Source organism: Saccharothrix sp. BKS2 (genome assembly GCF_047689505.1).
In the GTDB taxonomy this organism is placed as follows: domain Bacteria; phylum Actinomycetota; class Actinomycetes; order Mycobacteriales; family Pseudonocardiaceae; genus Actinosynnema; species Actinosynnema lopnurensis.
In genome coordinates this window covers 115,344-171,603 of record NZ_JAUQOL010000010.1, presented here as the reverse complement: position 1 = coordinate 171,603, position 56,260 = coordinate 115,344, and the positions used below count along the sequence as shown (strand labels likewise).

Genomic DNA, 56,260 nt, shown 5'->3' with positions numbered 1-56,260 from the left:
GGTCGAGAAATTCGCACGCCCGTTGGTGGGCGCGTTGTTCACCACGTTCGCCCTGCTGGCGACGGTCCTGGTCGGTCCGGCGTCGGCAGCGGCCGCGCCGCCGTCGGCGATGGCCAGGACCGTCTACTACAGCGCCTCCGGCTACTCGGCGGAAGCCGACCAGGCCGCGCAGATCTGGAACTCCCGGGTGCCCAACCTGCGGCTCGTCCGCGGGAGCGGCGCCACGATCCGGATCTCCGCGACCACCGGGGGCGGTTCCCGGGCCTACCCCTGCGGGCTCGGGTGCGCCACGATCTACATCGACACGCGTGACGTGGCGGCGGGTCACTCGTCGCTGCGGATCGTGGCGCACGAGATCGGGCACGGCCTCGGCCTGCCCGATACGTACAACGGCATCTGCTCGTACCTGATGTCGGGCGGCAGCGCGGGCACGTCCTGCCGCAGCACCTACCCGAACGCCCAGGAGGCGAACCGGGTGAACCAGCTGTTCGCGGGCCTCTCGACGGTGACGTCGGTCGGCACGGACGTGTACGCGAGGAGCTGACGGCCGCCGGTGCGGGCGGCCGGTGCGACCGGCCGCCCGCACCGGTGTGTCCGCGTCCCGCGAACTCGGCGCGGGAGAAGTCGACCCGCAGCCTGGCGCCCTCGCCGACCTCCGCGGCCGTCAGGTCGTGGTACTCGCCCTCCGCCTCCGAGTTGAGCAGGAGGAAGAAGGTGCCCGACACGCGCATCTCGCAGGCGTCGACCCGCCTGCCGGTCCGCTGGAACAGGACGACCGTCCCGCCGCGCTCCGTCCCGAACCCCCGGAACGCGGTGCCCTCACCCAGCTCGCAGCCCTCCAGCCGCAGCAGCCCGTCGAACACCCGCGCGCCCGTGAAGTCCGCGCCCCCCTCGAAGGTGACGCCGTCCAGGAGGCAGGTGCCGGTGAACGCCGCGCCGGCGAAGCGGGTCCGCCGGGAGAACACGGCGCCGGTGAGGTCGACGTCCACCAGGTGGGCCCCGGCGAGGTCGACGCGGAGGTCCGACCAGCTCGGCTCACCGCTGTCGCGGCGCAGGTGGGCGGCGAGGACCGAGGTGACCGCCCGGCGGACCTGGTCGTCGTCCCGCTCGTCCTCGCGCCGCGTCCTGAGGTAGCCGCACAGCACGTCGAGGCACGCCTGCCGTTGCGCCGGCCAGTCGTCGGCCAGCCTGGCCGGCGCGTGCACACCGGCCTGGCGCACCGCCGGGCTCGAGTGCCCCAGCAGCTCCGCGGCGTCCTGGTAGCGCCGGGACAGCGCGTCGGACTCGGCCCGCTCGGCGACGGCGAGGGCGGTCCGCTCGGTGACCGCCACCGCCGCCTCGGCGGCTTTCGCGGACCGCTCGGACGCCTCGGCCGACCTGCGCGCGGCCTCTGCGGACTCGCGCCCGGACTTGCGCTGCAACCACGCGGCGACGCCCGCGACCACGGCGGCCACGACCGCCGCCGCCAGCGTGGCGACGGGCACCCACGGGCTCGTCGCGCCGCCGGTCGCCACGGGTGCCGGAGCGGGTGACGGCGTGGTGGTCCACCACGCGCCGAGGCTCGTCCACAGCTGCATCCCGGCATTGTCGGTGAGGGCCGGCCGGTGGGGTCGCGAAATTCCGGCGAGCAGGGCGGCCCGAGGGTTGGGGGCGAGGGCTCTGGGGCCGGGGAGCCGGGGGTCGGCGTGCCTGGGCTCGGCCCCCGGCGCGGCGGGTTTCACCCGAATCGACCAACGCCCGGGTTGAACGCCGGGCCCCCGGTGTCCGTACCCGGAAGTGCACCCCCCGCCGCACCACCGGGAGCACTGGAATGCCGTTCGCCCGAATCGCCGGGGTCGCCCTTGGCGTCCCGGTCTCGACCCCCGCGACCGCGACACCCGCGACCGCCCACACCCCGTCGATCAAGGGCGGGTGCGTCGAGGGCCGGGCCGGGCCGACCGTCGAGCTGAGCCGGTACGACGGGCGGCGCGGCAACTCGGTCGCGGTGTCCGGCGGCGGTCGGTCCCTTGAGGACGGCCGGTTCCCCCGGTCTTTCCGGCGGACCCGCGGCGAACCCGGGAGCGGGTCGAAGGGCCGGCCGTTCACCCGGAAAGTGATCGTCCACACGTGCCGGGTGCCCGTGGCGACCACGGCGCCGGTAACGATTGCGCCAAAAAACGAAGTAGCGACCGTCACGACTTCGACCACTGTGGAAACGACCACGGGCACCACACCGCCGTTGACCTTCCGCCTGCCGTCCACCTCGGTGAAAGCCGTGGTCAGAGCGGCTGATCAGGCCGAATCCGAACGTTCGGGGGCTCGGGCGGGTCTGCCGCCGGCCCTGGGATCGCCGCTGTTCACGTGCGGCGGGATCGCGCTGGTCATCCTCTGGGGACGGTTGCGGCGGTAGATGCGGAAAGTAATTACAGGTCCCCCAATCGAGTGGTTGCCGTTCCCCGTATATGGTGACCGCCGTCTCTCCTCAGCCCTCCCCTCAGGAGCACTCTCATGAAGCTCGCCAGAGCTGGCGCGTTCCTCGGCACCCTCGCCGTCGCGACGTCCGCGTCCGTCTTCTTCGCCGCTCCCGCCTTCGCGCACACGCCGAAGCTCACCCCCGGGTGCGAGGGTGAGAAGAGCATCCTGACCGTGGAGCTCAAGGACTACGTCAAGCACAACACGAAGAAGAACTCGGTCACCGTCTCGATCGACGGCGAGGTGGTCGACACCGCCGAGTTCGACAAGAAGTTCGACAAGAAGACCTACTCCAAGTCGAGCGCCGAGCCGGTGATCTTCACCGTCGACATCAAGGCGTGGGACGACGTGGACGGCAGCAAGGGCTACACGAAGGTCGAGACCCGCGAGGTCCCGTCCTGCGTCGAGGAGGAGGAGCCCCCGGTCGAGCAGCCGCCTGCCGAGGAGCCCCCCGCGGAGGAGCCGCCGGCCGAGCAGCCGCCCGCCGAGCAGCCGCCGGCGCAGGAGTCCTCCGTGGCCGTGTCGCCGACCACGACGGTCGCCCCGACCTCGGTCGTGCCGATCGCCGCCGAGGAGACCCCGCTGGCCAACACCGGCGCCAGCATCGCGATCCCGCTGGTGATCGGCGTGGTCCTGCTGGGTGGCGGCGCCGCGCTGCTGATCATGCAGCGCAGGCGTGCGGCCCGCGACTGACGCACTGAGGCGCTGACGCGCCGACCCGAACGCCGAAAGGCCCGGTCCTCCCGCTGCCGCCGGGGAGACCGGGCCTTTTCGCGTGCCGGCGGGGGAACCCGGGTCCTGCCGCGGGCACGCGAAAGCGGCACCGGCGGGATCACCGGCGTCGCGACGAACGGCAGCCCGGCCGCGGCGGGGTCCGGGGGTTCGCGGGCTAGACCCGGAAGACCTTCGGGCCGAGCAGGGAGTAGCGGTGCGCCTCGGCCGCGGGCAGCGCCGAGTCGGTGACGATCGCCTCCAGGTCCGCGACCCGCGCGAAGCGGTGGAAGCTCGACACCCCGAACCTGGAGTGCACGCCGACGAAGATCCGCCGGCGGGCCGACGCCAGCGCCTGCGCCTTGACCGCGCCCACCGCCGGGTCGGGGGTGGTGAGGCCCTGCTCGCGCGAGATGCCGTTCGCCCCGAGGTAGGCGAGGTCGATCACCATGTCCGCGAGCATCCGGATGGCCCAGTGGTCCACGGCGGCCAGGGTGAGGCCCCGCACCCGGCCGCCCAGCAGCAGGACCGTGGTCGAGGGCACCTCGGACAGGGCCGCCGCGGTGGGCAGCGACGCGGTGACCACGGTCAGCGGCCGACCGGTGGGCAGGCTCTCGGCGACGAGCTGCGGTGTGTGGCCCTCGTCGATGAAGACCGTCTCCGCGTCGCCCAACCGCTCCGCGGCGGCGCGGGCGATCCGCCGCTTCTCCGGCACCATCGAGTGGGTCCGGAACTTCAGGCCGGTCTCGTAGCCGGCGCTCTCCACCGGGAACGCGCCGCCGTGCGTGCGGCGGACCAGGCCGTGCTCGTCGAGCGCCCGCAGGTCGCGGCGCACGGTCTCCTGGGCCACCCGCAGCTCGACCGCGATCTCCGCCACGTCCACCCGGCCGTCGGCGCGTGCTCGGGCCAGGATGCGGCGCTTGCGCTCGTCCGCCCGCACGTCCCACCTCCTGTTGCCTGTTCGGGCCGCCGCTGTCCGGTCGGGCCGTGCATTCGGGCCAACACCACCATGAGAGCGTGACCAGCGGCACATCGTGACGCGTGTTGACCGGGTTGCGCCCGGTTTTCGTGACCGAACCCACACCGGTGGGTGAATTTCCGGTCGATCCCGGTCCGATTCGTGCGCGTTCCGGGTTCCGGGTTCCGAGAACATGAGGCCCCGTCCACCTCGCGGGCGAACGGGGCTCGTGCTCCGGGACTCCCGGGTTGTGGCTCCGGGGTCGTCCGGGGTTCTTCGGGGTCGTGCCGCTCAGTGGGCGGCGGCCAGCACCGGGTAGTCGGTGTAGCCCTTCTCGGTGCCGCCGAAGAAGGTGGACTGGTCCGGGGCGTTGAACGGGCCGCCGCTCGCCAGGCGGGCGGGCAGGTCCGGGTTCGCCAGGAACAGGGCGCCGAACGCCAGGGCGTCCGCGGTGCCGTCCTCCACCAGGTGGAGCTCGTCCACGCCGGTCACGCCGTCCGGGGTGTGCGGGTTGAGGATCAGCGCGCCGGAGAAGCGCTCGCGCAGCTCCAGGGTGAGCGGGCGCTCGTCCTGCTCGGCGATGTGCAGGTAGGCCAGGCCCAGCGGGTTGATCGCGTCGACCAGCGCCGGGTACACCTGCCCGTGGTCGTCCTCGGCGATGTCGTTGTACCGGTTGGCCGGGGAGATCCGCAGGCCGACGCGGTGCGCGCCGATCGCCTCGGCGGTCGCGCGGGCCACCTCGACCGCGAAGCGGATCCGGTTCTCCACCGGGCCGCCCCACTCGTCGGTGCGCCGGTTGGAGTTGCCGGACAGGAACTGGTGCAGCAGGTAGCCGTTGGCGCCGTGCAGCTCGATGCCGTCGAACCCGGCCGCCACGGCGTTGCGGGCGGCGGCGGCGAAGTCCGCCACCGTGGCCTCGACCTCGACGCCGGTCAGCTCGACCGGGGTGGGGAAGTCCACCATGCCGCCGCCGGTGAACAGCTTGCCCGCCGGCCGCACCGCGGAGGGGCCCACCGGGTGCAGGCCGTCGGGCAGCACGCTCGGGTGCCCGATGCGGCCGGCGTGCATGAGCTGGGCGAAGATCCGGCCGCCCGCCCCGTGCACCGCGTCGGTGACCACGCGCCAGGCCGCCACCTGCTCGTCGCTGTGCAGGCCCGGCGTGTTCGGGTAGCCCTGGCCCACCGCGGACGGCTGGATGCCCTCGGTGACGATCAGGCCGGCGCTCGCGCGCTGCGCGTAGTACTCGGCCGTCGCGCGGGTCGGCAGGGTTCCGGGCGCCCGGCTGCGGGTCATCGGCGCCATGACGATGCGGTTGGCGAGCTCGGTGCCCGCCAGGTCGAACGGCTCGAACGCGGTGCTCATCGCGGTCCCCTCCGGATAGCCCATTTACCTGTCCGAACAGCTAACCGGAAGCGAAGTATTCCCCACTACGTCATGTGTCAGCGATCACAACGGGGCCGGAGTACCCTGTCGACATGTCTGACAACGACCAAATCCGCACGTCAATCCCCGTGCCGGGGGCCGCGGTGGACGGTCGGATCAGCCACTCCATCTTCCGCGTGGCCCGCCTGCACCGGATGCTCGCGGGTCAGCTGCTCAGGCAGGCGGGGCTGCACCCCGGCCAGGAGCTGGTGATGATGCACCTGTGGGACCACGGGCCGCGGCGGCAGTCCGAGCTGTGCTGCGTGCTGGACACCGACTCGGCCACCATGACGCGGACCGTGCAGCGGCTGGAGCGCGCCGGGTTCGTGCGCCGCGTGCCCGACCCGGACGACGGCCGCGCCACGCTGGTGGAGCCGTCGACGGCGAGCCAGGCGCTGCGCCGCGAGGTGGAGCGCGTGTGGCGGGAGCTGGAGGAGGCGACCGTCGACGGCATGGACGAGCGGGAGCGGGCCGAGGCGGCGCGGGTGCTCGGCCGGCTGGAGTGCAACCTGGTGAAGCGGACCGGGAAGGCCGGTCCGGGGGCGGGCGCCCCCGGACCGGCCACCTGCTGAGGGCACCCGGCGGGGAATCCCCGGGGTGCTACCGGGAACCGCTCAGCGCGTGCGGCGCAGCCAGGCGGCGGTGTCCGGCGGCAGCGCCCCGTCGGCCAGGGGGCCGCTGGTCAGCAGCACCCCGTCGTGCTCCGGCAGGGCCACCGGCTCGGCGGACAGGTTGAGCACGCAGGCGAAGTCGTCGCCCCGGGCGAACGCGACCACCCCCGGACCGAGGTCCAGCCACGCCATCGGCCCGTCGCCCAGCGCCCGCTCGGCGTGCCGCAGCCCGAGCACGTTCCGGTAGTGCGCCAGCATCGAGTCCGGGTCCCCGGTCTGCGCGGCCACCGACAGCGACCCCCAGTGCGCCGGCCGCGGCAGCCACGTCGCGCCGTCGTCGCCCCACGGGATCGGCACGCGGCAACCGTCCCGACCGCGGTCGGTGTGGTCCGAGCGCTCCCACACCGGGTCCTCCCGCAGCTCGTCCGGCAGGTCGTCGACCTCCTCCAGGCCCAGTTCCTCGCCCTGGTAGACGTAGACGCAGCCGGGCAGCGCGGTGGTCAGCATGATCGCCGCCCGCGCCCGCTTCGCGCCCAGCTCCAGGTCGGTCGGGGTGAGGTGCTGGCGGCGGCCGAAGTCGAACGAGGTGTCCGCGCGGCCCATCCGCGACACGTGCCGGGTCACGTCGTGGTTGGACAGCACCCAGGTGGGCGGCGCGCCCACCGGCGCGTGCGCGGCCAGCGTCGCGTCGATCACCCGGCGCAGCTCGGTCGGGTCCCACGGGCAGCACAGGAAGTCGAAGTTGAACGCCGAGTGCAGCTCGTCCTGCCGCAGGTAGAGGGCGAACCGCGCCGGGTCGGGCAGCCACATCTCCCCCACGAACACCCGGTCGTCCGGGTACTCGTCCAGCACCCGCCGCCAGGAGCGGTAGATCTCGTGCACGCCGTCCTGGTCGGAGTACGGGGTCTCGGCGTCCGGCCGGGAGAAGTCCTTGACCAGGCCGTCGGCCACGTCGATGCGGAAGCCGTCGATGCCGCGGTCCAGCCAGAACCGCAGGATCGACTCGAACTCGGCCCGGACCTCGGGGTTGGTCCAGTTCAGGTCCGGCTGCTCGGGGCTGTAGAGGTGGAGGTACCAGCTCTTGCCGTCGGGGGTGCGGCTCCACGCCGGCCCGCCGAAGCGGGACCGCCAGTCGTTCGGCGGCTCGTCGCCCTCGTGGAACCAGAACCGGTCGCGGCCCCGGCCCGCCAGGGCCTCCTGGAACCACGGGTGCCGGTCGGAGCAGTGGTTGGGGACGATGTCGATGATCACCCGCAGGCCCACGGCGTGGGCCTCGCCGATCAGCTTCTCCGCCTCGACGAGCGTGCCGAACACCGGTTCGATGTCGCGGTAGTCGGCGACGTCGTAGCCGCCGTCGGCCATCGGGGAGGGGTACCACGGGCTGAGCCAGATCGCGTCCACACCCAGCTCGGCGAGGTAGGGGAGCTTCTGGCGGAGTCCCGCCAGGTCCCCGACCCCGTCGCCGTTGCCGTCGGCGAAGCTGCGCGGGTACACCTGGTAGATGGCCGCACCTCGCCACCAGTTCATGTGGATCCCTCCCTCGGTGATGGGCCCCGGGTGACGGGGTCCCTTCGGTACTGGCAGGCCCCACGTGGGTGTCGGCCGGCCCGCACGGGTGCGGGACCGGCCTCACGCGGGCGTCGGGTCGGCCTGGCCCGGGTGTCCGGGTCACCCCTTCACGCTGCCCGCGGTGAGACCCGCGAGCACGTGCCGCTGGAACACCAGGAACAGACCGATCATCGGCAGGCTGGAGAGCACGAGCCCCGCCAGCAGCAGGTTGACCGGGGTGTCGGGGGCGAAGCGCTGGAGCGCCACGCTGAGCGTCTGCTGCGTCGGGTCCGAGAACACCAGCAGCGGCCAGATGAAGTCCTTCCACGCGGCCACCACGGCGAAGATGGACACGACCGCCAGGATCGGCCTGGACAGCGGCAGCACGACCCGCCACAGCATGGTGAGCTGGTTCGCGCCGTCGATCCGGGCCGCCTCCAGCACCTCCACCGGCAACTGGTCGAAGAACCGCTTGAGCAGGAACACCGTGAAGGCGTTCGCCGCGCCCAGCAGCCACAGCGCGGCCGGGTTGTTGAGCAGGCCCAGGTCGGCGATGGTCATGTAGGTGGGGACCAGCAGCACCGCGGCGGGCATCATCAGGGTCACCAGCATCGCGCCGAGGATCCCCCGGCCCAGCACCGGCTTGAGCCGGGACAGCGCGTAGGCGGCGGGCACGTCGACGGCGAGCTGCACCGCCCACACGCCCACCGCGACCACGATCGTGTTCCAGAAGTAGGCGCCCAGGTCCATCAGGTCCCACGCCTCCGCGTAGGTGCCCGGGGTCCAGGTGTCCGGCAGCACGGTCGGTGGCACGCGGGCCAGCTCGACGGCCGGTTTCATGGCGGAGACGACGACCCAGAGCAGGGGCACGACGAAGACCGCGGTGAGCACGACCGCGGTGACGACGAGCGCGATGGTGTAGCCGGTGCGCGACCGCCCCGGCGCGATGAGCGTCCTCACGCGTCCGCCTTCCGCGTCACCCGCAGGTACAGCGCGGTGAACGCGCCGAGCACCAGCAGCAGCAACAGGCTCAGGGCACTCGCGGTGCCGAAGTCGTTGTAGTAGAAGGCGTAGCGGTAGAGCAGGAGCAGGACGGTGACGGTGGAGTCGTCGGGGCCGCCGCTGGTCATCACGTAGGGCTCGGTGAACACCTGCATGGTCGCGACGACCTGGAGCAGGAGCAGCACCAGCAGCACGAAGCGGGTCTGCGGGACGGTGACGTGCCACAGCCTGCGCAGCACGCCCGCGCCGTCCAGCTCGGCCGCCTCGTACAGGTCGCCCGGGATGCTCTGGAGGGCGGCCAGGTAGACGAGCGTGGCGGTGCCCAGGTTCGCCCAGGTCGCCACGATCACCAGGGACAGCATCGAGGTGTCGGAGCTGTCCAGCCACGACAGGCCCTCCAGCCCGAGCCCGCGCAACGCGGTGTTGAGCAGGCCCGGACCGGGGTCGTACATCCACTTCCAGATCAGCGCGGCGACCACGGGCGGCAGCATCACCGGCAGGTACACGACCAGCCGGAAGTACGCCTTGAAGTGCCGGAGCTCGTTGAGCACCACCGCGAGCAGGAACGGCACGACGAAGCCGAAGACCAGCGCCAGCGCGGTGAACAGCAGGGTGTTGCGCCACGCCGTGGCGAACAGGGGGTCGGCGAAGAGGCGTTCGAAGTTCTCCCAGCCGACCCAGACGGGGTCGTTGACGAAGTCGACCTGCTGGAAGCCCAGCACGGCCCCGCGCGCGATCGGGTACCAGGAGAACACCGCGAAGCAGACCAGGGCGGCGGCCAGGAACCCGTACGCGGTCAGGTTCTCCGCGACGCGGCGGCGCATCACTTGACCTGCGAGAGGACGTTGTTCACCTTGGCCTCGGCGTCCGCCAGCAGCTGGTCGACGTCCGCGTCGGACTTGGTGAGCACGGCCTGCATGACGTTGTCGAGCACCGCGTAGACCTGCTGGGCGTTCGGCGGCTCGATGAGGCCCTCGGGCTTGACGTCCACGTAGGACTGGAAGTTCTCGACCGGGACGGTGGCCATGCTCTTCTTGAGCTGGTCCTGCTTGGCGGCGATGTCGCCGGTCCAGATGTCGGCGGCCGGCGGGACCGGCAGGCCGATGGGCTGGCCCTGGTCCTTGTAGCGCTGGAGGTTCTTCTCGATGCGGTCCGGGTTGAGGTACTTCCAGGCCACCCACTCGAGGCCGGCGCGGATCTTCTCCGGCGACGCCTTGGGGTTGACCATGTAGCCCTCGCCGCCGATGAGCGTGCCCTCGCCCTCGGGGATGGAGGTCAGGCCGTAGTCGGCGTAGTCGCCGTCGAACTGGTTGACCAGGGTGGGGACGTTGTCCGGCGCGGCGATGTACATGCCGAGCTGGCCGGCGCCCATCATCTGCTGGACGTCCTCGATGACCAGCAGCTGCTTCTCACCCATGCTGTTGTCGGTCCAGCGCATGTCCCTGAGGTGGTTCAGGACTTCCTTCCCCTGGGCGTTGTTGAAGTCCGCGACCCACTTGTCGCCGTCCTGGCGGGCGATGCGGCCGCCCACGGAGTACATCCAGGCGGTGAAGTGCCAGCCGCCCTGGTTGTCGCGGCTGTACTCGGCGAAGCCGACCTCGTTGCCGGGCATGTCCGCGATCTTCTTGGCGGCCTGCCGGACGTCGTCCCAGGTCTTCGGCGGCTGGTCGGGGTCCAGGCCGGCCTGGGTGAACAGCTTGCGGCTGTAGACCAGGCCCATGGAGTAGTTGGCGGTGGGGACGCCGTAGACCTTGCCGTCCGCGCTGAACACGTCGCGGAGCTCCTGGCGGATCGCGCCGTAGTTCGGCACGTCCTCGACGTACTCGGTGATGTCGGCCGCCTGGCGGCGGGCGATGAGGTTCGCCGGGTCGGTGAAGTAGGCGTAGTAGACGTCTTCGAGCTGGCCACCCGCCAGCTTCGCGGAGAACGTCTGGGGGTCCATGAACCCCTCGCGCGGCTCGATGTCGATGTCGGGGTTGGCCGCTTCGAACTCCGCGACGTCCTCGTCGAAGACCTTGCGGTCGAACGCCTGGGTCTGCGGCGGCTGGCCGTTGACGACGAGCGTGACCTTGCCGTTGGAGGCTCCCTGGTCGTCGCCCTGGGAACAGGCCGTGGCTGCGGTGAGGCTCAGGCTGCCTGCCAGCAGCAACCCCGCCGCTCTGCGGAGGTTGGGTGAGTTCATGTCGGCGGACCCTCCTCGGGTGTGGTGTGGCGCACACGGTAGGTCTACCTGACACATATCCGCAAGATGTCTACTTCATTCCGCAACTTCACGACACAGGTTCGTAAGCCTGCTGGCTCGGGTTGACAGCCCCGCTCAAGCGAGAGCGCTCCCATGGAGGTGCGCGCATCGTCCCGGTACCTCCCGGTTCCGCGAGTCGTACGTTTGGGCCGGTCGTGTCGTACGTTCAGGACCGGTGAGTCGTACGTTCGCGTTGGGCGAGTCGTACGTTCAGGACCGGTGAGTCGTACGTTCAGGACGGCCGAGTTTCACGGTTGGGGCCGGTGGGGTTCACGTTTGACGTGGGGTGGTTCGGCGTTCGGGGTGCGCGTTGGGGTGCGCGAGTCGAACGTTCGGGACTGTCGTGTCGAACGTTCGGGGCGGGTGAGTCGAACGTTCGGGGCGGGTGAGTCGAACGTTCAGGACCGTCGTGTCGAACGTTCGGGAGGGGTGAGTTCTGCGCTCGGGTGCGGGAGGGCTGGGATTGGGGAGCCCTGGGTGCCTGGTTGCGAAGGGTCTCGATTTGACATGGGGCCCTTACGAGTACCGGAGGCAGGCCGCAGCCGGCAGGCACGGCGGGGGAAAGCGTCCCGCCGAGCCTGCAGGCTCCGACCAGCCCATGGCACTCGAACCCATGTCAAATCGGGACCCGTTGCTGGTGGCGGGTCCGATGAGGTGCTGTGGGAGGTGCTGGGGGTGCTGGGGGTGGGTGGGTGCTGCGGGGGCGGCGGGAGCTGGGCGCTGAGTGCCTGGGGTGGTGCTGTCAGCGGGGGGCCGGGGCGGTGGAGGAGCGGACCACCAGTTCTGGTTCGAAGAGGAGTTCTTCGTCGGGGACCGCTGTGCCGGCGATCTGGTTCGCCAGGAGTTCCACGGCTGCGCGGCCCATGGCTTCGATGGGTTGGCGGACGGTGGTCAGCGGGGGTTCGGTGCAGGTCATGAAGGCTGAGTCGTCGTAGCCGACGATCGAGATGTCGTTCGGGACTTTCAGGCCCTGGCGGCGGACTGCTCGGACCGCGCCCAGGGCCAGGGGGTCGGAGGCGCAGACGATGGCGGTGACGCCCTTGTTCAGGAGGCGGGTCGCGGCTGCCTGGCCTCCTTCCAGGGAGAACATGGCGTGTTCTTCGAAGAGTTCCGCGTTGGCGTTCTCGGCGCAGGTGGTGAGGGCGGTCAGCTTGCGGCGGGACGGGACGTGGTCGGTGGGGCCCAGGACGGCGCCGATGCGGGTGTGGCCCAGGGCCAGGAGGTGGCCGAACGCCTGTTCCACGGCTACCGCGTCGTCGCAGGAGACCCTGGGGAAACCGAGGTCGTCTATGGCGGCGTTCATGAGCACGGCCGGGAGCTTGCGGCGGGTCATCTGGCGGTAGTGGTCGTGGGAGGCGTCCGCCTGGGCGTACTGGCCGCCGGCGAAGACGACGCCGGAGACGTGCTGTTCCAGGAGCAGTTCGAGGTAGTCCGCCTCGGAGACGCCGCCGGCGGTCCTGGTGCACAGGACCGGGGTGAAGCCGCGCTGGGCCAGGGCGTTGCCGACCACGTCGGCGAAGGCGGGGAAGATCGGGTTCTGGAGCTCCGGCAGGACCAGGCCGACCAGGCGGGCCCGTTCGCCGCGCAGCTGCGTGGGCCGCTCGTACCCCAGCACGTCCAGCGCGGTGAGCACGGCCGACCTGGTGGCGTCGGAGACGCCGGGCTTGCCGTTGAGCACGCGGCTGACCGTCGCCTCGCTCACTCCTACTTTCGCGGCCACTTCTGCCAACCGACGTTGCGTCATGTAGCAACTATAGGGCAGGATTTACGCTTGGCTTGCGGTGGTTTGCGCGCGTTTGCGAGACCGGCGGTTTTGCCGCCCCACCGGGGCCCGCTGGGGTACAACTCCACTGTGAAGCGGTGGGTGGTGGCCTTGGCGGTGCTCGGGGTGGCGGGCTGCGGCACGCCGGTGGCGGGCCGGGCGGTGCCGGGCGAGCTCCCCGCCGCGCCGGACACGGGGGTCGTGCGCTGGGTGAACAACTTCTGCGCGGTGGCCGACTACATGATCGCTTCGGGCGGTGTCCAGTTCGACCCGCCCACCGGGGACCCGACGCAGGCCAAGAAGGCCGTCAGCGAGTCGCTGGGGCGGGTGGTGGACGTGTTGAACGTCGTCCTGCACGACCTCGACGAGCTGACGCCCGCGCCCGAGCCCGCCGCCGACACGGCGGTCGAGGTCATCCGCGAGCCGCTGGGGCGGGCGCGTGACGAGTTCGCCAAGGCCAAGTCGACCGTGGACGGGGCGCCCGAGCTGACCGTCGAGGTGTACTCCTCCGCCATCCAGGACATGACCGAGGCCGTCGCGGTGATGAACGACGCGGTCGAGAAGATGGGTGTCGTCTCGCTCCCCGACGACTACCGGGACGCCGCCGGGCACGCGGAGAACTGCGCCTAACCGCACATGTGCGGTCTGATCGCGGGGTGACCGCAAATCTGGGGGCGGTGCCCCCATGTGCGGCCGGTTCGGCGCGTGCCACCTTGAGCAGCGTGTTCTCGTCCGCCGTAGACCGGCCCCCCACCGCCTGGTGGCAGAGCGGCGTCCGCGAGAACCCCCACGAACCGGTCGCCCCTCGTGGGCGGCCCTCATGGGCCGCGTTCGTGGAACGCGCCTCCGCGACCGCGGCCCGTGCAGACTTCCCCGGCGGGAGCTGGGACGAGGCGTTCGCGTTCGCCCTGCGCCCGCTGGTGCGCGCCGCGGTGGCCCGCGACCGGCGGCTGGGCGCCGACTTCGCCCGGTCGCTGGGCGGGCGGCTCGCCCGGATCGCCGCCCGGACCCTGGTGCTGGAGCTGAACCTGGAGCGGGTCGCCGGCCGGCTCTCCGGCGACACGCCGCAGGCCCGGTTCGCCGCCTTCGTCGGCCAGGTGGACCTGACCGCCCTGTTCGCCAAGTACCCGGTGCTCGCGCGGCTGCTCGGGCAAGCCTGCCTGCACGCGGTCGAGGCGCACACCGAGCTGCTGGACCGCTTCACCGAGGACCGCCACGAGATCGTCCGCGCGCTGCTGGACGGCCGCGACCCGGGTGCGGTCGCGCACGTGGAGATCGGGCGGGGCGACCCGCACGCGCGGGGCCGGTCGGTGGCCGTGCTGACCTTCGCCGACGGGCGCCGCGTCGTCTACAAGCCCCGGTCGGTGGCGCTGCACCGGGAGTTCGTCGACCTGCTGGCGTGGTTCGACGGGCACGCCCGGGTGGGGCTGCGGCTGCCGCGCGTGGTGACGCGGTCCGGGCACGGGTGGCTGGAGTTCGTCGAGCACGCGCCGTGCGCGGACGTCGCCGAGGTGGGCCGGTTCTACCACCGGCTGGGCGCGCTGACCGCCCTGCTCTACGTCGTCGACAGCACCGACATGCACTACGAGAACCTGATCGCGGCCGGTGACCAGCCGGTGCTGGTGGACGTGGAGACGCTGTTCCACCCCGAGACCGGCGTGCCGGCGGACCCGGCGGTGCGGTCGCTGGCCCGGTCCGTGCACCGCACCGCCGTGCTGCCGCTGGTGCTGCTGGGCGAGCACGGCGCGCTGGACGTGGGCGGCGTCGGCGGCGACCGCGGCTTCCCCGTCGACGGCGTGGCCTGGCTGCACGCCGGCACCGACCGGATGCGGCTGGTGCGCAGGCCCACCCCCCTGGCGCCCGCGCACAACCGGCCCGTGCTCGACGGCGTGGAGGCCGAGCCCGCCGACTACCTGGGCGCGCTGCTGGCCGGGTTCCGGATCGGCTACGACGCGCTCTGCGACCACCGCGACGAGCTGCTGGGCACGCTGGGCCGCTTCGCGGACCTGCCGGTGCGGTTCGTGCCCAGGATGACCAACCTGTACGCGACGCTGCTGGACGAGTCGACCCACCCGGACGCGCTGCGCGGCGCGGACGACCGGGAGGACGTGCTGCGGCTGCTGTGGGACGACTCCGCCGACTCGGACGTGCTGCGGGCGCTCGTGCCGCACGAGGTGACCGACCTGTGGGCGGGCGACGTGCCGCTGTTCACCACCCGGCCGGACAGCCGGGACGCGTGGAGCGCGCGGGGCGAGCGGCTGCCCGACCTGCTGCCGGTGTCCGGCCTGGACGCGGTGGTGGCCAAGGTCTCGGCGCTGGACGAGGTCGACAAGCACCACCAGCAGTGGCTGATCACCGCCGCGCTGGCGGGCCGGCCGCGCCCCGTGGAGCACCGCACCGGGCAGGTGCTGCCGGCCCCGCTGGAGGCGGGCGTGCCGGACCCGCAGCGGCTGCTCGTGGCCGCGTGCGGGGTCGCCGACGAGGTGCTGGCGCACGCCGCCACGGCACCCGGCCGGGTGAACTGGGTCGGCCTGGAGCTGGTCGACGACCGGCACTGGGCGGTGTCGGCCATGGGCGCGGGCCTGTCCAACGGCTACACCGGCGTCGCGCTGTTCCTGGCGCAGCTGGGCCGGCTCACCGGCGCCGACCGCTACCTGGAGTTCGCCCGCGAGGCGCTCACCCCGGTCCCGGCCCTGCTCGACGCGTTCGCCCGGGACGACGAGCTGGCGGTCACCGTGGGCAGCGGCGCGTTCCACGGCCTGGGCGGCATCTGCTACGCCCTGGCCCGGCTGGCGAACCTGCTGGACGACGCGGAGATCACCGGCTGGCTGCGCACCGCGCTGGAGGTGACGGCGGGGGTCGAGGCCGGCGGCGAGGACCCCGCCAACCTGGTCGAGGGCTGGGCCGGCGGCCTGGGCGCGATGATGGCGGTGCGGGCCGAGAGCGGCCTGGCCGCGGCCGACGCGCTGGCCCGCGCCTACGCCGACCGGCTGCTCACCGCCACGCCGGGCGGCGACGGCTTCGCCCGCGGCCGGGCGGGCGTCGGCTGGGCGCTGCTGCGCTACGCGCGGGTCAGCCGCGAGCAGCGGTACGGTGTGGCCGGGCGGGCGAACCTGCGTGCCGACCAGGCGCTCAAGCAGCGGCTGCTCGACGTGGCGGAGGCCGACCACAGCTGGTGCTCCGGCCTGGCCGGTGCCGTGCTGGCGCACGCCGCGCACCCCGACCAGCCGGTCGACACCCACACCCTGCACCTCGACCGGTGCCTGAACGCCCTGGCGGTGCACGACCCCTTGCGAGACCTGAGCCTGTGCCACGGCGAACTGGGCGTGGTCGAGGCGCTGACCGTGCTCGCCGAACGCGGGCACGCCCTGGCCTCGGCCATGCAGACCCGGCGCGCCGGCCTGGTCCTCGGCGCCCTGGACCAGTACGGGGCCCGCTGCGGCACCCCGGGCGGCGTGTCGTCGGCCGGGCTGCTCACCGGCCTCTCGGGCATCGGGTACGGCCTGCTCCGCCTCGGATTCCCCGGGCAGGTGCCTTCCGTGCTCCTGCTCGACACCCCGCACCACCCCGACCCACACGAGGAGAACACCCGATGAGCAACGCCGGCCACGACGCGGTCACCACCTGGGACGAGGCCCAGGACGGCGACCACCCCGCCGGGGACATGGCGCTGTCCCGCAAGAGCCGGGTCGGTGGCCGCGCCCGGGCCCTGGCCGGCATGGCCCTCGCCGTCGGCGCCTACGCGGTGGTCACCGCGAGCGCCGCCAGCGGGACCGTGAGCGCACCCGTCATCAACGGGTAGCCCGTCCCGCCGGACCGCCGAACTGCCCGCCCACACTGGGGGTGCGGGCAGTTTGGCGTGCGGTAGTTCGGCTTGGCTAAGGTTCGCCCCATGCACACCCGCGCGCCGGTCGTGGTCGGCCGCGACGAAGAACTCCGGGTACTCGAACGGGTACTGTCCGACGCCGTCGACCGCCGTGGCCGCACCGTGTTCCTCGTCGGGGAGCCGGGCATCGGCAAGACCCGGCTGGCGCGCTTCGCCGCCGGCGCCGCGTTCGACCGCGGGATGCGGGTGCTGCGGGGCCGCGGCAGCACGATCGGCCCGATCGTGCCGTTCCGGCCGCTGGCCGAGGCGCTGATGTCGCTGCTGCGCGCCGGTGACGGCCCCGACCTGCGCGAACTCGGCCCGTACCAGGCGGTGCTGGGCCGGCTGGTGCCGGAGTGGGGCGTCGAGGAGCAGCCGCGGCAGGGGCACTCCGTGGTGGTGCTCGCCGAGGCGGTGCTGCGGCTGCTGGCCCTGGTCGGCCGGGACCGGCCGTGCCTGGTGGTGCTGGAGGACCTGCACGACGCGGACGCGGAGACGCTGGCGGTCGTCGACTACCTGGCCGACAACCTCGACGAGGTGCCCGCCGCGCTGCTGGTGACCGCCCGCGCGGACCCCGGACCGACGCTGGACGTGGTGCGCCTGGCCGCGCAGCGGGAGGCGGGCGCGCTGCTGGAGCTGCGCCGGTTGGACGAGCCGCGGGTGCGCCGACTGGCCGCGCTGTGCCTGGAGGTCGCCGACGACGAGGTGCCCGGCGAGGTCGTGGACCGGCTGTGGGCGGACAGCGCGGGCAACCCGTTCATCGTCGAGGAGATCCTCCACGGCCTGGTCAACAGCGGTCAGCTGGTGCGCGGCCCGGCCGGGTGGCAGGTGCTGGGCGAGCTGCGCATCGACGTGCCGACCGCGCTGGTGCGGGCGATCGCGCACCGCACCGACCGGCTCGGCCCGCAGGGGCGCGAGCTGCTGTCGACGGCCGCGGTGCTGGGCCACCGGTTCCCGCTGTCGGTGCTGCGCCGGGTGACCGGCATGGACGACCGGGGGATGCTGGCCCACCTGCACGCGGGCGTCGCCGCGCAGCTGGTGACGCCGGACGAGCCGGTGCCCGACTGGTACGCGTTCCGGCACCCGCTGACCGCCGAGGCGCTGCTGGCCCAGCTGCCGCCGCCGCACCGGGCCGAGCTGAGCCGCCGCACCGCCGACGCCGTGCAGGAGCTGCACCCCGGCCTGCCCGGCGAGTGGTGCGCGCTGGTGGCGTCGCTGCGGTTGGACGCGGGGCAGCACGCGGAGGCGGGCGTGCTGCTGGCCGAGGCGGGCCGGCGGGCGCTGGACGACGGCGCGGCCGGGTCGGCGGTGCGGTTGCTCGACCACGCGCACCGGCTGCTGGCCAGCCAGGTGGACGTGGAGATCCGGGCCGACGTGCTGGACTCGCTGCTGCCCGCGCTGGGCGAGGCGGGCCGGTTCGAGCGGGCGTTCGCGCTGGTGGACACGCTGGCCGAGCTGAGCGCGGCGGGCCTGCCGCGGGTGCGCCGGGCCGAGCTGCACACCAAGCTCGCCCAGGTGGCCAACACCGCGGGCCGGTGGACCGAGAGCGCGGTGCACGTGGACACGGCGCGCGCGCTGCTCGGCCCGGAGCCCGACGACGAGCACCTGGCGCGGCTCGACGCGGTGGCGGCCCTGATGACGCTGCACCTGAAGGTGCCGGACCGGATCGCGACGGCCGAGTTCCTGGCCCGGCGCGCGGCCGACGCGGCCAAGCGCGTGCCGCTGCCCGAGGTGGGCTGCGAGACGTGGCAGCTGCTGGGCGTGCTGGCGCGCGACCGCGACCTGGGCCTGGCCACCGAGTGCTTCAGCCGGGCGCGCGAGCTGGCCGAGGAGCACGGGCTGATCATCCAGCGGGTGTGGGCGCTGCTGCGGCAGGCGGGCCTGGAGTGGCTGGCCGACGGGTCGGCGACGGGGCTGGTCGAGGTGCACGAGGAGGCGCTGCGGGTCGGCGCGATCAGCCTGGCCTACAACGCGGACTGCATCCTCGGGTTGGACGCCGTGCTGCGCGGGGAGTACGACGGCGCGGCGGAGGAGCTGGCGCGGACCGTCGCGGACACCCGGCGGTTGCAGCTCAAGCACCTGACCCTGTACGGGCTGATGGCGCAGGCCACCGCGGCGGCGCACCAGGGCAGGCGGGCCGAGATGGACGCCGCGATCGAGGCGTTCGACGAGGTCGGCGGGGTCGGCTCGCAGGAGCGGCCGCTGTGCTACGGCCTGGCGCGGGCGTTCTGCGCGCTGCTGGAGGAGGACCGGGCGGCGGCCGAGCGGGACCTGGCGCGGGCGCTGGCCCACGAGGAGGAGACGCCGACCGTCTACCACCTGTCCGGGCGGCACGGGCTCCAGCTGCTGCTCGACGCGCTGTCCGGGCGGCTCGACCAGGACGCCTACCGCGCGGCGACGCGGCCCGCGGCGGCCGGGATGCGCTGGAACCGGGTGTTCGGGCAGCTCGCGCTGGCGGTGCTGGCGGGTCGCGCGGGGCGGGAGGCCGAGGCCGCGCAGGCGGTGCGGGCGGCCCGGGACGCGGCGTCGATCTACCCGCTGGCCCGGCACCTGGGCCTGCGGCTGGTGGCGGAGGCGGCGGTGGCGGACGGCTGGGGCGAGCCGGTGGCGTGGCTGCGGCCGACCGAGGAGTTCTTCCACCAGGCCGGGCACGCGGCGGTGGCCGGCGCGTGCCGCGCGCTGCTGCGGCAGGCCGGGGCCACCGTGCCGCAGCGGCGGACCGGGTCGGACCAGGTGCCGGGGGAGCTGCGGGAGCGGGGCGTGACGGTGCGCGAGTTCGAGGTGTTCCGGCTGCTGGCGGGGCGGCTGGGGAACAAGGCGATCGCGACCAGGCTGCACATCTCGCCGCGCACGGTGGAGAAGCACGTGGCGAGCCTGATCACCAAGACCGGCCGGTCCGACCGGGAGGAGCTCAGCGCGTTCGCGGCGGCGCTGGGACCCGCCGTCCGGCCCTGGTGAGGTCCCGACGGGGTCCGCTAGACCTGGTGTGGTGAGAATCCTGCTGGTGGTGGCGTTGACCGCGGTCCTCGGTGGCGGGACGGCGCAGGCGTCGCCCCCGACGCCGCCGGACACGACGCACGGGCCGTGCGGCTACACGAGGACGCCGGACGAGCCCGCCGCCCGGCCGGTCCCCCTGCCGCCCGACCCGCGGCGCACGCCGGACCGCGGCCACCCCGGGGTGCTGCTGAAGACGAACCGGGGTCCGGTGCCGGTGGTGCTGGACCGGGCGCAGGCGCCCTGCACGGTGCAGAGCTTCCTGCACCTGGTGCGCAGGGGCTTCTACGACGCGACCACGTGCCACCGGTTGACGGCGTACCCGACGCTGAAGGTGCTCCAGTGCGGCGACCCGTCGGGCACGGGCGAGGGCGGTCCCGGCTACCGGTACCGGGACGAGCTGCCCACCACGCTGCCGCCGGCGCCGAACGACCCGACCGGCCTGCGGCGGACCTACCCGCGCGGCACGCTGGCCATGGCGAACGCGGGGCCGGACACGAACGGGAGCCAGTTCTTCCTGGTCACGTCGGACTCGGTGCTGCGGCCCGACTACGCGGTGTTCGGCCGGGTGACCGAGGCCGGGCTGGCGACGCTGGACCGGATCGCGGCGGGCGGGGTCGTCGGCGGCGGGGTGGACGGCGCGCCGGCGCTGACCGCGGACGTCGAGCGGGCCAAGCGGTTCCGCTGAGGCAACTCCGCCGGGGCAACTCCGCCGGGGCAACTCCGATCGGGCAACTCCGCCGGGGCGCTACCGGGCGGGCGCGGTCACCCGGAGGTCGGCGTTCCAGTCGGTGAACCGGTGCAGGGTGCGCTGGAAGACGTTCTCGTCCAGCGTCTTCATCACCTGCTCCACCCTCACCGGCAGGTCGCCGGGCCCCACCCACACCGTCGCCGTCGCGGTGAAGCCCGACTCGTAGGCCGCCATGAGCTGCGCGCGGCGGGTGGTGCCGGTCGTCCGGTCCGCCTGCCGCCGCAGGTCGACGAGCATGGTGTAGCGGTGCGTCGGCACGCCGTCCAGGTCCACGTCGTCCCGCGACACGACCAGGCTGCCCGCCAGCGACCGCACCACCGCGGCCGGGTCGACCTCGTCCGGCAGGCCGGCCACCGTGGTGTCCGCCCGCACCGGCGCCCGGTCGGCCAGCTCATGCCGGGTCCAGGCGCCGCCGGGGCCGCGCGACCACCCCGCGTCGGCCAGCACGACCACGTCGGTCGCGGAGTCGGTCAGCGACACCAGCCTGCCCTCGCGGGCGCGCACCAGGTCGCCGTTCAGCCCCACGTCGAGCCCGGACATGGTGGTCTCCGCGTCGAACCGGACCGAGCGCTGCTCGTCGGCGCGTGCCCCGACCAGGGCGACCAGCGCGGCGCTGTCGTCCAGGACCGGGCCCAGCGTCGGTTCCGGCAGGCCGGTCCGCTCCGCGCAGCCCGACAGCACCGCGGCCAGCACGAACGCGACTGCTGCCCTGCGCATGGTCCTCCCCGGGAGCGGTGTGGTCCCGCCATCCTCCCCCACGCGCCCCGGGTCGTGGGCGCGAACCCGCGAAGTGCCTGCACTACCGTCGGCGCCATGCCTCACGTGCTCTCCGTCAACCTCGGTTCCCGCGTCGCGTTCGAGGACTCGGACACCGGTCACACCGGCATCGGCAAGCGCCCCGTCCCCACCCCCGTCGAGGTCCGCGCGCCCGGTCCCCGGGGCGTGGGCGGCAGCGGCCTGGTCGGGGACCACATCTCGGACCTGCGCCACCACGGCGGCGACGACCAGGCGGTGTACGCCTACGCGCGGGAGGACCTGGACGCCTGGGCGGAGGAGCTGGGCCACGAGGTGCCGCCGGGGCTGTTCGGGGAGAACCTGACCACGGTGGGCCTGGACGTGTCCGGCGCGCGGCTGGGCGAGCGCTGGCGGGTGGGCGGGACGCTGCTCCAGGTGACCTACCCGCGCGTGCCGTGCCGGACGTTCGCCCGGGTGATGGAGCGGCGCGGCTGGGTGAAGACCTTCACCCAGCGCGCGCTGCCCGGGGCGTACCTGCGGGTGCTGGAGCCCGGCACGGTCACGGCGGGGGACGAGGTCGTGGTCGAGCACCGGCCCGACCACGACGTCACGATCGCCCACGCGTTCCGCGCGGTGCTGTCCGAGCCCGAGCTGCTGCCCGGCCTGCTGGCGGCGGGCGACGACCTGCCGGACAAGCTGCGGCGCAAGGTCGCGCGGCGGCTGCCCCGCCCCGCCTAGCGGTTCAGGCCAGGGCGGACAGCTTCTCGAACGCCTCCGGCGCCAGCTCGACGCCCGCCGCCGCGGTGTTCTCCTCCAGGTGCGCGAGGGACGAGGTGCCGGGGATCGGCAGCACGACCGGCGACCGTCGCAGCAGCCACGCCAGCGCGAGCTGGGCGGGCGTGGCCCCGTACTCCGCGGCCGCCGCGTCCAGCACGCCGCCGGGGCGGGCGAGGTCGCCGGTCGCCACCGGGAACCACGGGATGAACGCGATGCCGTTCGCCTCGCAGTGCTCCAGCACGTCCTCGTGGCCGCGGTTGGCCAGGTTGTAGAGGTTCTGCACGCTGACGACCGGCACGACGGCCCGCGCGGCGCGGACCTGGTCGACGCCGACCTCGGACAGGCCGATGTGCCGGATCTTGCCCTCGTCCCGCAGCTCGCCCAGCACGCCGACCTGGTCCTCCAGCGGCACCTCGGGGTCGACGCGGTGCAGCTGGTAGAGGTCGATGCGCTCGACGCCCAGGCGCACCAGGCTGGTCTCCACCGCCTGCCGCAGGTAGGCGGGCCTGCCCAGCGGGACCCACTGGTCCGGGCCGGTCCGCAGCAGGCCGCCCTTGGTGGCGATGACCAGGTCGTCCGCGTACGGGTGCAGCGCCCGTTTGATCAACTCCTCGTTGACGTGCGGGCCGTAGGAGTCCGCGGTGTCGATGAAGGTGGTGCCGAGCTCGACCGCGCGGCGCAGCACGGCGACCGCGTTGTCGCGGTCCGCCGGGTGGCCCCAGATGCCCTGCCCGGTCAACCGCATGGCGCCGAAGCCCAGGCGGTTGACCGTCAGGTCGCCGCCGATCGTGGTGGTGCCGGCCAACTGTGGTGCTCCTCGTTCGTCGGAAACGATCTTCACCTGGCGCAACACCGCGGGGCCGCCCCGTTGTTCCCGGCCCGTTGTCCCCACCCGCGCGGAACGGGCCCCGGCCACCCGGCCGGGGCCCGCTCCCTACTCCTTGGTGACCAGCGTGAGCACGTCGTACTTCGCCACCGACTCGCCCTTCTGGTTGACCACGTCGGCGTCCCACCGGACCTCGCCGTAGTCCTGGTCCTCGCGCGGCGTGATCTGCTTGGCGGTCAGCGTCACGGTCAGCTCGTCGCCCGGGAACGTCGGCGTGACGAACCGCAGGTTCTCCAGGCCGTAGTTGGCCAGCACCGGCCCCGGCTCGGGCGAGACGAACAGCCCCGCCGCGAACGACACGACCAGGTAGCCGTGCGCGACCCGGCCGCCGAAGAACGGGTTCGCCGCCGCGGCCTCCTGGTCCAGGTGGGCGTAGAAGGTGTCGCCGGTGAACTCGGCGAAGTGCTCGACGTCCGCCATCGTCACCACGCGCGGCCCGGCGACCACGGAGTCACCGATCCGCAGCTCCCGCAGCGACTTGCGGAACGGGTGCACGTCCGACTCCCTGCGCGGGGCGCCGGTGACCCACTGGTTGGTGACCGCGCCGAGCACCCGGGGGCTGGCCTGCACGGCGGTGCGCTGCATGTGGTGCAGCACGCCGCGCATCCCGCCCATCTCCTCGCCGCCGCCCGCGCGCCCCGGACCGCCGTGGACGAGCGCCGGCAGCGGCGAGCCGTGCCCCGTGGACTCCTTCGCGTCGTCGCGGTCGAGCACCAGCAGGCGGCCGTGCCACGGGGCCACCCCGAGGACCACCTCGCGCGCGAAGTCCAGGTCGTGGGTGACGACCGAGCCGACCAGGCTGCCCGCGCCCCGCGCGGCCAGCTCGACGGCGTGCGCCGCGTCCCGGTAGGGCAGCAGCGTCGACACCGGCCCGAACGCCTCGACCTCGTGCGGTTCGGCGTGGTCGGGGTCCGCCTTGAGCAGCACCGGGGACAGGAACGCGCCGCGCTCGGCGTCGGCGTCCACCACGTCCACGCGGTCGAGCGAGCCGTGCACGATTTCGCCGGCCGCCAGCAGCGCCTTCAGCGACCGCCGCACCTCCTCGCGCTGCTCCAGCCCGGCCAGCGCGCCCATCCGCACGGTCTCGTTCGCGGGGTTGCCGATCACCACCTTCGCCAGCCGCGCGCTGGCCGCCTCCGCCACCGCGTCCAGCAGCCCGGCGGGGACCAGGGCGCGCCGGATCGCGGTGCACTTCTGGCCGGCCTTGGCCGTCATCTCGGCGACCAGCTGCTTGACGAACAGGTCGAACTCGGGCGTGCCCGCGACCGCGTCGGGGCCGAGGATCGAGCAGTTCAGCGAGTCGGCCTCGGCGTTGAACCGCACGCTGTTGCGGATCACGGTCGGGTGGGTGCGCAGCAGCCGGGCCGTCGACGCGGACCCGGTGAAGCCGACCAGGTCCTGCTCGGTGAGGTGGTCGAGCAGGTCGCCCGCGCCGCCCGAGACGAGCTGGAGCGAGCCCTCGGGCAGCAGGCCGGAGCCGAGCATGAGCCCGACGACCCTCTCCGTGATGTACGCGGTCTGCGAGGCGGGCTTGACCAGCGAGGGGACCCCGGCGATGAAGGCCGGCGCGAACTTCTCCAGCGGGCCCCACATCGGGAAGTTGAAGGCGTTGATCTGCACGGCCACGCCCCGCAGCGGGGTGGCGATGTGCCTGCCGACGAAGGTGCCGCCCCGGCTCAGCGGCTCGACCGGGCCGTCCACGTGGACCCGGTCGTTGGGCAGCTCGCGCTTGGCCTTGCTGGCGTAGCCGAACAGCACGCCGATGCCGCCGTCCACGTCGATCAGCGAGTCCGTCCTGGTCGCGCCCGAGCGGGCGGACAGCGCGTACAGCTCGTCGCGGTGCTCGCGCAGGTGCGAGGCCAGGGCCTTGAGCAGGGCGGCGCGCTGGTGGAACGTCAGCTCGCGCAGGGCCGGGCCGCCGACGCGCCTGCCGTGGTCCAGGGCCGCCGCCATGTCGATCCCCCGCGACGAGATCCGGGCGATCTCCTCGCCGGTCACCGCGTCGTGCAGGGGCGCGCCCTCGCCGTCTGGGGTGTGCCAGCGTCCGGACACGTAGCTGCGCAGCATGGCCATCGGGTGTTGACCTCCTCGTCGTGCCGGTGGGTGTCCCGGCCTGGGTCGAAGAGTAGAGCCCCCTACTTTCATCGTGACTTGATTAAAGGCCATGCAGTAAGTTCTGCCCTGGCCGCCGCCAGAGTTGAAGGGAGTGTCGATGAGGACACGAGTGGTGGTGAGTGCGGTCGCGCTCGCCCTGAGCGCCCTCGCGGTGCCCGTCGCGCAGCAGGGCGTGGTCGCCGCACCCGCCGCCGACCCCGGTGTGGGCACCATGGCCGTCACCTGGGCCGACGAGTTCAACGGCGCCGCGGGCACGCGGGTCGACGGCTCCAGGTGGAACACGGAGACGGGCAACAACAACGGCAACAACCGCGAGCACCAGTGGTACACGAACTCCGCGAGCAACGCCTCGATGGACGGCCAGGGCAACCTGGTCATCACCGCTCGCAAGGAGAACCCCGGCAACTGGAACTGCTGGTACGGCCGCTGCCAGTACACCTCCGCCCGGATCAACACCGCCGGCAAGTTCACCACCACCTACGGCAAGGTGGAGGCGCGGATGAAGATGCCGCGCGGCAAGGGCATCTGGCCCGCGTTCTGGATGCTCGGCCAGGACATCAACTCCGGCAACCCGTGGCCGGGCAGCGGTGAGATCGACATCATGGAGTTCCTGGGCCACGACCTGGACACGGTCTACGGCACCATCCACGGCCCCGGCTACTCCGGCGCGGGCGGCATCGGCGCGGCGTACAACGGCCCCAACTTCGCCGACGGCTTCCACACCTTCGCCATCGAGTGGTCGCCCAGCGGCATCGCGTGGTCCGTGGACGGGAACGTCTTCCAGCGCCGCACGCCCGCCGACCTCGGCGGCCGGCAGTGGGTGTTCAACAAGCCGTTCTTCATCATCCTCAACCTCGCGGTCGGCGGTGAGTGGCCGGGCTACCCGGACGCGAGCACCACGTTCCCGCAGCAGTTCGTGATCGACTACGTGCGCGTCTCCACCGTCGACGGCAACCCGCCCGCGGGCGGCAACCGGATCACCGGCATCGGCGGCAAGTGCGTGGACGTGGCCGGCGCGAACCCCGCCAACGGCACCGCGGTGCAGCTCTACGACTGCAACGGCAGCGCGGCGCAGCAGTGGACCCGCCAGGGTGAGACCCTCCGCGCCCTGGGCAAGTGCCTGGACGCGGCCTCCGGCGGCACCGCCGACGGCACCCTGGTGCAGCTGTGGGACTGCAACGGCAGCGGGGCCCAGCGGTGGGCCGTCAGCGGGGCCAACGACATCGTGAATATCCAGGCGAACAAGTGCCTGGACGCGCAGAACAACAGCTCCGCCAACGGCACCCGGCTCCACATCTGGACGTGCACCGGGGCCGCCAACCAGAAGTGGAACGTCGCGGCCTGATCGGCGGGCAGCCGGTCCCGGGAGCACGTGCCGGGGCCGGCGACCGATCCGAGCCGGAGCGGCCTGGACCCCCGCGACCGACGACTCTCCCCGTCGGTCGTGGAAGGGCCGCGACCGCCGCCGCGGGCCTCGCCGGCCCGCGGCGGCCGTGGTCGAGGTGGGCACGGGCAGCGGCCCGTGCCCACCTCCTTCGGTCGACACCCGGGGAATTCCCGCACGTCAGCCCGCGTTGGACCAACCGTGAAGCTCTCGGTGCTGGACCGCTCGCGCACGCGCTCCGGGCAGACCCACGCCGAGGCCCTCCGCGAGACCGTCGGGTTCGCCCGGCAGGTCGAGGCCCTCGGCTACCACCGGTTCTGGGTCTCCGAGCACCACGGCGTCCCCGGCGTGGCGGGCTCCGCCCCCACCGTCCTGGCGGCGGCCGTCGCGGCGGCCACCACGACCATCCGCACGGGCACCGGCGGCGTGATGCTGCCCAACCACCAGCCCCTCGTGGTCGCCGAGCAGTTCGGCGTGCTGGAGTCCCTGTTCCCGGGCCGGATCGACATGGGCCTGGGCCGGTCGGTCGGTTTCACCGGGGCCGTCCGCGCGGCGCTGGGCCACGACCGGGACGACGCCGACGCCTTCGGTCCGAGGCTCGCCGAGCTGCTCGGCCACTTCACCGACGACCGGCCGGTGCGCGCCTACCCGGCGCCCGGCCTGCGCGTGCGGCCCTTCGTGCTGGCCACCGGCGCCGGCGCCGGGGTGGCCGCCGAGCACGGCCTGCCGCTGGTGATCGGCTCTTTCCGGGGCGAACGGGCGATGACCGGGGCGATCGACGCCTACCGCGCCGGGTTCCGCCCCTCGGTCTGGGCGTCGGAGCCCTACGTGGTGATCTCCGCGAACGTGGCCGTGGCGGCGACCACCGACGAGGCGTGGCGGCTGCTGGTCCCGGAGGCGTGGGCGATGACCTGGTCGCGGACCAGGGGCGAGTTCCCGCCGCTCAGCGCGCCGGAGGAGGTCCTCGCGACCCCGATGACCGACCGCGAGCGCGCCCTGTTCGAGCAGTCGCTGGAGGGCCACGTCCACGGCACCCCCACCGAGGTCGGCAAGGCCCTGGGGGCGCTGGTGGAGCGCACCGGCGCGGACGAGGTGCTGGTCACCACCAGCACCCACGACCGGGCGGCGCTGCTGACCTCGTACCGCCTGCTGGCCGAGCTCGACCTCTGACGCCCTCGACGGGCACGCCCCGCGAGGGCGCCCCGGCGGGGACTGCCCAGCGGGGACTGCCCCGGCCGGCGGTGTTCCCGCCGGCCCTCGTCCCGCTAGTGGTCGCGCTGCTGGTCGGCCAGGAACCGCTCGAACTGGTCCCCGAGCTCGTCCGCGCTCGGCAGCGGCTCGCCCGCCGCCGCCAGCAGGTTCTCCGACGCCTCCGCGAAGGCGTCGTACTGCCGCTCCAGGGCCTCGACCACCTGCGCGACCTCGTCCGAGTCCGCGACCTGGCGGGCGATCTCGGCGTCGGTGCGCCGGGTGGCCTCGTGGAGCGCGCCGATCGGCAGGGCCAGCCCGGTCGACTTGGTGATCGAGTCCAGCAGCCCCAGCGCGGCGGTCGGGTAGGTGCTCTGGGACAGGTAGTGCGGCACGTAGGCCGCGAAGCCCATCGCGTCGTGCCCGGCCTGGCCCAGGCGCAGCTCCAGCAGCGCCGACAGGTTGCCCGGCACCTGCACCCGGTTGAACGGCGACTTCTCCACCACCAGCTGCGGCCTGGTCGCGTGCGAGATCACCGAGAGCTTGCGGGTGTGCGGCACCCCCATGGGGATGCCGTGGAAGCTGATGGCCAGCCGCACGCCCCAGCGCTCGACCAGCGACCGCACCGCGGCGACCACGGCCTCCCACCGGCGGTCCGGCTCCGGGCCGTGCATCACCAGGAACGGCGTGCCGACCGCGTCGTGCAGCAGGCGGACCACCAGCTCGGGCGCGGCGTAGTCCTCCCACCGGTCGGTCACGAAGGTCATCGGCGGCCTGCGGGCCCGGTAGTCGATCAGGTCGTCGACGTCGAACCGGGCGATCACCCGGTGCTCGTGCGTCTCCAACAGGTGCTCGACCAGCACCGAACCGGCCGCACCGGCGTCCATGAAGCCGTCGAAGTGGTGCAGCAGCACCGCTCCGGTCAGGTCCGGGACGTCGGAGTCGACTTCGAACAGCTCCTCCGGGTCCAGCGCCACGTCGTGCCTCCCCATGTACTCAGACCAGTCTCCTGAACGTCAACGCCGCCGGACCGCCGGTCATTCCCGACTTCGGCGAACCCGCCGCGCGACCACCCCCATTCCTTGACCTCCAGTCGGCTCCAGGTCCTAGCGTTCGGCCCATGGACATGGAAACCACCGCGTGGATGTCGCTGTACCACGTGACGAACGCGCAGGACGACCGCCGGCCGTTCTCCGCCGCCACGCTGCGCCGCATCCGGGCCTTCGCGCGGCCGCACCGGACGCGGCTGACCCAGTACCTGGTGTTGAGCGTGGTCATGGCGGTGCTGGCGGTGGTGACGCCCGTCCTCGCGGGCCGGGTGGTGGACGCGATCGTCAGCGGTTCGGCCACCGGGGTGGTCGTCGGGCTGGCCGGCGTGATCGCGGGCATCGCGGTGGTGGAGGCGGCGCTCGGCCTGCTGACGAGGTGGCTGTCCGCGCGCATCGGCGAGGACCTGATCCTGGACCTGCGGACCACGGTCTTCGACCACGTGCAGCGGATGCCCGTCGCGTTCTTCACCCGCACCCGCACCGGGGCGCTGGTGAGCCGGCTCAACAACGACGTGATCGGGGCGCAGCGGGCGTTCAGCGACACGCTCGCCGGCGTGGCGGGCAACCTGGTGATGCTGGTGCTGACGCTGGTGGTCATGATCGGCCTGTCGTGGCAGATCACGCTGCTCGCGCTGGTGCTGCTGCCGGTGTTCGTGGTGCCCGCGCGGCGGATGGGCTCCCGCCTGGCGCGGCTGGAGCGCGAGGCGGCCAACCACAACGCCACCATGAGCACCCAGATGACCGAGCGGTTCTCCGCGCCGGGCGCGACGCTGGTGAAGCTGTTCGGGCGGCCGGCCCACGAGTCGGCCGAGTTCGAGGTGCGGGCGCGGCGGGTGCGCGACATCGGGGTGCGCGCGGCGATGGTGCAGACGGTGTTCCTCACCGCGCTGACCCTGGTCTCCGCGCTGGCGCTGGCCCTGGTCTACGGCCTGGGCGGGTTCTACGCGCTGCGCGGTGAGCTGGACCCGGGCTCGGTGGTGGCGCTGGCGCTGCTGCTGACCAGGTTGTACGCCCCGCTGACGGCCCTGGCCAGCGCCCGGGTCGAGGTGATGAGCGCGCTGGTGAGCTTCGAGCGGGTGTTCGAGGTGCTCGACCTGAAGCCGCTGATCACCGAGAAGCCCGACGCGCGCACCGTGCCGGACGGGCCCGTGTCGGTGGAGTTCGAGGGCGTCCGGTTCGCCTACCCGTCGGCGGACAAGGTCTCCCTGGCGTCGCTGGAGGAGGTCGCGGTGCTCGACACCCGCGGCGGCGTGGAGGTGCTGCACGACATCAGCTTCCGGGCCGAGCCCGGCCAGGTGGTGGCGCTGGTCGGCTCGTCGGGGGCGGGGAAGTCCACGATCGCCTCGCTGCTGCCCCGGCTCTACGACGTGGACGCGGGCGCGGTGCGGCTGGCCGGGGTCGACGTCCGCGACCTGACCACCGACTCGGTGCGCGAGGTGCTGGGCATGGTGACGCAGGACGGCCACCTGTTCCACGAGTCGATCCGGTCGAACCTGCTGCTGGCGCAACCGTCGGCGACCGACGAGGAGCTGGTGGAGGTGCTGCGGCGGGCGCGGCTGGCCGACCTGGTGGCGTCGTTGCCGGACGGGCTGGACACGGTGGTCGGCGAGCGCGGCTACCGGCTGTCCGGCGGTGAGCGGCAGCGGTTGACCATCGCCCGCCTGCTGCTGGCCAAGCCGCGCGTGGTGATCCTGGACGAGGCCACGGCGCACCTGGACTCCACCTCGGAGGCCGCGGTGCAGGCCGCGCTGGGCGAGGCGCTGGCCGGGCGGACCGCGGTGGTCATCGCGCACCGGCTGTCGACCATCCGGGCGGCCGACCTGATCCTGGTGGTGGAGGGCGGCCGGGTGGTGGAGCGCGGCACGCACGTCGAACTGCTCGCGGCGGGTGGCCGGTACGAGGAGCTGTACCGGACCCAGTTCGCCGAGGAGGCCGAGGAGGGGGTCTCGGCCTAGGGGCCGCCGGTCCGCTGGTGGGCGGTGTTCGTGGTGGTCCCGTAGTAGTAGGGCCGCACGCGGTAGGTGGCGGTCTTCTCCTCGGGCAGCGTGATCAACCCGAACGACCGCACGTCCGGGTCGAGCTGCGCGGCCACGGTGAAGTCCGCCGCCCCGGCGGGCCTCACCTCCACCAGGTAGCCCTCCTCCCCCGCCGCTCGATCGGTCCAGGTGAACAGGATCCCGTTGGCGTGCCTGACCTCCGCGCGGAAGTCGGCGGGCGCGGCGTCGGCGGAGCGCACCGGCCGGGTCCCGCTCGGTCCCCGGACGGGCTCGGCCCACCCGTGCCCGTCCGACTCCGGCACCTCGTCGCCCGGCGGCAGGGTCACGCCCGCGGGTTCCGACGCCGGGCCGTGGAACGACCGCACCCGGTAGTGGAAGGAGGTCCGCGGGATCAGGTCCAGGTGCTCGTAGGAGTTCCGGTGGGGCGGGGCGAACTCCAGGGCGGTGTAGGCGCCCCCGGGCTCGTTCGCGTACTCGACGACCTGGCCCGCGGCGCCCGGTTCCGGCCGCCAGCGCAGCGCGACGTCCACGGCGGAGGTCAGCTCGGCCACGAGTTCGGGGGTCGGCCGCGCGGGCTGCTCCTCGGGCCGCTCCCGGCCGCAGGCGGCCAGGAGCAGCACCGGGACCACGAGGAGGCGCCTCACCTGCGCCAGAACCGGACACCGCTCCACACCACGGTGGCCGGTCCCTGGCCGCTGTTGGTGCGGTACGCGCCGAACTTGTCGTAGAAGCTGCCGCCGGGGCTGGCGTAGGTGTGCCGCAGCGACCCGTTGACGTACGTGCGGTGCTCGCCGCCGACCACGTGCACGGTGTTCACCCGCACCGTCGCCCCGACGGTCGCGCCGGTGGCGACCGTCGCGCCGCCGTGCACCGCGTACAGCCGCCCGCCGCGCTCGACCGCGAGCATGAAGAACGGCCCGGCCGCGGACTCGTGGAACGTCTGCTTGAGGCTGACGCGCGTGCCGCCCAGGCTGGTGACGCGGAACGACCCCTCGAACTGGCGGGTGCCGCCGGTGTAGGTGGCGTACCGGCGCTCGGCGCGCTGGTCGCCGCTCGCCGTGGCGCAGGTGAGCCGGAAGGTCAGGTCCGCGACGTCGCCGCACCCGCGTTCCTGCACGGTGAACGAGGGCGAGTACGAGGTCCAGGGACCGGCCTCCACCTGGGCCCGCGCGGTCGGGGCGGTCATCGCCAGCCCGGCGGTGAGCGCGAGCGCGGCCAGGGCCCGGGGCGTCCTGGGCATGGCACCTCCTTCGACCCCCCGGTTCCGGGGAGTGTCGGGGCGGCGACGCCGGTCACTGTAATTGGTCTGGACGACCTGCAACAAGGATCACCGGGGAGCCCGGTACGTCCCGGTACGGCAGAGTGGTGGCATGGAGCTGACGCCGCGCACCCTGTTCTCCTTGGCGAGGACCACCGTGGAGACCGCCGTGGCCGTGCCCGGCCGGGTGCTGGACCTGCTGGGGGCGGCCGAGTCCGTGGTCCGCCGGGCCGACGGCCTGGTGGCGCGCACCGAGCGGGTGCTGGCCGAGACCGAGGCGCTGGTCGAGCGGGCGAAGGTGGTGACCGCGTCGGCGGACGGCATCACCGCCGACATCGCCCGCACGGCCCGCGTGTCGCGCGAGCTGATGGACGACTACGCGCCGTTGGCGCGGCAGGCGCAACCGCTGGCGCGGCGCTTCGTCGAGGAGCTGTCGCCGCACGAGGTGGACGCCGCGATCGAGCTGGTGGACCAGCTCCCGGTGCTGACCAAGCACATCATGGAGGACGTGCTGCCGATCCTGACGACCCTGGACAAGGTGGGTCCGGAGATCCACCAGCTGCTGGAGGTCACCAAGGACATGAAGCAGGCGATCCTCGGCATCCCCGGTTTCTCGTTCCTGCGCCGCCGCGGCGAGGAGAAGGAGGAGGACGGCCAGTAGGACGCCCTCCGGGGACCGGCGCACGCGTTCGCCCGGTTCCCGGTGGCCGGAATTCCACTCCGCTTCACGTGCTTTCCGGAGAAGCCTCACCGCCTCCCGCGATGCTCACCGGCTTCCGCCGGGCCGGCATTTCCTTCGGCGGATTTCCGAGGGCGGAACACCCGACGGGGTTCAGGACGGCACGGGCCGCGGGCGTGCCGTCCGGCTTCGTCGCGACCGGCCCGCCGACCGCTGCCGGCAGCCACCACCAACCCGCCCACCGCACCGGCTCCCACCGCACCGGCTCCCCTTCCCCCTTCCCTTCTCCCCCCCTCACCCCTCACCCTCCCCGAATCCGGGACGTCTTTTGTGAAAGGCACCTTCGGAGTAATGTGACGGCGACAATGCGGGGTACGCCGTTCGCGCGCCGACCATTCGCCGGGTTTATCACCCACGTGCGCGTTCCGCGATGCCTGGTTGTCACGGCGCTACGGGGTTTTACTCACTCGAACGAGTGAACGGCGTCGAGTCGGCGAAAAGAGCGTTTGACACCCCGCGACGGCTGATTTTACTGTCGATCGGGCGAAGTCCCAAGGCGGTGCTTCGGCATGCGGAGGCGGCAGCATGACGATCTCACTGAACGGGTTGGCGCGGCAGCGGACGTTCGCCGGGGGCACGACGACCGGACCGGCGGTCCACCCGGCGAGCGAGTACAGCGCGGCGCGGCAGCTCTGGGCGAGCGTCCCGACCGAGCTGGCCGAGCGGATGGCGCCGCTGGCCGGCGTCCTGGTGCGCGACGCGGTGCGGGAGATCCGCCGCGCGGTGCCCGCGTACGCGCGGCCCCTGGAGGGCAAGTTCCGCGAGGTCCTGGTCGGCGCGGTCGAGATGGCCATCTCGAAGTGCTTCGACATCATCGTCAACCCCGACGCGGCGCAGGGCGACTGGGAGGCCGTGCTGCGCTACAGCGGTCGGATCGAGTACCTCGAGGGCCGCACCATGGACTCGCTCCAGACCGCCGTGCGGGTGGGGGCGCGCGTGGTGTGGCGGCACCTGAGCGAGCAGGGGCGCGAGCTGGGCGTGCCCACCGACACGCTGTTCCTGGTCGGTGACGCGATCTTCGCCTGGGTCGACGAGCTGTGCCGGGTCGCCATCGCCGGGTACGCCGAGGCGCGGGCCAACGCCAGCGGCGCGCTGGAGCGCAGGCGGCGGCAGCTGCTCAAGCTGGTGCTGGCCGAGCAGCCGGCGTCGGCGCGCTCCGTCGCGGACCTCGCCGCGACCACGGACTGGCCGCTGCCCGCGCGGGTCGCCGTGGTGGCCCTGGAGTACCGCGAGGACCAGCACCAGCTGCCGCCGGTGGCGCTGGGCCGCGACGTGCTGGTGGACCTGGAGAGCTCGACGCCCTGCCTGGTCGTGGCCAACCCGGCCGAACGGCTGCGGCTGGACCTGCGCGGGCGGCGGGCGGCGGTGGGGCCGGCGGTGCCGCTGGCCGAGGCCCGGCAGTCACTGGCGTGCGCCCGGCGCGCGCTGGACCTGGTGCGGCGGGGCGTCCTCCCCGTCATGCCGCTGACCTGGTGCGACGACCACCTGGCCACGCTGGCGCTGCTGTCGGACGAGTTCCTGGTGGGTCGGCTCAGCGAACGGGCCCTGGCCGCGTTCGCCGGCCTGACGGTCAAGCAGCGGGAGCGGCTGGAGACCACGCTGCTGGCGTGGCTGGAGACGCAGGGCGGGATCGGCGAGATCGCCGCGCGCCTGGACGTGCACCCCCAGACCGTCCGCTACCGCATGCACCAGCTGGAGGAACTGCTGGGCGACCGCCTGGCCGACCCGGAGGAACGCCTGACCCTGGAGATCGCCCTGCGCTCCCGCCGCCTCCTGAACCACCCCCACCCCCACCCCTGACCCACCCGCGAGTCGTACGTCCAGACCCCCCGTGTCGTACGTTCAGGACCCCCGAGTTCAACGTTCGCGACGGGGTTGGCACCCGTTCGGGGGTACCTGAACGCTGAATTCGAGGGTCCTGGACGTACGACACGACAGGTCTGGACGTACGACTCGCGGTCAGGGGTTCAGTTCGTGGCCCGGCCGGCCTGGGGTGGTGTTGCGCTCCTTGAGCTCGGACTCGTACAGGTGCCGGACGCCGCCTGCCAGCTGGTCGCGCACCTCTCGTTCACACTCGCGGAACGTGCGGTAGTAGCCGTCGTCGTAGTCCTCGACGAGTTGGAACGTCCACCGGCCGTGGATCACGTTGCGCCCGACCAGCTCGGCCTCCAGGCGGTCGGCCTGCTCGTCGTGCCCGGCCTCGCGCAGCAGCCGCACGGCCCGCTGCGCCTCCGCGTCCGCCTTGCCCGTCAGCTGGTGGAACGAGAACAGGTGCCCCCGCGCCCGCTCCGTGGTCTCCAACGCCTCGGTCAACGCCCCGACCGCCTCGACGGTCGCGTCGTCCACCCCGTCCGGTCGCCTGTTGTCAGCCCTCTGCATGACGGGGAGTTACCCCTGAGGGGGCGTCCCTACCCACCCCCTCAGGGCTGATCGCGCCACCCGGTTCGGCCGGTCGGCCCGTCGCGCGTTCGGGCCTTCGGTCCCCTCCGGATCAGGACTTTGGTCCCTGATGATCGGCTCGCGCCGTGCCGATGGAGGAGGTGACGACTCGGAAAGGTGTGACCGGATGCTTCTGGTGAGCTCTCGCAGCGCGGTGGCCGTGACCCGTTACCTCGACGCCGTGCGCGAGCACCTGCGGGACGCCGGGGTCGTGGTGGCCCGGGTCGAGGTCGACCTCAACCCGGGTGAGCCGTTCGAGGCGCGGATGGTGACCGAGCGCGGTGCGGTGCTGCGGTGGCACCAGGAGCGCGGGTGGTGCACGACGACCGAGCAGTCGCCCGACCGGCACCGGCCCGCCGCGGACCACCTGCCCTTCCCCGTCGAGGACCACCTGTCGCTGGAGGGCCACCGGTCGGCCTGAGGTTCGGAGGGGAGCCGAGGGGGCGGTCGGGAGGCAGGGCGGAAGGCGGAGCCTGGGGGGGCGGGAGCCGGCGGGAGCCAGGGGGCGGCGCGGCGTCGAGCGGTCCGTGATGTCGTCGTGCGCCAGTGCGGAGGTGGGGAACAGCGCCGGGGCCGGGCCGGTCCACCGCGCGGCGGGCCGCCAACCGCGCTCGGGCACGCCGTCACCGTTCGGGTTCGACCGCGGAATCCCCACCAGCGGCTTCACCCGGCAAAACTCCCCGTGCGGTGGGAGGCACGGCGCGCGGGCACTGCGCAGCGTCACCTGCCCGGAAATCCCGGGATCGTGCGCACACGTCCGTGTGATCGGTGTGGACCTCTGGCGTGAAAGGCGTCGATTCGCTTGAACCGCACCGGGGGGTGGGGCACGTTCCCCCTCGTCCCGGTTCTCCGGGAACCCCTCCCCCGCGGCACCAGGAGCCACCGATGACCGACGCCGTCCGCCACCTCCACGCGGCCACCGCACTGTCCTGTGCGGACGGTCCGGGCCGCGCGGTCGAACGACGTGCTCCGGGGCGGCGGCACGTGACCGCCGTCGACGCACCGGCGTCCATCAGCCTGCGCCCGTTCTACTGCCCGGTGCCCGCAGCGGTCCACCCGCGCGCGGCCGAGGCCGAGCGCGACGCCCTCGCCTGGGTCGACCGCATCGGCCTCGCCGCCGACGGCGAGGCCCGCGAGCGCCTGCTGCGCACCAACAGCGCCGACTTCTACGCGCGGCTCGCCCCCCGCGCCGACTACGACGGGCTCCGGCTCGCGGTGCGGTGGGTGTACTGGGGCTTCCTCTTCGACGACCGGCGCTGCGACGGGGGCCGGTTCAGCGACGACCCCGTGGCGTTCCCGCCCATGGCGGCGCGCGTGCAGCGCGCGGTGGACGCGCCGTGGAGCGGGGCGGTGGACGACCGGTACGCGCGGGCCGTCCAGGACATCGTGCGCGACGTGTACGAGCTGCGCACCCCCACGCAGGCGCGGCGCTTCACCGACGCCCACCGCGCGTGGCTGTTCGCGACGACGTGGCAGGTCGCCAACCGCGCCCGCGGCCACGTGCCCACCCTCGACGACTACGCCGCGATGCGCCTCCAGACCTGCGGCGGCGCGCCGACCATCGCGCTGCTGGAGATCGCCAACGGCCCGGAGGTGCCCGGCGCGGAGATGGACTCCCCCGCCGTGCGGGCGCTGACCGAGATGGCGATCACGGTGGCGGCGTGGGACAACGACTTCCACTCCTACGACAAGGAGGCCGGGGAGCACCACACCGACCAGAACCTGGTGAACGTGCTGGCCCACCACTGCCGCCTGCCGCCCGACCGGGCCGTGGCGGAGGCCGTGCGGCTGCGGGACCGGGTGCTGACCCGGTTCCTGCGGCTGCGCGAGGTCGTCGCCGCCCGGCCCGCCAGCGTGGCCCTGCGGACCTACCTCGACTGCCTGGGCCACGCCATCCGCGGCAACAACGACTGGGCCTTCGGGGTGCCCCGCTACCGCGGCCTGATGGCCCCGGGCTGGGCCGACGAACCCGCCGACGACAACCCGGACCCGTTGCCGCTGCCCACCATCGCCTGGTGGTGGGACGACCTGTGACGCGCGACCCCGACCGGGCCCGACCGCCGCACTTGACCGAGTCGGTCCCGCGTGGGTGCGCGCGGCCCGGGTGTGCCGGAGAATCCGCCCCGAGGGACGGAGGCGGGATGGGCGAGACGCCGGTGGCGGTCGTGACGGGCGGGAACCGCGGCATCGGGCGGGAGGTGTGCCGCCAGCTGGTCAACCTGGACCACGACGTCGTGCTCACCGCGCGCGACCCCGCGCGGGCCGCGGCGGTCGCCGATCAGCTGGGGGTGGACCACCACCGGCTGGACGTGACCGACGACGGGTCCGTCGCGCGGCTGGCCGGGTACCTGGGCGAGCGGTACGGCCGGGTCGACGTGCTGGTCAACAACGCCGCCATCCACTACGACCCCTGGCAGCACGCCTCCTCGGCCGATCTGGGGGTGGTGCGCGAGGCCATGGAGACCAACTTCTACGGACCGTGGCGGACGGTGCTGGCGCTGCTGCCGCTGCTGCGGTCCTCGCGGCGCGCCCGCGTGGTGAACGTGTCCAGCGAGGCCGCGTCGCTGGCGTCGATGGGCGGCGGCACGCCCGCCTACGGCACGTCGAAGGCCGCGCTGAACGCGTTGACGCTGATGCTGGCCTCGGAGCTGCGCGGGATACTGGTCAACGCGGTGTGCCCGGGGTGGGTGGCCACCGACATGGGCGGACCCGGCGGGCGGCCGGTCGAGCACGGCGCGGCGAGCGTGGTCTGGGCGGCGACGCTGCCAGACGGCGGGCCCACCGGTGGTTTCTTCCGGGACGGGAAGCGGGTTCCCTGGTAGCTCCCGCTGGGTACTCGTGCGGCATGAAGCGGCGCATGGGTGTGGTGGTGGCGGGCCTGGTGCTGGTGGCGGTCGCGGCCCTGGTGTCGGTGTTCGTGGTGGTACCGCGCTTCGGCACGGACACCATCGACCGGAGCCAGCCGGCGTTGTTGCAGTCGCTGCGCGACCTGAGCCAGTACCACGCGGCGGCGGGCGACTTCCAGGTCGTGCTGGACATCGAGAACGACGTGCGCTTCGTGCCGTCCGCGCTGGCCGGGCAGCGGACCCTGTTCGTGGCCGCGGGCACGGTCAACGCCTACGTCGACTTCGGCGGGCTGGCCGAGGAGTCGTTCACGGTGTCGCCGGAGGCCAAGACCGTCGAGCTGGCGCTGCCGCCGGCGGTGCTGGACAAGCCGAACCTGGTGCAGGAGCGGTGCTACGTGTTCGCCCAGGAGCGGGGTCTGCTCGACCGGCTCAGCTCCCTGGTGGAGACGCAGGACCAGCAGCCGTTCTACGTGGCCGCGGAGCAGAAGATCTCCGACGCGGCCCGCGACTCCGGGTTGGCGGGGCGGGCGGAGGAGAACACCCGCAAGATGCTGACCGGCATGTTCGGCGCGCTGGGCTACCAGGCGACCTTCACCGCGGCGGCCGACTGACGGCCGGCGGCTGACGCGGCCGCGGCGGCAGGGCGACGCGGCCAACCGGCGGCAGCCGACCGGCCCGGCGGCAGCCGACCGGCCCGGCGGCAGCCAACCGGCCCGACGGCAGCCAACCGGCCCGACGGCAGCCGACCGGCCCGGCGGCAGCCAACCGGCGCGGCCAACCGATGGCGACCAGCCGCCGGACGGCCGCCGGCCCCGGACCGCTGGTGGGCGGGAGCATCGTGGTGAACGCCCACCCACCGGAGGTCCGCCCATGCCCGCCAGTCGACGTCGCCTGGTCCTGTCCGCCCTCACCGCCGCCGCGGCCGCGCTGACCGTCCCCGTCCCGGCCACCGCCGCACCCACCGCACCGGTCGAGCTGCGCCCCCTGCCGGGTGACGCGACGACCTTCGCCACCGACGTGAACGAGGCCGGCGTGGTCGTCGGGTTCTCGACCACCCGGGGTTCGCTGTCGCCGCGCCGTGCCGTGCGCTGGGACCGCACCGGCGCGCCCACCGACCTGGGCACGCTGGGCGGCGCGGTCGGCACCGCGAACGCGGTCGACGAGCGGGGCGCGGTGGTCGGCCACGCGCAGGACGCGGAGGGCACCGTGCGCGCCGTCGTGTGGGACCCCGCCGGCCGGGTGCGGGACCTCGGCGCGCTGCCGGGCGCCACCACGAGCCGGGCCGAGGAGATCGGCGAGGACGGCGCGGTGGCGGGCGTCTCCGACACCGGGGGACGTGGCCAGCGGGCCGTGCGCTGGGACCCGGACGGCCGGATCACCGAGCTGCCCACGCCGCCCGGCACGCTCGGCAGCTGGGTCAACGGGGTCAACGACGTGGGCGGTGTCGTGGGCGGCGCGTACACCGGGGCGGGCGTGGTCGCGCTGCGGTGGGACGGCGACGGCCGGGTCACGGTGCTGGAGGGCCTGGGCGGCGCGGCGCACAACGCGGTGGCCGTCGCGGACGACGGGACCGCCGCGGGGCAGTCGGCCACCGCGGACTCGGTCGTCCCGGTGCGCTGGGACCGGGAGGGTCGCGTGACCGCGCTGTCCGCGGCGAACGGCATCGCCACGGCGGTCGACGCGCGCGGGGTCGTCGTCGGCCAGGCCGGCGGGCGCGCCACCCGCTGGGACCGGTACGGGCGGGCCACCGACCTGGGCGTCCTGCCGGGCGGCGGGCGCAGCCACGCCGCGCACCTCAACGACCGGGGCGTGGTGGTGGGCAGCGGCGAGAGCGCGGACGGCGCGGTCGACCGGCCGGTCCGGTGGGACCGGTGGCGCGGACCGGTCGAGCTGCCCGCGCCGGCGGGGGCGGTGGCGGGCGGCGCCGGGCGGGTGACGGGGTCCGGGCTGGTGATCGGGGACTTCACGCTCGTGGGCGGCGGTGCCCGCGCAGTGCTGTGGGGGGTGAACGGTGAGCTGAGTGGGCGGTGAGCAGGGTGAGCGGGCCGGACGGCGAGTGAGCGGGCCGGGCGACGGGCGAGCGGGGCGAGCGGGCGGCCGGCGGGTGAGCAGGGTGCGCGGGCGTAGACTGCCCGCCCGATGAGGCGCAAGCTCCGGCCACCGCTCCCCCAGCGCCACGGCCTCGACCCCGCCCGCCTGCGGCTGCCCGCGGAGGGCCCCTGGGCGACCGTCCGCGATCACCTGGTGGAGCGGCTGCACCGGGTCGCCCCCGAGCGGATCGACGCGATGCTGGCCGAGGGGCGCATCCACGGCCTGGACGGGCCGGTCGCGCCGGACGCCCCGTTCGTCCCGGGCACCTGGATCTGGTTCCACCGGGACCTGCCCGACGAGGCGCCGGTGCCGTTCGCGATCGGGGTCGTGCACCGGGACGACGCGATCGTGGTGGTCGACAAACCGCACTTCCTGGCCACCATCCCGCGCGGCAGGCACGTGGTGGAGACCGCCCTGGTCCGGCTGCGCCGCGACCTCGGCCTGCCGGACCTGGTCCCGGCCCACCGGCTGGACCGGGTCACCGCCGGGCTGATCATGTTCGTGGTGGACCCGCGGCTGCGCGGCCGGTACCAGCTGCTGTTCAAGGACCGCCTGGTGCGCAAGGAGTACGAGGCGATCGCGCCGCACCGGCCGGACCTGGCGCTGCCGCGCCGGGTGACCAGCCGGATCGTCAAGGTCAAGGGCGTGATCACGGCGCAGGAGGTCGAGGGCCCGGTCAACGCCGAGACGCACGTGGAGCTGGTCGAGCACCGCGGCGGGTGGGGCCGGTACCGGCTGGTGCCCGCCACCGGGCGCACGCACCAGCTGCGGCTGCACATGGCGTCGCTGGGCGTGCCGATCCGCAACGACGACTTCTACCCCGTGCTGCGGGACAAGCCGCTGGACGACTTCACCGACCCGCTCCAGTTGCTGGCGAAGGCGCTGGAGTTCACCGATCCGGTGACCGGTGAGCACCGGCGCTTCGCCAGCACCCTGCGGCTGGAGCTCTAGCCCAGGTAGCCGAGCAGCTGGGCGATCTGGGCCGTGCGCGACTCGAAGATCCGGTTCGCCAGCTCCTTGGCCTGCGGGTTGGCCCCGCCCTCGCGCTCCAGCTTCGCGATCTCGACCGCGTTGTGCTGGTGGCCGATGAGCAGGTTCAGGAACGCCGTCTCGAAGTCGGCGGCGGGGGTGGCCGCCAGTTCGGCGATGGCCTCCGGGCTGGTCGAGTGGTCGCCGCCGTGGCCGGCGTGCAGCTCGGGGGTGTCACCCGCGGACTCGGGCTGACCCCAGTCCGCCAGCCACTGGGTCATGGAGTCCACTTCGGACAGCTGGGTGACCTTGATGGCGGAGGCCAGGGTCTTGACGTCCGGCCGGATGTCGCGCTCCTCGGCCAGGCGCACGATCTCCAGGCCGGCGCGGTGGTGCGGCACGGCCATGTGCAGGAACATCACGTCGGTGTCGTTGAACTCGGCGGTCTCCGCCGCGGTCGACGCGGTCGGTGGCGGGGCCGCCTGCGGGCCGGGGTCGCCCCCGCCGCAGGCGGTGAGCACCAGCAGGCCGGCCAACAGGGTCGCGAGGCGTCGCAAGGTCGTCCTCCTCGAAGCCGGAAGCCCGCCCGCGCCGTACAGGGCAGCGCGGGCGGGCGTGTGTCACCGCGTCAGACCCTCTGCCAGAGGGCCGCGGTGTTCGGCGGCTCCCAGCCCACGAGGGACGTGTGCGGCTGGATGCAGCGGTACGCGACGCCGCCGTAGGTCACCTGCGAGCCGACCGAGTACGCGGTGTTGGGCGCCCACGTGCCGCCCACCGGCGGCTGCGTGGTCGTCGGCGGCCGCGTGGTGGTCGTGGTCGGCGGGTTGGGCGTGGTGGTGGTCGGCGGGTTGCCGCCACCGGACCCGACCTGGAGGTCGACGCAGGAGTAGAACGCCATGGGCGTGTCGGCGATGTTCCACACGGCCAGCAGCTTGATCCGACCGGTGCGGCCGCCCAGGTTCACGTTGTGCGACACGCTGGGCGCGGGCTGGCGGCCGCCGTCGTTGAACTCGGCGATCTTGCTGCCGCCCACGAAGTACTGCCAGGTGGTGGTGGAGTGGCGGGCGGTGAGCGTCCAGTTGAACGTCACGTTGTTGCCCACGCTCGTGGTCGGCCACGGGCGGCTGTCGTCGTTGAGCTGCGCGAACGAGCCCACGCCACCGTGGCAGTTCTGCTGCCCCTTGGCGCCTTCGACGCTCTGGGGCTCGTAGACGATGGGGCCGCAGTTGGAGATGCGGCCCTGGGCGCACATCGCCTGCCGACTGGGCGGCGAGGAGATGTAGCCGTGGGCGCTCGCGGTGCCCGCCGACACGACGACCAGCAGGGGTGCGACGGCGGTGCCCGCGAGAACCGCGGCCAGCTTGCGTTTCAAGCTCATGTGTCCAGCTCCTTCGCAGGAGACCCAGGGAGGTCTCCGGTGCAGGGTCCGTTGTCCGCGGCGGCCGGATCATGCAGCGCGTCAGGAGGGGATGACGCACCGCAACGTGGTCTAGACCATAATCGGGAACGACATCCGGGTCAAGGGAGTGAACCGACTGGTCCAGCCACCCGTACCTCAGACTGTGAACGGACATCCCGGAACGCGGTCCGCCGTCCCGGTCGCGGTGCGCGAGGCGCTGTCGCGCGGAGCCGGGCGGAACGGGGTCGACCGCGCGAACGCCGAGCGGTCGGTCACCGGCGCGCGGGCGCGCCACCGCCCGATCGGCCCCGCGGGTGTGATCCGCCGCGCGGTTGGCTGACACTGGCGGCATGGAGGAGCACGAGGTCATCGCGAACGGCGGTCACGTGGTGCGCGCGGTCGAGCTGGGCGCCGGCGAGCCGCTGGTGCTGTGCCACGGCGGCAGCGGGTGGTGGGACGGGTTCGACGCGCTGGCCGGGCTGCTGGCCGCCCGGGTGCGCGTGATCCGCTGGGAGCAGCGGGGGTCCGGCTCCCTCGCCGACCTGGAGGCCCTGCGCGCCCACCTCGGGCTGTCCCGCTTCGCGCTGCTGGGCCACGCGGGCGGCGCGGAGGTGGCGCTGCGCTACGCGCTGGCCAACCCGGAGCTGGTGTCGTCGCTCGTCGCGGTCTCGGCGACCGGCCCGCGCGAGGCGCCCGCCGGGTGCCGCGGCTTGGCCGTGCCGACGCTGCTCGTGGACGGCGCGGCGGCCGGCGCGGCGGGCGGCGCGGTGGACGGCGGCCCGGGTCGGGGAGCGGCCGGGCCCGGCAGCGCGCCGGCGGACGTGCTGGCCGACGCGCTGCCGGACGTGGCGCGGGTCGTGCTGCCCGGCGCGGGCCACGTGCCGTGGGAGGCGTCGCCGGGGTCGTTCGGCTGGGCCGTGCTCGCGCACCTGGCCCGGTAGGAGGGGCCGCGCGGCCGCGACCCCTCCCCGGACGGCGCGCTCAGCAGGACAGGTTGTTGCCCGCCGGCACGCCGAGGACGCCCACGAACCGCTGGTAGGCGTTGATCCGGCTCTGGACCTGCGCCGGGTTGCGCCCGCCGCACTCCAGGGAGCCGTTGATGCTGCGGATCGTCTCACCGAAGCCGTAGCCGTTGACCATCGCGTTGTGCGGGGTCATGGTGCCCGGGCCGTTCTGGGTGTTCCAGTACCAGAGGGCGGTCTTCCAGGCGACCGAGGCGTCGTTCTGGACCAGCCACGGGTTGGTCAGCAGCGGGAGGCCCAGCGCGTCGCCCGCGGCCTTGTAGTTGAAGTTCCAGCTGAGCTGGATCGGGCCGCGGCCGTAGTACGCGGCCTGGCCGGCGGGGCAGCCGTAGGGCTGGCCGGGGTCGCAGTAGTGGGGGTAGTTGGCCTGGTTCTGCTCGACGACGTGCACCAGGCCGCCGGTCTCGTGGTTGGCGTTGGCGAGGAACGCCGCGGCCTCCTGCCGGCGGACGGTGTCGCTGCCGGTCTTGGCGAAACCGGGGTACGCGCTCAGCGCCGCGGTCAGGCCGGCGTAGGTGTAGAAGGGGTTCCGGCTCGGGAACATCTGGTTGAACTGCGCCTCGCTCACCACGAAGCCGCCGGGTGCGGGCGTGCTGGTCGTGGTGGTCGGGCCGCCGGAGCAGGTGTAGGGCTCCCAGTACCAGGTGCTGATGGTGGGGTCGTAGCCCGGGTTGTCGTGCTCGGCGATGTAGTAGAGGCCGTTGGTGTACCGGACGATGCTGCCCGCGGCGTAGAACTGGCCCTGCACCCAGTTCGGGTGCGTGCAGGCCGGCGGCGGGGTCGTGCCGCCGCCGCAGGTGCCCTGGTCGGCCCAGACCGCGGCCGAACCGGGCGCCTCGTTCTGGGTCCACCACTGGGCCCGCCAGTTGCGGCCGCTGTGCGAGGCCGTCATGCCGCCGGTGTAGACGGCGGACGGGCTCCACGCGGAGGCACAGGCCGCCGCGGAGGCGGTGTTGGCGACGAAGACGGTCAGTGCCGCCCCGACGACGAAGGCGACTGCGGCCGCCAGTACGCGGAATCTCGACACGTGATCACTCATTTCGACGTTGAGCGCCCTGGACGTGACTGACGGTCACTCAACCGGAAATGGTCTACACCAGTCAAGGTGAAACCTGAGCATTTTCTACGTTTGTCCGGCGGCCTGTCCGGGGACGGACGCGGTCTAATGGGGGTGTGCAGTGGACCCGTTACTGGCGGGCGGCGGACCGCCCCGTGGAGGCGATGCACGCGCACTTCACCTCGCACCGCTACCACCGGCACAGCCACGACGCCTACTCGTTCGGCGTGACAGAGGAGGGCGCGCAGTCGTTCCGGTGTCGGGGCGGGGCGCACACCAGCCCGGCGGGCACCGTGGTCGCGTTCAACCCGGACGAGGTCCACGACGGCTACCCCGCCACCGAGGACGGCTTCACCTACCGGATCATCCACATCGGACCGGAGCTGGTCGCGGACCTGCTGCCCCGGGCGCCGCTGTTCCGCGACCCGGTGCGCCACGCGCCCGCGCTCGCCGACGCCCTGCGCGACCTGCACACCGCCCTGCGCGAGGGCACCGCGCTGGCCCGCGACGAGCAGCTGGTGCGGACCGTGCACGCGATGGCGGCGCACGTGATGCCGCCGCGCCCCCGGTCGGGCCCCGACGGCGACCCCGGCCCGGCCCGGGACCTGCTGGAGGCGCACTGGACGGAGGACGTGCCGGTCGAGGCGCTGACGGGGGTGACCGGGCTGAGCCGGTTCGCGCTCTACCGGGCGTTCCGCTCGCGGTACGGGCTGTCACCCAGCGACCACCAGCGCCAGCGCCGGCTGCGCGAGGCCCGTGCCCTGCTGTCGGCGGGCGTGCCGCCGGCCGGGGTGGCGGCGGCCACGGGGTTCGCCGACCAGGCGCACCTGACCCGGTGGTTCCGCCGCTGCTACGGCATCACCCCGGCGGTGTACGCGCGGGCGGCGCGCGCCTGACGCGGGTCGCCGGCCCGGGTCGCGGAGGACCTCCCGGCCGCGTGGTCCGGACATCCCCTGCGGACGACGCGTCACCAGCGACTACGCCCGGTACGGGCCGGGCCGGGCGGTGTGACCCGTTCGACGGTCGCCGGCCCGGTCGTCGATTCACAACACTGGGGTGCATGGCGTACATCGAGTTGAACAACGACCGGCCCGGCATCGGCGGGCTGCTGGCCTACCGGCCCGACACCGCCCGGCCGCTCGGCGAGCTGGCCGAGGTCCTGCTGCGCGGACCCAGCGACCTGTCCCGGGGCGAGCGCGAGTTGATCGCCACCCACGTGTCCGAGCTCAACAGCTGCAACTTCTGCGCCTCGTCCCACGCCGCGTTCGCCGCCGCCCAGCTGCCCGCCGACCACGTGCGGTCCGCGAAGCTCAACGCGCTGCTGGACATCGCGGCGGCGGTGGCCGAGAGCGGGCGGGCGGTGACGCCGGAGCTGGTCGCCAAGGCGAAGGAGGAGGGCGCGAGCGACCTGGAGGTGCACGACACCGTGCTCATCGCCGCCGCGTTCTGCATGTTGAACCGCTACGTGGACGGCCTGGGCACGTGGGCCCCCGAGGACCCCGCGGTCTACGCCACGATGGCCCAGCACTTCGTCAAGGGCGGCTACGCCGGGATGGTCTGATCGACTCCTCCGCCACGACCGGCCGGCGCCGCGGTGGTCCCGCGCCGGCCGGTTCCCCGTCCCCGGGGGAACACCCCGACCGGATCACCCGGGTGCGCCCGATCGGCCCACCCCGCCCTCCCCCGGAGCGGGGAGGCGCCCGGCGCGCGCCGCGCCCCCGCGACGGGCGGGAATCGGCACCCGGACCTGCCGCACCGGTCGGCACGGTGCGTGACGCCGGGTTGACCACGGGTCAAATTCAGTCTTGTGAATGTGCGAGGGCTCACCCTAGAGTCTCTGGGAGCGCTCCCAGGGAGCGCTCCCAGAAGCGTCGTCAACCGTCAGAGCAGACGGAGGAGACCCAAGTCCATGAGATCGCTTCCTTCTCCCCGGTGGCGCCGTCGGACCACCGCGGCCCTCGCCCTAGTGGCGGTGGGCGGCGCGTTGGCGTCCGGTACGGCCTACGCCGCGGACTACGAGCGCCTGATCAACGGGAACTTCAGCGCCGGCGCCGACCCGTGGTGGGCGGGCACCGGGGTCAGCAACCGGGTCGTCAACGGCGAGCTGTGCGCGACCGTCCCCGGCGGCACGGCGAACCCGTGGGACGCGCTGATCGGCCAGAACGGCGTGCCGTTCGAGGCCGGCCAGTCGTACACGATGAAGTTCGACGCCTGGGCCGCGAGCCCCCAGCCGATCACGGCGAACCTCGGTGAGGCGGTCAGCCCGTACCGCGGCATCGCCGCCCACACCGTGCAGCTGACGACCACCAAGCAGTCGTTCAGCTTCACGTTCACCCCGGAGCTGGACTTCCCCGACGCGGGCAACGGCCAGGCGTCGTTCCAGCTCGGCGGGCAGGCCGCGGCCAACACGGTCTGCGTGGACAACGTCTCCCTGGTCGGCGGCGTGAAGCCGCCGGGCGGCGACGTGAACGAGCCGGCGAAGAAGATCAACGTCGACCAGGTCGCGTACGTGCCGGGCCTGACCAAGCACGCCACGCTGACCTCCGACGCCACCGCGGCCCAGACGTGGACGCTGAAGAACGCCGCGGGCACCACCGTGGCCACCGGTCAGACCACCCCGAAGGGCCTGGACGCGGCGTCCGGCGACCGGGTGCACCTGATCGACTTCTCGTCGTTCGACACCCCGGGCACCGGTTACGCGCTGACCGTCGGCACGGAGACCAGCTTCCCGTTCGACATCGGCACGACCGCGTTCTCGAAGCTGCGCTACGACTCGCTGGCGTACTTCTACCACAACCGCAGCGGCATCGAGATCCAGGCGCAGTACGTCGGCGAGACGTACGCCCGCCCGGCCGGCCACCTCAACGTGGCGCCGAACCAGGGCGACAACAACGTGCCCTGCCTGGCCACCCTGAGCTGCGGTTACAACCTGGACGTGCGCGGCGGCTGGTACGACGCGGGCGACCACGGCAAGTACGTCGTCAACGGCGGCATCTCGGCGTGGCAGGTGCTCAACACCTACGAGCGCGCGAAGCTGATCGGCGACGCCGCCGCCCTGGGCGACGGCAAGCTGCGCATCCCGGAGGGCGCCAACGGCGTGCCCGACATCCTGGACGAGGCCCGCTGGGAGGTCGAGTTCCTGCTGAAGATGCAGGCGCCCAACGGGATGGTCCACCACAAGATCCACGACGTGAACTGGACCGGCCTGCCCCTGCTGCCGCACGAGGACCCGCAGCCGCGGCGCCTGTCGGACACCAGCACCGCCGCGACGCTGAACACGGCCGCGGTGGCCGCCCAGGCCGCCCGCATCTGGAAGACGATCGACCCGACGTTCTCGGCCAAGGCGCAGGCGGCGGCCGTGAAGGCGTACGCGGCGGCCAAGGCGAACCCGAACAAGATCGCCGACCCGAACGACGGCACCGGCGGCGGCTCCTACAGCGACCCGACCGTGACCGACGAGTTCTACTGGGCCGCGGCGGAGCTGTTCACCACCACCGGTGAGGCGACCTACCGGTCCGACCTGACCTCGTCGCCGCACTACCGGGCCGCGAGCCTGGACGACCGCGGCTTCGACTGGGGCGCCACCGGCCCGCTGGGCGACATCACGCTGGCCCTGGTGCCCAACGGCCTGCCGGCCTCCGACGTGACCGCGATCAAGAACGCGTTCGTCGCGATCGCGGACAAGCACCTGACCCAGATGGCGAGCCAGGGCTACCCGGCGCCGTACAAGACGCGCACCGGCGAGTACGACTGGGGCTCGGGCGGCCTGATCGCCAACAACACGGCCGTGCTCGCGCTGGCGCACGACTTCACCGGCCAGGCCAAGTACCGCGAGGGCGTGTTCCAGGCGCTGCACTACTTCCTGGGCCGCAACCCGCTGTCGTACTCCTACGTCACCGGTTACGGCGAGCAGCCGGTGAAGAACGTCCACCACCGGCACTGGGCCAACCAGCTCGACCCCGAGCTGCCGACCGCGCCGCCCGGCGCGCTCTCCGGTGGTCCGAACAGCGCCCTCCAGGACCCGATCGCGGCCCGCCTGCTCCAGGGCTGCGCGCCGCAGAAGTGCTTCGTCGACCACATCGAGGCGTACTCGGTCAACGAGGTCACGATCAACTGGAACTCGGCGTTCGCGTGGGTGGCGAACTGGGCGGCGGAGAAGGTCACCACGGCCCCGCCGGTCGACACGACCGCCCCGTCGCAGCCCGGCGCGCCGTCCGCGTCGGACATCACCACCACCGGCGCGAAGCTGACGTGGACCGCGTCCACCGACGCCGAGAGCGGCATCGCCGGGTACGACGTGGTGTCGGTCGAGGGCACCACCCAGCGGGTGCTGACCACGGTCACCAGCCCGTCGGCGACGCTCACCGGCCTGACCCCCGACACCGCCTACCACCTGGCGGTGGTGGCCAAGAACGGGGCCGGGCTGAAGTCGCAGTCGGTCGCCACGACCGTGCGGACCAAGGCCACCGACACCCCGGCCGGGTCCTGCAAGATCACCTGGCGGGCGACGTCGTGGAGCGGCGGCATGTCGGCGAACATCACCGTCGCCAACGCCAGCGGCCAGGCGTGGACCGGCTGGAAGCTGGAGTTCACCCTGCCGGGCACCCAGCGGATCTCGCAGGGCTGGTCGGCGACCTGGTCGCAGTCCGGCCAAGCGGCGACGGCGACGAACCTCCAGTGGAACGGCAACCTCGCCAACGGCGGCTCGACGCAGGTCGGGTTCAACTCCTCGGGGTCGGGATCGGGCGAACCGACCGACTTCCGGGTGAACGGTCAGCCTTGCACCAAGGGCTGATCCGGTGACCCGCGGTGGGTGCTGCTGCTCCGGCGCCCACCGCGGCCATCCCCTCCGCCACCGGCCCCGGTCGCCTCACGCGACCGGGGCCGGTGGTGTTCCCGCGTCCGGCGGCCCGGGTCCGGCTTCCCGCGTCCCAGGTCCCGCGTCCAGCGTCGGCGTCCCGCGTCCCGCGTCCTCGCCGCCCGCGCCCGCGGAGCCGGCGGCCCGGCTCACCGGTGGGCGTCCTGCCCCACCGGCCGCACCAGGATCTCGTTGACGTCCACGGTCGGCGGCTGGCCCACCGCGTACAGCACGGCCCGCGCCACGTCCTCCGGCGCGAGCTTCGGGTCCGCCGCGCGCGACGGCGGGATGCCGCCGGTGTCGGTCAGCCCCGGCTGCACGAGCGTGACCCGCACCCCGGTGCCCACGCACTCGGCCCGGATGGCCTGCGCCAACCCGGTCACCGCCCACTTGGTCGCCGCGTAGAGGTTCCCCGGCCGAACCCCGCGCCCGGCCGCCGACCCGGTCAGCACCAGGTGCCCGCCGTGGCGGATCAGCGCGGGCAGCGCGGCGCGGGCGGTGAACGCGGGCCCGCACACGTTGGTCAGCACCATGTCGCTCCACTCGGCGGGTGGCGCGCCCGCGTCGGTGGTGAACGAGGTGACCACGCTCGTGCCCGCGTTGGCGAACACCACGTCCAGCCGGCCCCACTCCTGCTCTACCCGCCGCACCAGTTCCGCGACCTGGTCGAACTCCCGCACGTCGCAGGAGGCCGCCAGCACCCGGTCCGGGCCGCCCAGCGACGCCGCCAGGTCGGCCAGCGCCGCCGCGTCCCGCGCCGCCAGCACCAGCCGGTAGCCCTCCCGGGCCGCGAGCCGCGCGGTGGCCGCGCCGATGCCGCGGCCGGCCCCCGTGACCAGGAACACCCCGTCTCCCATGGCGGCAGGTTACCGCTGGTCGGATCATCCCCGGTGCGGCGAGGCAACGCGCCGCGCCGGTGGTGGCGTAATAGAGCCGTATCCACTGATCGAGGGGGGCACATGGACATCAACCGCAGGTTCGCGCTCGGGCTGGGCTCGGCCGCGGCGGCATCCGCCGTCGTCGGCACGGCCGGTCCCGCGCGGGCCCAGGAGACGGACGCGGAGTGGGACGCCTTGATCCCGACGACGGCCGACCTGGCCCGGCTCAAGATCGCGCACAAGTACCGGCAGCAGACCTGGTGGGCGGGCGGCACCTGGTCGTCGTACATCGGGGTGGCCGACACCGACGGCGCGGTCAAGGCGGCCGTGTCGGACGAGGCCGACCGGGTCGTCGAGGCGTACAGCGTCAACAAGGTCGCGGTGGCCGTGGCGGTGCTGGACAAGGTCGACCGGGGCCTGATCACCCTGGACCAGCGGGTCGAGGTGACCGCGGACATCGTCATCCACGACACCGACGGCATCTTCGGCCTCGACGGCGCCTACCCCAGCTCGGTCACCGTCGGCCACGCGCTGGCGGCCCTGCTGACCGTCTCCGACAACACCGCCGTGCGGCTGTGCGGGCTGGTCGTGCCCGCGCTGGAGCTCAACGAGATCCTGCGCGCGAAGGGCTTCGTCCACACCCGGGTCGTGCCGGTGGCCAACCCGAACCGGTTCTTCCTGGGTACCACCACCCCGCGCGAGACGTTCACCCTGCTGCACCGGCTGGCGGCGGGCGAGCTGCTGTCCCCCGCGTCCACCGGGCACCTGCTGGCCGTGCTGCGGTCGCTGACCTCCTTCACCGACGGCGTCCGGCTCGGACTGTCGTCGCAGGAGCGCCTGAACGTGGCCACCAAGGCGGGCTGGTACGCCGACGGCCGCAACGAAGCGGGCATCGTGTTCGACGCCAACGGCAAGGCGGTGATCACCTTCGCCCTGTTCGCCTCCGGCCGGTTCCGCGGCGACCAGGCGGTGAACGCGGACAACTACAGCGCCACCCACCCGGCGCTGCGGGCCCGCGCCGAGCTGGGCCGCAGCCTGTACGACTCGGTGCTGCGCATCACCAACAACGCCGGCCGCGCCTACCGGGCCCCGCGGTACCGCGCCGGCAACGGGGGCTGACCGGCCGCGCCTGGTCCCGGCCCACTGCCGGGACCGGGCTCGTCGACGCCGGAGCCGGGCTCGTCGACACCGGGACCGGGCTCGTACGCCGGGACCGGGCGGGCACGGCAGATCCGTAGATCGGGCGGGCACGGCGGATCCGCGAATCGGGTGTATCCAGCGGGCCGCCGCGCACTCCTCTTCACCGAGGGGGGTGCGGACGACCGACCCGCCACCCCTCCACCCCCGACGACCGCGCGCGACCGCCGCCGCCGGCCGTCGGGCGGGCAGTCCCCCGCTAGGGGGTTGCGGGCAGCCGGTCGTGGCCGCCGTCCACGACCGGCTCCCACCCCGTGGCGTGCCGCTTCACGAGCTCGGCCACCACGTGGTCCGCGGGCAGCTCCCACACCGCCTCGTTGAACACCTCCACCTCGACGAACCCGGTGTAGCCCGCCGCGCGCACCAGCGAGGTCAGGCCGACCAGGTCGATGTGCCCGTCACCGGGCAGGCCGCGGCCCAGCAGCACGTCGGCCGGGAGCGGCGTGGTCCAGTCGCACACCTGGTAGGACAGGACGTCCGCGCCGGCCGCCGCCACCGACGCCTCCAGCGCCGGGTCCCACCAGACGTGCAGGGCGTCGACCACGACACCGACCCCGTCGTGCGGCCCGACCAGCTCCAGGGCCTGGGCCAGGGTCGAGACGACGCCGCGGTCCGCGCAGAACACCGGGTGCATCGGCTCCAGCGCCAGCCGCACCCCCGCGTCGGCGGCGTAGGGGGCCAGCGCGCCCAGCGCCTCCCCGACCCTGGCGCGCGAACCCGCCAGGTCGCGCCCGCTCACGCCACCGGGCACCAGCACCAGGCACCGCGCGCCCAGCGCCGCGGCCTCGTCGACGGCCCGCCGGTTGTCGTCCAGGCGCGGGTCCTCGCCGGTGAAGAACCCGCCCCGGCACAGCGAGGACACGGTCAGCCCGGCCCGCTCGACCAGTGCCGCCGCCCGGTCGAGCCCGTGCTCGCGCACCGGCTCGCGCCACAGGCCGACGCCCTCCACGCCGTGCCGCGCGCAGGCGTCGACCAGCTCGGGCAGCGACGCCCGCTTGACCGTGGCCTGGTTCACCGAGAGCTTCACGTCAGCACGCCCAGCAGCCGGGTCCAGCGCGCCGCCGCCAGGTCCGGGTCGGGCAGCAGCCCGGCCAGGTCGGCCAGCCGCAGCGCCTCGCCGAGGTGCACCACGTCCCGCGCCGACTGGAGGCCGCCGACCATGGTGAACGAGTCCTGGAACCCGGCCAGCCAGCTCAGGAACACCAGGCCGGTCTTGTAGTGGTAGGTCGGCGCGCGGAACAGGTGCCGGGACAGCGCGACGGTCGGTTCGAGGATTTCGTGGTAGCGCGCGAGGTCGCCGGCGTCCAGGGCGCGCAGGGCCTCCGACGCCGCCGGGGCGATGACGTCGAGGATGCCCAGCAGGGCGTCGCTGTGGCCCCGGTCGTCGCCCGCGACCAGCTCCGGGTAGTGGAAGTCGTCGCCGGTGTAGCAGCGCACGCCCTCGGGCAGCGCGCGGCGCAGCTCGACCTCGTGCCCGGCGTCCAGCAGCGACACCTTCACCCCGTCGACGCGGTCCGGGTACGCCTTGACCAGGTCCAGGAAGTGGCCGGTGGCGGTGGGCACGTCGGTGCTGCCCCAGTAGCCCTCCAGCAGCGGGTCGAACGCGGTGCCCAGCCAGTGCAGGACGACCGGCCGGTCGGCGTCGCGCAGCAGCGCCGCGTAGACCTCCTGGTAGTCCTCGGGGCCGCGGGCGCGGGCGGCGAGCTTGCGGCTGCACATCAGGACCGGCTGCGCGCCCGCGTCGAGCACGACCTCCAGCTGCTCCCGGTAGGCGGTCAGCGGGTCCTCGGTGCCGTGGTCCGTGCCGACGCCCGCCGCCAGCCGGCCACCGGCCACCGCCGCGCTGCGCCGGATCAGCTCGGCGGCCGTGCCCCAGTCCAGGCCCGAGCCGCGCTGAGCGGTGTCCATTGCCTCGGCCACACCGAAACCGCTGTCCCACAGGCGGGCGCGGTGGGCGAGGGTGGCGTCCCAGTCCAGGGCGGCGGGCGCGCCGGGCACGTTGCCGCCGAGCGGGTCGGCCACGACGTGCGCGGCGGCGAAGGCGACCCGCGAGGCGAACGGTCCGGGGCGCCACGCGCGCCCGCCGCGCAGCTGGTGCTCCCGGTGGGCGCCGTCGGGGTGCGGCAGGCGGACGGTCGTCACGCGGGCACCTCCACCCGTCGCCCGGTGCGGGAGGACTCCAGGCCCAGCGCGGCCAGCCGCACGCCGCGCACGCCGGAGCGGAAGTCGTGCCGGAAGGGCGCGTCGGCGTCGACGTGCCGGAGGAACTCCTCCCACTGCACCAGGAACCCGTTGTCGAACACCTCGTTGTCGGGGACCTGCTGCCACTGCGCGCGGAAGTCGATGGCCGAGGGCACGTCCGGGTCCCACACCGGCTTGGGTGTGACGGCGCGGGGCTGGACCACGCAGTCGCGCAGGCCGGCCACGGCGCTGCCGTGCGTGCCGTCCACCTGGAACTCGACCAGCTCGTCCCGGTGCACCCGCACCGCCCAGGAGGAGTTGACCTGGGCGACCACGCCGCCGGCCAGCTCGAAGATGGCGTAGGCCGCGTCGTCGGCGGTGGCCGCGTACCGCTCGCCCCGCTCGTCCCACCGCTCGGGGACGTGCGTGACGGCACGCGCCGTGACCGCCTCCACCGGGCCGAACAGACCCTCCAGGAGGTAGCTCCAGTGGCAGAACATGTCGACGACGATGCCGCCGCCGTCCTCGATCCGGTAGTTCCAGCTCGGGCGCTGGGCGGTCTGCCAGTCGCCCTCGAAGACCCAGTAGCCGAACTCGCCGCGCACCGACAGGACGCGCCCGAAGAACCCGCCGTCGACGAGCCTGCGCAGCTTGCGGATGCCGGGCAGGTAGAGCTTGTCGGCGACCACGCCGTGCTTGACGCCCGCCGCGTCGGCCAGCCGCGCCAGCTCCTCGACCTCCCCGGGGGTGGCGGCCACCGGCTTCTCGCTGTAGACGTGCTTGCCCGCCGCGATCGCCCTGGACAGCGCCGAGACGTGCGCGGAGGTCACCTGCGCGTCGAAGTAGACGCCCACCTCCGGGTCGCCCAGCACCGCGTCCAGGTCGGTGGTCCACCGGGGCAGGTCGTGCCGCTGCGCGATCTCCTTCAGCTTGTCCGCGTTGCGCCCCACCAGCACCGGCTCGGGCACCAGCAGGTCGTCGCCGACCCTGATCCCGCCCCGCTCCCTGATCGCCAGGATCGACCGCACCAGGTGCTGCCGGTACCCCATGCGCCCGGTCACCCCGTTCAGCGCCACCCCAACCGCCCGCACCGCCACCAGCCCACCCCACTTCACCCGGAAAGCGCTTTCCACAACCTACGACCCCCACCCCCCACCGTCAACACCCACCCCGCGCGAGTCGTACGTCCAGGACCCCCGTGTCGTACGTCCAGAACGGGTGAGTTCAGCGTTCAGGACCGCGCGACATGACCTCGTCATCCACCTGTCATACGTTCCGACCAGGCGCTTCACGGATTCGGCCGGATCTGTTCGGCACTCGGCCGCTCCGTCGCCGAAAACCGACCCGAACGCTGAACTCGGGGGTCCTGGACGTACGACACGGCCGGCCTGGACGTACGACTCGCGGTGTCCGGGTGGGCGATCGTTTAGGCTCGGACGGTCGGGAGTGTTGGGAGGCGGGGTGGCGTCGCGCCAGGTCACGCTGCAAGAGGTGGCGAACAGCGCCGGTGTGTCGCTGGCCACCGCGTCGCGCGTGTTGAACGGCAGCACGCGGCAGGTGAGCGTCGAGCTGCGCGAACGGGTGGTGGGGGCCGCCCGGCAACTGGGCTACCTGCCCAACGCCTCGGCCCAGGCGCTCGCCCGCAACTCCAGCGTGCTGGTCGGCCTCGTGGTGCACGACATCGCCGACCCGTACTTCTCCAGCATCGCCGCCGGCGTGACGCGGGTCGCCGAGGAGTCCGGCTTCGTGGTGGTCCTCGGCACCACCGGGCGGGACCCGCGCCGCGAGGTCGAGCTGGTCAACACGCTGCGCGCGCACCGGGCCAGGGCCGTGGTCATCGCGGGCAGCCGCACCACCGACCGGGCCGCCTCGGCGCGGCTGTCCGAGGAGATCACCGCGTTCACCGCCCAGGGCGGCCGGGTGGCGTGCGTCTCGCAGGCGAAGCTGGGCGCGGACACCGTGGTGCCCGCCAACCGCGCGGGCGCCCGCGCGCTGGCCCGCCGCCTCGCCGAGCTGGGCCACCGCGGGTTCGCCGTGCTGGCGGGCCCGCGCGACCTGCTCGCCGCGCGCGACCGGGTCGCCGGGTTCCGGGCCGGCCTCGCCGACGTGGGCGTGGCGCTGCCCGACGCGAACGTCATCACCTCCGGCTTCACCCGCGACGGCGGTTACGCCGCGATGACCGACCTGCTCGCCGCCCGCACCGGCGCGACCTGCGTGTTCGCCGTCAACGACGTGATGGCGATGGGCGCCATGGCCGCCCTGCGGGAACGCGGCCTCAGGGTCCCCGAGGACGTCTCGGTGGCGGGCTTCGACGACATCCCCACCCTGCGGGACCTGGTCCCCGCCCTCAGCACGGTCCGCCTGCCGCTGGAGCAGATGGGTGAACGGGCCGCCCGCCTGGTCCTGGACGACGACCCCGGGGAACCACGCACGGTGCGGGTGGCCGGCGAGGTGGTGCTGCGGGCGAGCACGTCCTCACCTGGCGCTACCGGGCTGCGCTGACCGCCGGCTACTCTCTAAACTGGACACCCGTTCGACCACCCCTCACGAGGAGTGATCCCTTCCGTGCGCGACGCGCAGTCCCCGGGCTGCAGTACCGAGCCGGGTCCGATACCCGGCTGCCAGCCCCGCCCGCCCCGTGACAGGGGCCCAGCATGACCATCCTGCTCAGCCTGCTCGGCCTCGTCGCCGTGGTGGCCCTCACCATCGGCACGTTCGTCGCGGTAGCCGCCGAGTTCTCCCTCACCGCGCTGGAGCGCAGCACCGTCGAGTCGCACGTCGCCACCGTCGGCGACGCCAAGGCCAAGGCCGTGGACAAGGCGCACCGGTCGCTGTCCTTCCAGCTCTCCGGCTCCCAGCTGGCGATCACCATCACCAC

The 56,260-nt window shown here is 73.6% G+C and carries 49 protein-coding genes and 1 pseudogene (2 of these 50 only partly in view); 28 read left to right on the top strand and 22 right to left on the bottom strand.

From position 1 onward, the window contains the following. A protein-coding gene (locus tag Q5530_RS22400; RefSeq protein ID WP_380633042.1) for a snapalysin family zinc-dependent metalloprotease crosses the window boundary here: on the top strand, nt 1–544 show its 3' portion. It extends 2 nt beyond the left edge of the window; only the last 544 of its 546 coding nucleotides appear in the window; the start codon is cut by the window's left edge — 1 of its three bases falls inside, at nt 1; its stop codon occupies nt 542–544. 376 nt (nt 545–920) lie between these two features. On the opposite strand, the pseudogene Q5530_RS22395 reads toward Q5530_RS22400, so the two are convergent. After that, nucleotides 921–1,577 (bottom strand): annotated as a pseudogene (locus Q5530_RS22395) (hypothetical protein); the annotation flags it as partial. Between the two features lie 233 nt (nt 1,578–1,810). On the opposite strand from Q5530_RS22395, the gene Q5530_RS22390 reads away from it, so the two are divergent. Then, nucleotides 1,811–2,389 (top strand): hypothetical protein, encoded by a 579-nt coding sequence (locus Q5530_RS22390; RefSeq protein ID WP_415364738.1) that lies wholly within the window; start codon nt 1,811–1,813, stop codon nt 2,387–2,389. A 98-nt stretch (nt 2,390–2,487) separates the two neighbouring features. Continuing rightward, nucleotides 2,488–3,144: an LPXTG cell wall anchor domain-containing protein gene (locus tag Q5530_RS22385; protein WP_415364737.1), complete on the top strand. Its 657-nt coding sequence runs from the start codon at nt 2,488–2,490 to the stop codon at nt 3,142–3,144. Nucleotides 3,145–3,340: 196 nt separating this feature from the next. On the opposite strand, the gene Q5530_RS22380 is transcribed toward Q5530_RS22385, so the two are convergent. Together Q5530_RS22380 and Q5530_RS22375 are read right to left on the bottom strand one after the other, a co-directional pair. Further along, nucleotides 3,341–4,102 carry a DeoR/GlpR family DNA-binding transcription regulator gene (locus tag Q5530_RS22380; RefSeq protein WP_415364736.1) on the bottom strand — a complete coding sequence of 254 codons (762 nt, stop codon included), beginning with the start codon at nt 4,100–4,102 and terminating at the stop codon, nt 3,341–3,343. 309 nt (nt 4,103–4,411) lie between these two features. Beyond that, nucleotides 4,412–5,482: an alkene reductase gene (locus Q5530_RS22375; protein ID WP_415364735.1), complete on the bottom strand. Its 1,071-nt coding sequence runs from the start codon at nt 5,480–5,482 to the stop codon at nt 4,412–4,414. 113 nt (nt 5,483–5,595) lie between these two features. On the opposite strand from Q5530_RS22375, the gene Q5530_RS22370 reads away from it, so the two are divergent. Further along, nucleotides 5,596–6,114, top strand: a complete 519-nt coding sequence (locus Q5530_RS22370) for a MarR family winged helix-turn-helix transcriptional regulator (protein ID WP_415364734.1) — start codon at nt 5,596–5,598, stop codon at nt 6,112–6,114. Nucleotides 6,115–6,156: 42 nt separating this feature from the next. On the opposite strand, the gene Q5530_RS22365 is transcribed toward Q5530_RS22370, so the two are convergent. The 5 genes from Q5530_RS22365 to Q5530_RS22345 form a co-directional block, all read right to left on the bottom strand. After that, nucleotides 6,157–7,680, bottom strand: a complete 1,524-nt coding sequence (locus Q5530_RS22365; RefSeq protein WP_415364733.1) for a glycoside hydrolase family 13 protein — start codon at nt 7,678–7,680, stop codon at nt 6,157–6,159. 141 nt (nt 7,681–7,821) lie between these two features. Then, nucleotides 7,822–8,661: a carbohydrate ABC transporter permease gene (locus tag Q5530_RS22360; RefSeq protein WP_415364732.1), complete on the bottom strand. Its 840-nt coding sequence runs from the start codon at nt 8,659–8,661 to the stop codon at nt 7,822–7,824. After that, nucleotides 8,658–9,527, bottom strand: a complete 870-nt coding sequence (locus Q5530_RS22355; protein ID WP_380633023.1) for a carbohydrate ABC transporter permease — start codon at nt 9,525–9,527, stop codon at nt 8,658–8,660. The genes Q5530_RS22360 and Q5530_RS22355 overlap by 4 nt, the downstream gene beginning before the upstream one ends. Next, nucleotides 9,527–10,885, bottom strand: coding sequence for an ABC transporter substrate-binding protein (locus Q5530_RS22350; protein ID WP_415364731.1), 1,359 nt, complete (start codon nt 10,883–10,885; stop codon nt 9,527–9,529). The genes Q5530_RS22355 and Q5530_RS22350 overlap by 1 nt, the downstream gene beginning before the upstream one ends. Nucleotides 10,886–11,687: 802 nt before the next feature. Continuing rightward, a complete protein-coding gene (locus Q5530_RS22345; protein ID WP_380633019.1) occupies nt 11,688–12,689 on the bottom strand; it encodes a LacI family DNA-binding transcriptional regulator in 1,002 nt (333 codons plus the stop codon). A gap of 108 nt (nt 12,690–12,797) precedes the next feature. Between Q5530_RS22345 and Q5530_RS22340 the strand changes: the two genes are divergently transcribed. The 5 genes from Q5530_RS22340 (at nt 12,798) to Q5530_RS22320 (ending at nt 20,254) form a co-directional block, all read left to right on the top strand. Then, a complete protein-coding gene (locus tag Q5530_RS22340) occupies nt 12,798–13,337 on the top strand; it encodes a hypothetical protein (protein ID WP_415364730.1) in 540 nt (179 codons plus the stop codon). A 203-nt stretch (nt 13,338–13,540) separates the two neighbouring features. Next, a complete protein-coding gene (locus Q5530_RS22335) occupies nt 13,541–16,303 on the top strand; it encodes a type 2 lanthipeptide synthetase LanM family protein (protein WP_415364729.1) in 2,763 nt (920 codons plus the stop codon). Then, nucleotides 16,300–16,509, top strand: coding sequence for a hypothetical protein (locus Q5530_RS22330; protein ID WP_380633014.1), 210 nt, complete (start codon nt 16,300–16,302; stop codon nt 16,507–16,509). Before Q5530_RS22335 ends, Q5530_RS22330 begins: the two co-directional genes overlap by 4 nt. Nucleotides 16,510–16,599: 90 nt before the next feature. Continuing rightward, nucleotides 16,600–19,530 carry an AAA family ATPase gene (locus Q5530_RS22325; RefSeq protein ID WP_415364728.1) on the top strand — a complete coding sequence of 977 codons (2,931 nt, stop codon included), beginning with the start codon at nt 16,600–16,602 and terminating at the stop codon, nt 19,528–19,530. 31 nt (nt 19,531–19,561) lie between these two features. Continuing rightward, a complete protein-coding gene (locus Q5530_RS22320; protein ID WP_415364727.1) occupies nt 19,562–20,254 on the top strand; it encodes a peptidylprolyl isomerase in 693 nt (230 codons plus the stop codon). Between the two features lie 60 nt (nt 20,255–20,314). Here the strand turns inward: Q5530_RS22320 and Q5530_RS22315 are convergent, their stop codons facing one another. Further along, complete coding sequence (locus Q5530_RS22315; RefSeq protein ID WP_415364726.1) at nt 20,315–21,034, bottom strand: hypothetical protein; 720 nt, start codon at nt 21,032–21,034, stop codon at nt 20,315–20,317. A 96-nt stretch (nt 21,035–21,130) separates the two neighbouring features. On the opposite strand from Q5530_RS22315, the gene Q5530_RS22310 reads away from it, so the two are divergent. After that, nucleotides 21,131–21,790: an MOSC domain-containing protein gene (locus Q5530_RS22310; protein ID WP_415364725.1), complete on the top strand. Its 660-nt coding sequence runs from the start codon at nt 21,131–21,133 to the stop codon at nt 21,788–21,790. A gap of 4 nt (nt 21,791–21,794) precedes the next feature. On the opposite strand, the gene Q5530_RS22305 is transcribed toward Q5530_RS22310, so the two are convergent. Together Q5530_RS22305 and paaZ are read right to left on the bottom strand one after the other, a co-directional pair. Next, nucleotides 21,795–22,634 (bottom strand): aldo/keto reductase, encoded by an 840-nt coding sequence (locus Q5530_RS22305; RefSeq protein WP_415364724.1) that lies wholly within the window; start codon nt 22,632–22,634, stop codon nt 21,795–21,797. Nucleotides 22,635–22,763: 129 nt separating this feature from the next. Next, nucleotides 22,764–24,788 carry a phenylacetic acid degradation bifunctional protein PaaZ gene (gene paaZ, locus Q5530_RS22300; RefSeq protein WP_415364723.1) on the bottom strand — a complete coding sequence of 675 codons (2,025 nt, stop codon included), beginning with the start codon at nt 24,786–24,788 and terminating at the stop codon, nt 22,764–22,766. A 139-nt stretch (nt 24,789–24,927) separates the two neighbouring features. Between paaZ and Q5530_RS22295 the strand changes: the two genes are divergently transcribed. Continuing rightward, nucleotides 24,928–26,175: a family 16 glycosylhydrolase gene (locus Q5530_RS22295; RefSeq protein WP_415364722.1), complete on the top strand. Its 1,248-nt coding sequence runs from the start codon at nt 24,928–24,930 to the stop codon at nt 26,173–26,175. A 240-nt stretch (nt 26,176–26,415) separates the two neighbouring features. Further along, nucleotides 26,416–27,384 (top strand): MsnO8 family LLM class oxidoreductase, encoded by a 969-nt coding sequence (locus Q5530_RS22290; protein WP_415364721.1) that lies wholly within the window; start codon nt 26,416–26,418, stop codon nt 27,382–27,384. Nucleotides 27,385–27,479: 95 nt separating this feature from the next. Here Q5530_RS22290 and Q5530_RS22285 read toward each other — a convergent pair whose 3' ends face one another. Beyond that, complete coding sequence (locus Q5530_RS22285) at nt 27,480–28,379, bottom strand: proteasome assembly chaperone family protein (RefSeq protein ID WP_380633361.1); 900 nt, start codon at nt 28,377–28,379, stop codon at nt 27,480–27,482. A 167-nt stretch (nt 28,380–28,546) separates the two neighbouring features. Here Q5530_RS22285 and Q5530_RS22280 point away from each other — a divergent pair, with 167 nt between their 5' ends. Further along, nucleotides 28,547–30,406 (top strand): ABC transporter ATP-binding protein, encoded by a 1,860-nt coding sequence (locus Q5530_RS22280; protein WP_415364869.1) that lies wholly within the window; start codon nt 28,547–28,549, stop codon nt 30,404–30,406. Here Q5530_RS22280 and Q5530_RS22275 read toward each other — a convergent pair. Next, complete coding sequence (locus Q5530_RS22275) at nt 30,403–31,092, bottom strand: fibronectin type III domain-containing protein (protein WP_415364720.1); 690 nt, start codon at nt 31,090–31,092, stop codon at nt 30,403–30,405. The genes Q5530_RS22280 and Q5530_RS22275 overlap by 4 nt on opposite strands. Further along, nucleotides 31,089–31,688 carry a hypothetical protein gene (locus Q5530_RS22270; RefSeq protein WP_415364719.1) on the bottom strand — a complete coding sequence of 200 codons (600 nt, stop codon included), beginning with the start codon at nt 31,686–31,688 and terminating at the stop codon, nt 31,089–31,091. The genes Q5530_RS22275 and Q5530_RS22270 overlap by 4 nt, the downstream gene beginning before the upstream one ends. 130 nt (nt 31,689–31,818) lie before the next feature. On the opposite strand from Q5530_RS22270, the gene Q5530_RS22265 reads away from it, so the two are divergent. Both Q5530_RS22265 and Q5530_RS22260 read left to right on the top strand, forming a co-directional pair. Continuing rightward, nucleotides 31,819–32,367 (top strand): hypothetical protein, encoded by a 549-nt coding sequence (locus Q5530_RS22265; protein WP_415364718.1) that lies wholly within the window; start codon nt 31,819–31,821, stop codon nt 32,365–32,367. Nucleotides 32,368–32,970: 603 nt separating this feature from the next. Continuing rightward, nucleotides 32,971–34,245 carry a helix-turn-helix domain-containing protein gene (locus Q5530_RS22260; RefSeq protein ID WP_415364717.1) on the top strand — a complete coding sequence of 425 codons (1,275 nt, stop codon included), beginning with the start codon at nt 32,971–32,973 and terminating at the stop codon, nt 34,243–34,245. Between the two features lie 159 nt (nt 34,246–34,404). Here Q5530_RS22260 and Q5530_RS22255 read toward each other — a convergent pair whose 3' ends face one another. Continuing rightward, on the bottom strand, nt 34,405–34,824 hold the full coding sequence (locus Q5530_RS22255; RefSeq protein ID WP_415364716.1) for a hypothetical protein: 420 nt from the start codon (nt 34,822–34,824) through the stop codon (nt 34,405–34,407). Nucleotides 34,825–35,011: 187 nt separating this feature from the next. Here Q5530_RS22255 and Q5530_RS22250 point away from each other — a divergent pair, with 187 nt between their 5' ends. The 6 genes from Q5530_RS22250 to Q5530_RS22225 all read left to right on the top strand — a co-directional run bounded on the left by Q5530_RS22250 (nt 35,012) and on the right by Q5530_RS22225 (nt 40,772). Continuing rightward, a complete protein-coding gene (locus Q5530_RS22250) occupies nt 35,012–35,305 on the top strand; it encodes a hypothetical protein (protein WP_415364715.1) in 294 nt (97 codons plus the stop codon). 464 nt (nt 35,306–35,769) lie between these two features. Then, on the top strand, nt 35,770–36,918 hold the full coding sequence (locus Q5530_RS22245) for a terpene synthase family protein (RefSeq protein ID WP_415364714.1): 1,149 nt from the start codon (nt 35,770–35,772) through the stop codon (nt 36,916–36,918). A 107-nt stretch (nt 36,919–37,025) separates the two neighbouring features. After that, nucleotides 37,026–37,706 carry an SDR family oxidoreductase gene (locus Q5530_RS22240; RefSeq protein WP_380632984.1) on the top strand — a complete coding sequence of 227 codons (681 nt, stop codon included), beginning with the start codon at nt 37,026–37,028 and terminating at the stop codon, nt 37,704–37,706. Nucleotides 37,707–37,729: 23 nt separating this feature from the next. Continuing rightward, nucleotides 37,730–38,341 (top strand): DUF4230 domain-containing protein, encoded by a 612-nt coding sequence (locus Q5530_RS22235; protein WP_415364713.1) that lies wholly within the window; start codon nt 37,730–37,732, stop codon nt 38,339–38,341. A 259-nt stretch (nt 38,342–38,600) separates the two neighbouring features. Further along, nucleotides 38,601–39,761, top strand: coding sequence for a hypothetical protein (locus tag Q5530_RS22230; protein ID WP_415364712.1), 1,161 nt, complete (start codon nt 38,601–38,603; stop codon nt 39,759–39,761). A gap of 108 nt (nt 39,762–39,869) precedes the next feature. Beyond that, nucleotides 39,870–40,772 carry an RluA family pseudouridine synthase gene (locus Q5530_RS22225; RefSeq protein ID WP_415364711.1) on the top strand — a complete coding sequence of 301 codons (903 nt, stop codon included), beginning with the start codon at nt 39,870–39,872 and terminating at the stop codon, nt 40,770–40,772. Here Q5530_RS22225 and Q5530_RS22220 read toward each other — a convergent pair. Further along, the gene (locus Q5530_RS22220; RefSeq protein WP_415364710.1) at nt 40,769–41,347 is read right to left on the bottom strand and encodes a DUF305 domain-containing protein; all 579 of its coding nucleotides are present in this window, start codon (nt 41,345–41,347) and stop codon (nt 40,769–40,771) included. The genes Q5530_RS22225 and Q5530_RS22220 overlap by 4 nt on opposite strands. A 71-nt stretch (nt 41,348–41,418) precedes the next feature. Beyond that, on the bottom strand, nt 41,419–42,168 hold the full coding sequence (locus Q5530_RS22215) for a lytic polysaccharide monooxygenase (protein ID WP_415364709.1): 750 nt from the start codon (nt 42,166–42,168) through the stop codon (nt 41,419–41,421). A gap of 371 nt (nt 42,169–42,539) precedes the next feature. Between Q5530_RS22215 and Q5530_RS22210 the strand changes: the two genes are divergently transcribed. Then, the gene (locus Q5530_RS22210) at nt 42,540–43,130 is read left to right on the top strand and encodes an alpha/beta fold hydrolase (RefSeq protein WP_415364708.1); all 591 of its coding nucleotides are present in this window, start codon (nt 42,540–42,542) and stop codon (nt 43,128–43,130) included. 40 nt (nt 43,131–43,170) lie between these two features. Here Q5530_RS22210 and Q5530_RS22205 read toward each other — a convergent pair whose 3' ends face one another. Continuing rightward, complete coding sequence (locus Q5530_RS22205) at nt 43,171–44,238, bottom strand: glycoside hydrolase family 19 protein (protein ID WP_415364707.1); 1,068 nt, start codon at nt 44,236–44,238, stop codon at nt 43,171–43,173. Nucleotides 44,239–44,384: 146 nt separating this feature from the next. On the opposite strand from Q5530_RS22205, the gene Q5530_RS22200 reads away from it, so the two are divergent. The 3 genes from Q5530_RS22200 (at nt 44,385) to Q5530_RS22190 (ending at nt 49,063) form a co-directional block, all read left to right on the top strand. Next, a complete protein-coding gene (locus Q5530_RS22200) occupies nt 44,385–45,164 on the top strand; it encodes an AraC family transcriptional regulator (protein ID WP_415364706.1) in 780 nt (259 codons plus the stop codon). A 164-nt stretch (nt 45,165–45,328) separates the two neighbouring features. Next, nucleotides 45,329–45,829 (top strand): carboxymuconolactone decarboxylase family protein, encoded by a 501-nt coding sequence (locus Q5530_RS22195; RefSeq protein WP_415364705.1) that lies wholly within the window; start codon nt 45,329–45,331, stop codon nt 45,827–45,829. A gap of 348 nt (nt 45,830–46,177) precedes the next feature. Then, nucleotides 46,178–49,063, top strand: coding sequence for a glycoside hydrolase family 9 protein (locus tag Q5530_RS22190; protein ID WP_415364704.1), 2,886 nt, complete (start codon nt 46,178–46,180; stop codon nt 49,061–49,063). A gap of 212 nt (nt 49,064–49,275) precedes the next feature. Here Q5530_RS22190 and Q5530_RS22185 read toward each other — a convergent pair whose 3' ends face one another. After that, on the bottom strand, nt 49,276–49,983 hold the full coding sequence (locus tag Q5530_RS22185) for an SDR family oxidoreductase (RefSeq protein ID WP_415364703.1): 708 nt from the start codon (nt 49,981–49,983) through the stop codon (nt 49,276–49,278). A 102-nt stretch (nt 49,984–50,085) separates the two neighbouring features. Here Q5530_RS22185 and Q5530_RS22180 point away from each other — a divergent pair, with 102 nt between their 5' ends. Then, complete coding sequence (locus Q5530_RS22180; protein WP_415364702.1) at nt 50,086–51,123, top strand: serine hydrolase; 1,038 nt, start codon at nt 50,086–50,088, stop codon at nt 51,121–51,123. A gap of 277 nt (nt 51,124–51,400) precedes the next feature. Here the strand turns inward: Q5530_RS22180 and Q5530_RS22175 are convergent, their stop codons facing one another. Genes Q5530_RS22175 through Q5530_RS22165 form a run of 3 tightly spaced genes read right to left on the bottom strand, consistent with a single transcriptional unit; the run spans nt 51,401 to nt 54,431 of the window. Next, nucleotides 51,401–52,228: a sugar phosphate isomerase/epimerase family protein gene (locus tag Q5530_RS22175; protein ID WP_380632964.1), complete on the bottom strand. Its 828-nt coding sequence runs from the start codon at nt 52,226–52,228 to the stop codon at nt 51,401–51,403. Continuing rightward, nucleotides 52,225–53,343, bottom strand: a complete 1,119-nt coding sequence (locus tag Q5530_RS22170) for a dihydrodipicolinate synthase family protein (RefSeq protein WP_415364701.1) — start codon at nt 53,341–53,343, stop codon at nt 52,225–52,227. The genes Q5530_RS22175 and Q5530_RS22170 overlap by 4 nt, the downstream gene beginning before the upstream one ends. Next, nucleotides 53,340–54,431, bottom strand: a complete 1,092-nt coding sequence (locus Q5530_RS22165; RefSeq protein ID WP_415364868.1) for a Gfo/Idh/MocA family protein — start codon at nt 54,429–54,431, stop codon at nt 53,340–53,342. Before Q5530_RS22165 ends, Q5530_RS22170 begins: the two co-directional genes overlap by 4 nt. Before the next feature lie 412 nt (nt 54,432–54,843). Between Q5530_RS22165 and Q5530_RS22160 the strand changes: the two genes are divergently transcribed. Next, entirely contained in the window at nt 54,844–55,884 is a 1,041-nt protein-coding gene (locus tag Q5530_RS22160) for a LacI family DNA-binding transcriptional regulator (protein WP_415364700.1), read from the top strand. Between the two features lie 152 nt (nt 55,885–56,036). Continuing rightward, nucleotides 56,037–56,260, top strand: partial view of a hemolysin family protein gene (locus Q5530_RS22155; RefSeq protein WP_415364699.1) — the start only. It continues 1,123 nt past the right edge of the window; only the first 224 of its 1,347 coding nucleotides appear in the window; the start codon lies at nt 56,037–56,039; its stop codon lies off the right edge, out of view.

What these genes read in the sequence shown, in the direction of transcription:
- Q5530_RS22180 (WP_415364702.1), top strand. Translation starts at nt 50,086, where the DNA reads ATGGACATCAACCGCAGGTTCGCGCTCGGGCTGGGCTCGGCCGCGGCG.
- Q5530_RS22230 (WP_415364712.1), top strand. Translation starts at nt 38,601, where the DNA reads ATGCCCGCCAGTCGACGTCGCCTGGTCCTGTCCGCCCTCACCGCCGCC.
- Q5530_RS22310 (WP_415364725.1), top strand. Translation starts at nt 21,131, where the DNA reads ATGCCTCACGTGCTCTCCGTCAACCTCGGTTCCCGCGTCGCGTTCGAG.
- Q5530_RS22235 (WP_415364713.1), top strand. Translation starts at nt 37,730, where the DNA reads ATGAAGCGGCGCATGGGTGTGGTGGTGGCGGGCCTGGTGCTGGTGGCG.
- Q5530_RS22345 (WP_380633019.1), bottom strand. Translation starts at nt 12,689, where the DNA reads ATGACGCAACGTCGGTTGGCAGAAGTGGCCGCGAAAGTAGGAGTGAGC.
- Q5530_RS22365 (WP_415364733.1), bottom strand. Translation starts at nt 7,680, where the DNA reads ATGAACTGGTGGCGAGGTGCGGCCATCTACCAGGTGTACCCGCGCAGC.
- Q5530_RS22350 (WP_415364731.1), bottom strand. Translation starts at nt 10,885, where the DNA reads ATGAACTCACCCAACCTCCGCAGAGCGGCGGGGTTGCTGCTGGCAGGC.
- Q5530_RS22190 (WP_415364704.1), top strand. Translation starts at nt 46,178, where the DNA reads ATGAGATCGCTTCCTTCTCCCCGGTGGCGCCGTCGGACCACCGCGGCC.
- Q5530_RS22370 (WP_415364734.1), top strand. Translation starts at nt 5,596, where the DNA reads ATGTCTGACAACGACCAAATCCGCACGTCAATCCCCGTGCCGGGGGCC.
- Q5530_RS22385 (WP_415364737.1), top strand. Translation starts at nt 2,488, where the DNA reads ATGAAGCTCGCCAGAGCTGGCGCGTTCCTCGGCACCCTCGCCGTCGCG.
- Q5530_RS22210 (WP_415364708.1), top strand. Translation starts at nt 42,540, where the DNA reads ATGGAGGAGCACGAGGTCATCGCGAACGGCGGTCACGTGGTGCGCGCG.
- Q5530_RS22245 (WP_415364714.1), top strand. Translation starts at nt 35,770, where the DNA reads ATGACCGACGCCGTCCGCCACCTCCACGCGGCCACCGCACTGTCCTGT.
- Q5530_RS22270 (WP_415364719.1), bottom strand. Translation starts at nt 31,688, where the DNA reads ATGCCCAGGACGCCCCGGGCCCTGGCCGCGCTCGCGCTCACCGCCGGG.
- Q5530_RS22240 (WP_380632984.1), top strand. Translation starts at nt 37,026, where the DNA reads ATGGGCGAGACGCCGGTGGCGGTCGTGACGGGCGGGAACCGCGGCATC.
- Q5530_RS22250 (WP_415364715.1), top strand. Translation starts at nt 35,012, where the DNA reads ATGCTTCTGGTGAGCTCTCGCAGCGCGGTGGCCGTGACCCGTTACCTC.
- Q5530_RS22185 (WP_415364703.1), bottom strand. Translation starts at nt 49,983, where the DNA reads ATGGGAGACGGGGTGTTCCTGGTCACGGGGGCCGGCCGCGGCATCGGC.
- Q5530_RS22330 (WP_380633014.1), top strand. Translation starts at nt 16,300, where the DNA reads ATGAGCAACGCCGGCCACGACGCGGTCACCACCTGGGACGAGGCCCAG.
- Q5530_RS22195 (WP_415364705.1), top strand. Translation starts at nt 45,329, where the DNA reads ATGGCGTACATCGAGTTGAACAACGACCGGCCCGGCATCGGCGGGCTG.
- Q5530_RS22390 (WP_415364738.1), top strand. Translation starts at nt 1,811, where the DNA reads ATGCCGTTCGCCCGAATCGCCGGGGTCGCCCTTGGCGTCCCGGTCTCG.
- Q5530_RS22375 (WP_415364735.1), bottom strand. Translation starts at nt 5,482, where the DNA reads ATGAGCACCGCGTTCGAGCCGTTCGACCTGGCGGGCACCGAGCTCGCC.
- Q5530_RS22355 (WP_380633023.1), bottom strand. Translation starts at nt 9,527, where the DNA reads ATGCGCCGCCGCGTCGCGGAGAACCTGACCGCGTACGGGTTCCTGGCC.
- Q5530_RS22215 (WP_415364709.1), bottom strand. Translation starts at nt 42,168, where the DNA reads ATGAGCTTGAAACGCAAGCTGGCCGCGGTTCTCGCGGGCACCGCCGTC.
- paaZ (WP_415364723.1), bottom strand. Translation starts at nt 24,788, where the DNA reads ATGGCCATGCTGCGCAGCTACGTGTCCGGACGCTGGCACACCCCAGAC.
- Q5530_RS22165 (WP_415364868.1), bottom strand. Translation starts at nt 54,431, where the DNA reads ATGGGGTACCGGCAGCACCTGGTGCGGTCGATCCTGGCGATCAGGGAG.
- Q5530_RS22315 (WP_415364726.1), bottom strand. Translation starts at nt 21,034, where the DNA reads ATGCGCAGGGCAGCAGTCGCGTTCGTGCTGGCCGCGGTGCTGTCGGGC.
- Q5530_RS22295 (WP_415364722.1), top strand. Translation starts at nt 24,928, where the DNA reads ATGAGGACACGAGTGGTGGTGAGTGCGGTCGCGCTCGCCCTGAGCGCC.
- Q5530_RS22260 (WP_415364717.1), top strand. Translation starts at nt 32,971, where the DNA reads ATGACGATCTCACTGAACGGGTTGGCGCGGCAGCGGACGTTCGCCGGG.
- Q5530_RS22325 (WP_415364728.1), top strand. Translation starts at nt 16,600, where the DNA reads ATGCACACCCGCGCGCCGGTCGTGGTCGGCCGCGACGAAGAACTCCGG.
- Q5530_RS22265 (WP_415364718.1), top strand. Translation starts at nt 31,819, where the DNA reads ATGGAGCTGACGCCGCGCACCCTGTTCTCCTTGGCGAGGACCACCGTG.
- Q5530_RS22280 (WP_415364869.1), top strand. Translation starts at nt 28,547, where the DNA reads ATGTCGCTGTACCACGTGACGAACGCGCAGGACGACCGCCGGCCGTTC.
- Q5530_RS22255 (WP_415364716.1), bottom strand. Translation starts at nt 34,824, where the DNA reads ATGCAGAGGGCTGACAACAGGCGACCGGACGGGGTGGACGACGCGACC.
- Q5530_RS22225 (WP_415364711.1), top strand. Translation starts at nt 39,870, where the DNA reads ATGAGGCGCAAGCTCCGGCCACCGCTCCCCCAGCGCCACGGCCTCGAC.